Origin of the sequence: Bradyrhizobium canariense (assembly GCF_900105125.1) — a bacterium.
In the GTDB taxonomy this organism is placed as follows: domain Bacteria; phylum Pseudomonadota; class Alphaproteobacteria; order Rhizobiales; family Xanthobacteraceae; genus Bradyrhizobium; species Bradyrhizobium canariense_A.
Genome location: NZ_LT629750.1, coordinates 1,689,992 through 1,746,328, shown reverse-complemented (window position 1 = coordinate 1,746,328; position 56,337 = coordinate 1,689,992). Strand labels below are relative to the sequence as shown.

The window sequence follows — 56,337 nt, the reverse complement described above, 5'->3', positions numbered from 1 at the left end:
TAGTTTTGGGCGTAGACTATCGGCTGTTGCGGCAAATTCGCGAAGCCACGATTGAACCGACAGGATTCAGGTTGCATCGATGAGTGAGAGGCCGCCCATTTCGCCACGGAGCCCGCGCGCTGCGTTGGAGCCCGAACAGGTCCCGCCGCCGCCCAAGCGATCCGAGCGTGCCCGCAACCCGCTGGTGGTGATCGGCAACGCCATCATCACCATTCTGCTGGTTTTGATGATTGGCGCCGGCGCCGCATATTACTATGGCGCGCAGAAAATCGGAGCGCCGGGTCCTCTGCAGGAGGACAAGGTCGTCAACGTTCCAGCCCGCGCCGGAATGGCGGATATTGCCGATACGCTACAGCGCGAAGGTGTGATTGATAATAATCGCTGGGCGTTCATAGGTGCCGTGCTGGCGCTAAAGGCGCGCTCCGAATTGAAGCCCGGCGAATATTTGTTCCAGAAGAACGCCAGCCTGCGCGACGTCATCGGCACCATGGTCGATGGCAAGGTGGTTCAGCATTCCGTCACAATTCCCGAAGGCTTGACCTCGGAACAGATCGTGGCTCGCCTTTCGGACAATGATATCTTTTCTGGTTCCGTCAGCGAGATACCGCGCGAGGGTACGCTGCTGCCGGAGACCTACAAATTCCCCCGCGGCACCACGCGAGATCAGGTTGTTGCGCGCATGCAGCAGGCGCAGAGGCGCGTGGTTGCGGAAATCTGGGAACATCGCAACGCCGACATTCCGGTCAAGACGCCGGAGCAGCTCGTGACGCTGGCCTCGATCGTCGAAAAGGAAACCGGCAGGGCAGACGAGCGCAGCCGCGTCGCCGCGGTGTATGTCAATCGGCTGCGGCAAAAGATGAAGCTGCAATCCGATCCGACCATCATCTATGGTCTGGTCGGCGGCAAGGGAACGCTGGGGCGGCCGATCAAGCGCAGCGAAATTACCCAGCCGTCGCCCTACAATACCTATGTGATCGACGGTCTTCCGCCTGGGCCGATTGCCAATCCGGGGCGCGCCTCGCTGGAAGCCGCCGCCAATCCGGCGCGCACCCGTGACCTGTTCTTTGTCGCTGATGGCACCGGCGGCCACGCCTTTACCGAGACCTACGACCAGCATCAGAAGAACGTCGCCAAACTGCGCACGATGGAAAAGCAGATTCAGAACGACACGGTCGAACCCGCGGATGACCCCGCGCCCGCTGCGGCTGCGACGCCGGGCGAAGCGACCTCCGCGACCCCGCCGGCGAAGCCGGTCGCGCCGAAAAAGCCCGCTCGCGGCGCTCCGGCCCGTCAGGGCACCGTGCAACCGACGTCGCAGCCCCCGGCGGATCAGCAATAATGCGCCGCCGGCAATGCGCCGGAACCGATTCCACTTTGCGCGAAAACGTTTTACACTCCCGCCTACACCTGCGAATCTCACGCGGTATCATCCGGAGAAGTTCACGCGATGGCGCTTTCGAGCATGACCGGCTTTGCCCGAAGCCACGGCGCCAGCGGACCCTATGCGTTCGAGTGGGAGTTGAAGTCGGTCAACGCCAAGGGCTTTGACCTGCGGATGCGTTTGCCGCCCGGATGGGATGACCTCGAGGCATCGGCTAAAAAGCGCGCTGGCGAATTGCTGTCGCGAGGCACGGTGTATGCCAATTTGACCGTCAAGCGCGCCAACGCGGCCTCAACGATCCGTATCAATGAAGAGGTGTTGGCGTCGATTGTGCGGGTCGCGGGCGAACTCGCAGGCAGGATCGACGCGGTCGCTCCGAGCATCGACGGGCTGCTGGGCATCAAGGGCGTCATCGAGGTTGTCGAGCCCGAAAGCAGCGAGGTGGAGGACATTGCGGCGAAGGCTGCCGCCGGCATTGCATTCGAGCAGGCGCTCACTGACCTCGTGCAGATGCGCCAGCGCGAAGGCGTGGCGCTGGGGAAAATTCTGTCGCAGCGCATGGACGAGATCGAATGCCTGGCAAAGAAGGCCGAGGCCGCGCCGGGCCGCAAGCCGGACGCGATCAGGGCGCGGCTTGCCGAGCAGGTTGCGGTATTGCTGGAGTCGTCCGATCGCTTCGACGCCGACAGGCTCAATCAGGAGGCGCTTCTGATCGCGACCAAGGCCGACATCCGCGAAGAACTCGATCGTATTGCCTCGCACGTCTCGCAGGCCCGTGAGATGCTCGGCAAGGGCGGACCGGTCGGGCGGCGGCTTGATTTCCTGGCGCAGGAATTCAACCGCGAGGTCAACACCTGCTGCTCGAAGTCGAACGATCTCGAACTGACCAACACCGGCCTTGAGATGAAGAACGTGGTGGAGCAATTCCGCGAACAGGTTCAGAATCTGGAGTGAACCATGACCGTTGGTGGCCACGGCCTGGACGGAGTTGAGCGACGCGGGCTGATGTTCGTGTTGTCATCACCGTCGGGTGCGGGCAAGACCACGCTGTCGCGCCTGCTGATCGAGCGGATGCCCGGTTTGAACATGTCGGTGTCCGCGACTACGCGGCCGATGCGGCCGGGCGAAGTCGATGGCCGGGATTATCATTTCATCGACAAGGCGAAATTCGACCTGATGTCGAAACGAAACGAGTTGCTCGAATCGGCTGTCGTCTTCGACAACCGTTACGGCACGCCGCGGGCGCCGGTCGAGGCGGCGTTGTCGGCCGGACAGGATGTGCTGTTCGACATCGACTGGCAGGGCACGCAGCAATTGCGTGAAAAATCGCGCGACGACGTCGTATCCGTGTTCATCCTGCCGCCGTCTGCCGCGGATCTCGAAAAACGCCTGCATTCCCGTGCCCAGGATTCCGACGAAGTGATCCGGGGGCGAATGAGCCGCGCCAGCCATGAAATGAGCCACTGGGCAGAATACGACTATATCGTCATCAATCACGACATCGATGAAGCATTCGCCGAGGTGCAATCGATTCTGAAGGCCGAGCGGCTCAAGCGCGAACGCCGCACGGGATTGACGACTTTCGTACGCAAGTTGCAGCAGCAACTGGAGCAATAGTTCCGGCGCCCTGGAGTCGCGTTCAGCCCGGCTGAAGTGAGACTCCTCGCGTTATCTTTTGGCTTGGGCGTGGTCTTTTCCGAGCGCGGTCCGCTGGGCCGGAATCACGCTCTAGCTTTGCGCGCTAGCTTTGGGCGCTCTTGGCCAACCGCGCGAGCATTTCTGTGATCTTGTCGTCCGGATCATCCGCGGCGCGCAGCTCGCGCGGCATGCCGATGTTCGGTCTGTGTGCGGCCGAGGCCGGGAGGGGCAGCGGCCTGGCGCGTTCGGTACGCTCCAAACCCCAGACCGGACGGCGATCGCCCTGAATTTCTTCGTAGTCGTCTTCCTGGTCATTCCGGCGCTTACCGCCAAATTTGACGATAACGGCTCCCACAAGGCCGGCGACCGCCAACGCGCCGGTCATGACCATCAACAGCATTGGGACCGAGCCGGACTGTTTTTCGGCTGAGGTGTCCGCAGCAGCGAGTGTGACGGGAGCGGGGGCAGGGGCGGCGGCGGTAATCACGGGTGGTGGCGCAGCCGTCTCACTCGATTGCGCGGCCGTATCCGAATTGGTGTCGTCCGCGGCTGAATCGTCTGACGAATTTGCGCTCAACTGGTCCGGCCAACGCGAAGCAACGGCCGTTTGCGGCATGTTGGTATTCTGGGCGGTCGTCGCATGCTGGCTGTTGTCCGTGTTCGCCGCATTGGCTGCTGCGGCCGATGGGAGCTGTGCCGGGGCGGCGTTTGTGTCGGTCTCGCTGCGTGCTCGCGATGTGGTCAGTTCCGCGCGAGCGTTGGCAACGGAGCCCTGCAGGGCCGCTTCCGCTTTTGGCGGGACAGGTTTTGCGGATGCTTGCGAATTTGGCGCAGCCGTTTGCGCATGTGCATCGCCCTCGTCGCGGAGGTACCAGCAATGGCGCTTGGTCGCACGATCGATACGATAATACCAATGGCTGCCCTGGGGCGTCTGGTCCTTTGGTGCGGCCAGGCAGTCATCTGCTGCCGGTGTGGCTGCTGTTGACGTCGTGTTTGCTGGTGGCGTTGCGCTCTGAGAGAACGCGGTTAGTGGAGCACTTGCGAGGAAGCCCGCGACAGCGGCTGACGCGAATTTCGCGGTTCGATTTAGCATGTGCATCTCCGTGTACGCTACGCTTCACAGCCCAAATCTCGTTAAAAATTTGGGTCGCAATGGGCCGCAATTCCGGAAGGTATAGGGCTTAATTGAGGCTCGACCCTCGGATCGCAAATGTGGCGGGAATTTGGGAAGAGAACTTATTGTTCCCGTCACACGGGCGAGGCCAATTGATGGCCGCGACACGCCCCCCAAAGCGGCTCGGAACGATCATGACGATCCCTGACCGGCCGCGACGCCGATTCCGGGATGACGTTATTTGCTCGCGAGCACATCACTGAAAAGCACGTAGCGTTCGCCATCGAAACGAACCAGCCGCATCTGCTTGATCGGGCGCAGGTCCGTCGGGGTCGTCTGCAGGCGGATACCCGGCAGCAGCAACGGCAATTCCATGTTCAGATGCGAGGCTTGTTTCATGATATTTTCGCGCGTGAGATCGTCGCCGCACTGCTTGAGGATCTGCACCACCGCGGAGCCGATATTGTAACCGTAGGGCGCGTAATAATCGCTCTTGTCGACGTGCGGGTTGTACTTGTCCATCCATACGTTCCAGGCCTGCATCGCCGGATCGTTCTTCCACTGCGGGTCGGCCGGGTCTTTTTGATAGGCCGCGGAGATGATCCCTTTTGCGGCTTCAAATCCTGCGGGCCTGATCGCGCCTGCAATCGACGAACCGATGCTGACGACGAATTCCTGCGGATGCCAGTCAATGTCGTAAGCCTTGCGAATGGCCTGCGCTGCGAATTTAGGGACCGAGGCAATCAGGAATACGTTGGCGCCCGACGTCTTCAGCGAAACCACCTGAGAATCGACGGTCGGATCGCTTGTGTTGTAGGTCTGCGCTGACACGATCATCGTCGACGCCTTGTCCCCGAGACCGCGCTTGAAGCCCAGAAGATAATCGCGGCCGAGATCGTCATTCTGCGACAGGATGCCGATCCTGGCGTCAGGCTTCGCCGAAAGGATATACTTGGCGTAAATCTCGCCTTCCGACGCGTAATGCGGGGTCCAGCTCATCGTCCACGGATAATGCTCGGGATCATTGAAGACCGTTGCTCCCGAACCGATGAAGAGATGAGGGACTTTCTTCTGATTGATATATTTGAGCACGGCCATGTTGGTGGCCGTGCCGACAGGGTTCACCAGAAAAAGCACCTCGTCGCTTTCGATGAGCCGTCTAATCTGTTCCACGGTCTTGGGTGGGCTATAGGCGTCATCGAGGCTGATGAAATTGATCTTGCGGCCGTTCACGCCGCCCTGATCGTTGATCATCGCGAAATAAGCGGTCGTCGAGATCGCGCCCGCCGCGTAGGCCGATGCCGGGCCGCTAAAGGGCGTCGTGGTCCCGATCTTGATTTCCGTGTCGGTGACGCCGGGTCCGTATTGCTTCTGCGCCAAAGCCGGCGCTGCGGCAAAGGCCAGCGCGAGCGCGGCCAATGCTCCCAGTGCCGAACGTTTCCTCCGCGTCATTCCTGTCCTCCCCTTTTTTGAACGGGTGAGGCCGGCGAGACATTCTTTTGTTAGTTTTTCAGCACAATACGTCCCACGACTTTTCCGGCCCGCAAGGCGTCGATCCATTTCTGGACGTCGGCCATCGGTTCTTCTTTCATCGGCGTCGGCTTGATCTTGCCGGTGCGCGCGAGTGCCATCAACTCATGCGCTTCGGCGAGCGTTCCCACCATGAAGCCCTCGATGGTCATGCGCTTGTAGATCCATTGCACCATCGGCAGGCTGAAATTGCCGCCCATCAGTCCGGAGACGACGATCTTGCCGCCTCGCGCGACCACCGAGACGGCAAACGCCATCGATTTTTCGTTGCCGGCAAAATCGACGATCTCGTCGAAGCCGCCCTCGGTCTCCTTGATGATGCGCCTGACCACTTCGGGCTCGGAGGGATCAAAGGCAACCGCCGCGCCGTTTTGCAGCGCGCTCTCGCGTGCCGCGGCGCTCAAATCCGCGACGGCAATTTTCTGCTTGAACATCGCTTGCGCAAAAGAAAGCCCCATCATGCCGACGCCGCCAAGGCCGATCAGCAAAAGATTGCGTTGCCGGGGCCGGTCGACGAGGCGCTTCAGAGCGCCATAGGCCGTCACGCCGGAGCACATCAGGGTAGCTGCCTGATTGACCGGCAGCGGATCGTAATCGAGCAGGTATTTTGCATCGGGCACCAGCACATGGCTGGCGAAACCACCGTCGATGGCAACGCCCAGGAACCGCTGCTTGACGCAAAGGTTCTCATCGCCGTTGAGGCAGTCGCGGCACTGGCCGCAGCCGATCCAGGGGAATACCGCCTTTTTGGCGCCGATCAGATCCTTCGGGACGTCGGAACCGACTTCCTCGACGATCCCCGCGATCTCGTGCCCCAGTGTAAAGGGCAGAGTCATGCCACGCGTTGTATCAAGCTTCTTGCCGCCGCCGAGATCGGCATAGCCATCCTGGATATGCAGGTCGGAATGGCACAGCCCACAGCGCTCGATCCGCACCAGGACTTCGCGGCCCTGCGGCTTTGGCGTTTCGACGATGGTTTCGCACAGGGGCGCATCGAACTTGACGAGTGATTGGCGAAGCATTTGCGCCATGAACTTTCTCCTTAGACGGTATTGAATTTTTCTTTTCGTATATTGGTCAATTCACGGGCCATGGCAACAAAGCCGCTGACCGGAACGGTTTCGGCGCGCCGCGTCAGGTCGATATCCGCCGCGGCTCCGAGCCGGGCCGGCTCCACAGGTAACGATTTGAGGCTTTGCCGCAGCATCTTGCGGCGCTGTCCGAATGCCGCCGCCGACACCATCTCCAGGGCTTTGAGGTCGCATGGGTCGGGCTCGCGGCGGGGTACCAGACGCACCACCGACGAGGTTACCTGGGGCTGCGGAACGAATGCCGCGGGAGAAATATCGAACAGGATCTTGGTCTCGGCGCGCCAGTTCGCCAGCACGCCCAGCCGTCCATAGGCTTCGGCATTTTCGTGGGCCACGATGCGTTCGGCCACCTCGCGCTGGAACATCAGCACCAACATGTCGTACCAGGGCGGCCACGGCTCGATCGACAGCCAGTCGATCAGAAGCGCGGTCGCGATATTGTAAGGCAGGTTGGCGACGATTTTGGCCTTGGTCGTACCGAGCAGCGGCCTGGGATCGAATTGCTGGGCATCGGCGCAAATGATCTCGAGCCGTCCGGGATACCGGTTCGAAATCTCTTCGAGGGGGGCGAGGGCGCGCTGGTCGCGTTCCACGGCTATGACGCGCCGGGCGCCCAACGCCAACAGTGCGCGCGTCAGTCCGCCGGGGCCTGGGCCGATCTCGATAATGGTGGCGTCTTCGAGAGGGCCCGCCGCGCGTGCGATCCGCGCCGTGAGGTTGAGGTCCAGCAGAAAATTCTGCCCAAGCGATTTGCGCGCCGACAAAGCGTGCCGGCGGATGACCTCGCGAAGCGGCGGAAGGTCATCGATCGCGTTCATGCCGGCGTCGCTGCCGCCATGCGCGCGGCGAGCTGCAATGCTGCGATCAGGCTCGACGGATTGGCCCGACCGGTGCCGGCAATATCGAAGGCGGTGCCGTGATCCGGCGACGTGCGAACGAACGGCAAGCCCAGCGTGACGTTGACAGCGTCATCGAACGCCAGCGTCTTGATCGGGATCAGCGCCTGATCGTGGTACATACAGATGGCGCAGTCATAGGTTTTCCGTGCGGCGTCGTGAAACATGGTGTCTGCCGGCAGCGGGCCCCTGATTTCAATGCCCTCGGCGCGCAGGGTTTCGACGGCGGGCGTCACGATCCGCTGCTCCTCGGTACCGAGCGAGCCGTCCTCACCCGCATGGGGATTGAGCCCCGACAATGCGATGCGCGGATTGGCGAGCCCGAAGCGGGCCTTCATGGCGGCCGCTACGATCCGGACCGTCGTGACGATCAAATCGCTTGAGAGCTGCGTGATCGCATCACGCAGCGGAAGATGGATCGTCACCGGCACCACAGCGAGAGCAGGGGACCACAACATCATGACGGGCTGCGGCGCACGCCCGCCGGTCGCGGCGAGTTCTGCGAGGAATTCGGTATGGCCGGGATGCTGAAATCCGGCACGATAGAGAACGCTTTTGGCGATCGGATTGGTGACAACCGCGCTGGCTCGTCCGGCAATGACATCGCCGACGGCCTGACGAATGGAGACGATGGCTGCTTCCGCGCTGGTGCCGTCCGGTTGCCCGGGCTGCGCGGTCGCCGCAGAACCGGTTGCCACGACCGGCAATGCGTCCGCGAATGCACCAAATGCATCCTCGGCGCGAACCTCGGCAAGCCTGACATCCAACCCGAGCGTTTTCGCGCGGTCACGGAGCAAGCCGCAGTCGCCGAGCAGGTAGAAGGGCGGTAGCCTCAGCTCACTCCGGCGTAGCCACGCCTTGATGGTGATATCGGGTCCGATACCGGCGGGTTCGCCCAGTGTCAGCGCGAGGGGTTTTGCCATGCATCAACGATATTCGATCATCGCGGCTTTGCGGATTTGCTGCAAATAGGCTTTCGACTTCGCTTCAAATTTCTCGGCGAACATCTTGTCGCGGATTTGCTTTTTCAGCGGAGTGTCGACCGTGGTCGGCTTTCTGCCGCAGAGCGCGACCATTTCCACACCCTGTTTTGTTACCTCTGGCGCGGTCAGATGACCGATCGGGGTTTTGTCGAGCCCTTCACGAATGACAGGCGGCATGTCGGCTGAGGTTTTGGTCACGGCGTCGCGGATTGCGGCATTTGGCATGGATTTGAACAGCGTATTCGCTTCATCACAGCTCTGAATCCGCTCGCGCAAGGCGTCGGCTTCCTTGCGCCTCGCTTCGATGACGGCCGGCGGAGATCCGCGCGGGACGATCAAAACGATCGGCTGCATCTTGTATTCGAAGCTTTCGCTCTCCGCCTTCTCGTCCGGTGCGTCGCCCTGCGTCCGGGCCGCGGCGGCGACCTCTTTCTCACCGACCTGGAGGCTTTCCTTGTAGCGCCCGCGGACCAGGCTGGTCCAAACCATGTCGGCCTTGATGCGCTCCTTCAGCGTCTCGGGGCGAATGCCCTGGCCTTCGAGCGTTTTGGCGAGCTGGTCAGGTGTCAAGCGCATCCGCGAACTCATCTCGCCGAACGCAGCGTCGATATCGGAAGAGCTTGGGTCGACGCTAAATTGCTTGGCTTCCCTGATCTTCACTTTCTGATCAATCAGCTCGTCGATCACTTCCTGCCGGGTCGGCTGTTTGTGCGTCGAGATATAGTCCAGTTTCGAGCGCTGCTCGATGTCGTAATTGGTGATGGGTTCGCCGTTGACCATGACGGCGACGCTTTGGGCGTATGACGGCGTTCCGCAAGCCATCAAGACCAGGGCCATCGCACAACCCGGGATGAAACGTGGAAAGCGCTGGAGCAATGTGGTCGTCGTGATCATCGTCGCTATGTCAATCGATTCGAATGGGGTTCGGGGAACGCCGGCAATTTGCCGGCCGCCCATGTACCGAAGCCGGTTCTACTGAATCTGCCCGCCGCCCGCCGACGTGGAGGTTTGAGCGATGGTCCGTAAACCGAGTTGCAGCATGAAGGTGTGGTTGAGCGTTGGCGGGGTATTGCCGGCAGCGTAGGAGTAGGACGTGACGTAATTCACTCCCAGCACAAAGCAGTCGTCCACATAGCCCGCGCCGATCACGTATTGATTGATCTGGTTCGCGACAAGATCCCATCGGGCCGCTCCGGTCACCACCCAGTTGGCCGCCACCTTGACCGTACCACTGGCGAGAACGCCTTCGCGGCGGGTCAGATATCCGATCTCCGGCTCAGCGGCATAGTCGCCATAGAGCAGACTGACCGACCAGCGGTCGAAGTTGGCTTTGCCCTCAGCCTCGAAACGGTTGACCTCTCCGGTGGCCTCGTCGAACCGCGCACGCGTCGTAAACGTGTAAGTCCTGTTGGGTGAATAGGCGAGGCTCGCGACATAATCCGATGCCGGCTTGTCCAGACCGGAGTCTATGCCGGTATTGGTAGCATCGGCCACAGCGAACGAATTCAAGCCGAACAACTGGTAGGATTGTCCGAACACCGCAACGACGGAGCCGCCACGGTCGAATTGCGTGGTTATTTGCGCGCCGACGTTGGCGCGGCCGCCGCCTTCAACGCGGTCATAGCCGGAGAACTTGTCGACACTGAACAGGTTGCTGGTGTCAAAGGTCATGCTCTGCGCGTCTTCGTTGGGAAGCTGACCCGCGTAGGGCTCATTGGGACGAATAATGACCTGCGCAATCGGTTCGATCGTCGTGGAACCCCATGGCTGGACGTTGATGAAGGGGTAGCGATATTCGAGGCCGATCGTCGGCATCACGCGCAACGCTTGGTTCTCACCGGTCGGGAGGAAGTTCGAAACGCCCGGCTGGTTGGTCACCGAATCATCGATGGCATCGGCTCGGAGGCTCGCAAACGGCGTCCAGATCTCGCCCCAGGAATCGGTAAACGAGCGGCGCCAATCCACTTCACCCGTCAATCGCGCATAGGTACCAGGCATGCCTCGAAGCAGGCAATTTGCCCTGTTGATGGTGGCGGCCGGATCGGCTGATGTCGGTAGGCAAGACCCGTTGGCCAAAGCGGATGCATTCGTCGGATCGAATGCCGCGGTTTCACGCGTCAGGTTGGTGAAGTTCGTCTTGTAGCTGACCTCTCCGCCGAGCACCGAGTGGTTGATCACGTTCGAATAATCGATAACCGGCGCCACGACCGGCACCTGGCTCTGATTACCCGAAAAGCTGAGATAATAGATCGTGCGCGCATCGAAATAGCTGCGATTGCCGACGCCGGTCAGGTAAAGCTGCGAGACGGCATCGGTCGGCAGGTTCAGGAATGAGCCCAGCGGATCCTTGTACTGGGCCAGCCGGTAGTCGGACATGAAGTAATAGTCGGAGAGCAGGACGCCGTCCCAGCCCCAGACCCACTTGTCGTTGAGCGCAAACTGGCCCTTGGTTTCGACGCCGCCGCGGAACTGGCGGTCGCCGGGCTGGCCTACGAAGGCGTTCGGATCGGTCTGGTCGATGCCATAGGCGCGGATCTGATACGAGCCGTTCATCAGGCGCTGACGGAATTCGGCCTGCAACAACACGCCCTGGTTGGTCGTAAAGCGCGGACTGAAGGTCGCGTCATAGTCCGGAGCAATCGCCCAGTAGAACGGAACTTCGACGCCATATCCAAAGGCCGTGTACGAAGTGAAGGCCGGCATCAGGAAGCCGGTCTTGCGTTTCACGGTCGGATCGGGCGTTGAAAAATACGGCATATACGCCATCGGAACGCCGAAGAACTCCAGCTGGGCGTTCTCGAAGTAGAGCATCTTCTCATTCTGATCGTGAATGATGCGCGCGCCCTTGACCTGCCACAGAGGCGGCTTCTTCGGATCATCTTTGCAAGGTTCGCAGGCCGTATAGACGCCGTTCTGGAAGACCGTGTAGTTGCCGCTGCTGCGGTCGGCGCGCGTCGCGGCCATTCGCGTGTGGTCGGCCGTATCGGCCCGCAACGAATCGACGAAACCATCGCGGTAGTCGTCGCTCAGATCCATAATATTGGCGTAGGTGATTTTGCCGTCCGCATCGGTCATGCGGACATTGCCTTCGGCGTGAAGCCGCTTGGTCTTCTGGTCGTAGATGACCTTGTCGGCCTCGACGCTTGTCCCGTTGTAGAACATCTGCACATTGCCGACCGCCGACACGCGCGAGTTGTTGTAGTCGTAGTCCACCTCGACCGCCTGGACCAGCATCTGCCCGTCGCTCGGAGGGCGCGGCGGTTTCGGCCGTGGCGGAACTGGATTGTAGCTGTATTGCGCGGAAGCAGGCGTAATCAAGGCAACGCCGAACGCGTTGGCAATGATCAACCCGACAACGAGAGCAAGAATGTGCCTGCTGATGACGGCCAAGCGGCTGCGATGGCGGCGCACCGGGGTGCGCCGCCCGAACACAGGCGACCTTCTCTGGCGGGCGGCGACGCTGGCCACTACCCGTCCTCCTGATACAGCAAGGCCAAAAAGCCGGTGAGGCCGCCCACGCAGACGGGCAACCACGCCGCAGCGATCGGATGCATCAACTCAGCCTTGCTCAAATCCTCGGTTACTTTCGAGAGAACGTAGAGCAGAAAGCCCGCGCCCACGCCACTCAAAACCATCTTTTGCACGCCGCCGAAACGGAAGAAGCGCAAGCTCACGGAGGCGGCCAACATCACCATTGCAGCCAGCAAAAAAGGCTGTGCGATGAGCTTGTGGTACTGCAACCGGTAGCCGGCCGTCGCAAATCCGGAGCTCTCGGAAGACCGGATATAGCCCGGGAGTTGCCAAAAAGACACAGTCTCCGGCGTGGAGAAGCTGTTGCGGACCTGGGCCGGGGTCAGGCTGGTCGGCAGGACGTAGCTGTCCTGGTCGATCGGAGGGGCGTTGAGTGAATATCGCCGCACGGATTTGAACAGCCAGTGCCCTTCCTCGAGCGTCGCTTCGCGCGCTTCGATTCGCTCCTTGAACTGGTTGTTGGTGTCGAATGTGAACACGGTCAGCCCGGTCAGCCGCACACCCTGCTGCTCGCTGCGGGCGGCGTTGATAATGGCCTGGCCATCATTGTTCACCTGATTGATCCAGAAGCCGGCGGCGTCCTGGATGCCGGCTCCGGGCGTCGAGCCGAACAGCTCGGCCTCCATCTGCTTGGAGATTTCGCGCAACTCGGCAGACATCGGGTTGTAGGCCGTGGTTGCCAGGACTCCGAGTAGGATCGCGCTTGCCAGCGCCGGCGCGATGAATTGCCAGGCGGAAACGCCGGCGGCGCGCGCCACCACAAGCTCCAGGCGTCGCGAAAGCGCCAGATAGCATGTCATCGCCCCGATCAGGACGCAGAATGGCATCAGCTTTTCGAGCAATTGCGGCACGCGAAACAACGATGTTTCCGCGACTGTGACCGCGGATGCCGAAACCAGGCCTGATGTCTTCCTGACCATTTCGATGTAATCGACCAGCACCAGAAGCACGAAGATGCTGGCAAACACGCCGAGCGCCGAGATCACGAAACGGCCGGCAAAATAGCGGCCGAGGGTGTTGGTCATCATGCTCATGCGGTGGCCGGTCGTCCAAAAAGCCGAAGCAGGCGCGCGTTGGATTTGTTGATCGCCTCCAGCAGCGCGGCGGGAGGTTCGATGACAAGGCCCGCGATAATGATCCACACGCCGACACCGATTCCCGCCACCAGCATAAGGTATTGAACGAGCACGGCCAGCGGCGTTTTCACGGCCATGACGGAGCAGGCGAATCCCACCATGCGCAGACCGAACACGGCAAGGATAGAACCGCCGATGGAGAAGTTGCGGCTCTGGCGTGTGGTGCGCGGCGTACCGAGAAAAGCGAAAGTCAGGGCTGCAAACGCAAAGGGATAAATCGGTGCCATGAAGCGATCATGCAGCTCGGCGCGAAACTGTCCGGGGATCTGCGTATAGATCGGATCGTCTTCCTTCGGATCGAGCAACTCCCAGAGATAGCGTTCGCGAATGCCGAGCGTGACGTCGTGGCCTTGAGAGAATTTCGACATGTCAAAGGCGTAGCGGGCGAACGCCACCAGTGCCGGATCACGCTTGTCGACCTCGAAGCGTTCGAGATTTCCATCCTCTAGAATCAGAAACGAGCCGCCCTCGTTCTTCATGACCGTTCCATGATCGGCGACGATGGTGACTCGCTCCTTCGGATCGCGACGGTCGTCGACGAAGATGCCGGCGAGCAGACCACCTGGCTTTCGCTCCCGGATACGGATGGTCAGGTTCTGGTCGAGCTGGGCGAATCGGCCCGGCTGCAGGATGTTGGTGAGGACATCAGCGGTGATGTCGGCGTCCCATTGCTTGATTCGGCGCATGCCATCGGGGGCGAGATAGGCGGCGATAAAAGCAACCATGACCGCCACCACGCAGGTCGCGTAGACGAACGGACGGAACAGCCGGAACGGCGAAAAGCCCGCCGCATTCATCACGATGATTTCGGAGTCGGTCGCCAGCTTGTTAAGGGTGTGGGAAATCGAGATCATCAGCGCGATCGGGGCGATGATCAGGACCAGCGCCGGAATCACAAGACTCGTGATGCCGAGAAAGGTCAGAATGGTCTGGCCCTGGCTGGTCATCAGGTCGATACCGCGCAGGGCCTGGGTGATCCAGATTACCCCGGTCAGGCTGATCAGAACCACCGCAAACGACGCAAGCGTCGTGCGGAAAATATACTTGTCGATCGACCCCATCGTTACCGCACGATCCCGCCTTGCGTGCTGGAATTATAGCTGGCGACCAATCCTGAAGTCAGGATCCCCTTGGTCGCCGGCATCTTCCAGCCGGCCCACATCTCTCATTAGCATCCCTTTGATCTGTCAACAAAATGGCTGAGCCATGGCACCCCTAGGATATGGTTAATAATTCATGTTATGTGGCCCTGCGGCCACGGCGGCGCTTGGCAGTGCAGCAGCTCGCAGGCCATAGTGCCCTGGAACGTGCTCTTGACGGATGTACCGCACAGCCAAAGAGAACATCGATCGGGTCCCTGACCCGGTTACAGCCCTGATTTTTGGAGGATTCGCCCATGTCCGACGCCGTCAAGGTCGGCTTCGTTCCGTTTTCCGCTGCTTCGCGTGGCATTCTCGTCGTGTTCTGCGACGACACGTTGAAATTCGGCGCCGCAGCCCGCAAGGCGCTGGGCTCGGCCGCAGATCTGGTCGGGCGCGCCGCCGCCACCAACCAGTTCAAGGGAAAGAGTGGATCCGCGCTCGATATTCTGGCGCCCGAGGGCCTGAAAGCCGCGCGCCTGATCGTGATCGGCATCGGCAAGCTATCGGCGATCAAGGACAATGATTTTCTCAAGCTGGGCGGGGCGATCGCGGGGAAATTGCGCGCCGGCGGCGATGCCGTGACGATTGTCGCGGATCTGCCCGATGGCGCCATGAAGCCCGGGCAGGCGGCCGCGATCGCCGCAGGCCTGCGGCTGCGCGCCTACAAGTTCGACCGCTACAAGACCAAAAAGAAGGACGGCGAGGACGCTGCATTGCGCGCTGACATCTCGGTGGCCGTTGATGATGTCGCAGCCGCGCGCAAGGCCTTCGCTCCCGATGCGCACATTGTCGACGGCGTGATCATCGCGCGCGAACTCGTCAACGAACCGCCGAATGTGCTCTATCCCGTGGAGTTCGCGCGTCGCGCGGCTCAGCTGCGCAAACTCGGCGTCGATGTCGAGGTGCTTGATGTCAAGGCCATGACGAAACTCGGAATGGGCGCGTTGCTCGGCGTCGCCCAGGGCTCGACGCAACCCGGCCGGACCGTGATCATGCGCTGGAACGGCGGCAAGCGTGGCGAACAGCCGGTGGCTTTTGTCGGCAAGGGCGTCTGTTTCGATACCGGCGGCATATCGATCAAACCCGCGGGCAGCATGGAAGACATGAAGGGCGACATGGGCGGCGCCGCCTGCGTCGTGGGGCTGATGCATGCGCTCGCCGCGCGCAAGGCGAAGGTCAATGCGGTCGGCGCCATCGGCCTTGTCGAGAACATGCCTGACGGCAACGCGCAGCGTCCGGGCGACATCGTGACCTCGATGTCCGGCCAGACCATCGAGATCATCAACACCGATGCCGAGGGCCGGCTCGTATTGGCAGACCTGCTCTGGTATGTGGCAAAGAAGTTCAAGCCGAAATTCATGGTCGATCTGGCAACCCTGACCGGCGCGATCCTTGTGGCGCTCGGCACCGAATACGCCGGATTGTTCTCCAACAACGACGAATTGGCCGAACGGCTGATGCAGGTCGGAATGGCGACGGGGGAAAGGGTCTGGCGCATGCCGCTCGGTCCGGAATACGACAAGCAGATCGATTCACAATTCGCCGATGTGAAGAACACCGGCGGCAGCCGGAACGGCGGCTCGATCACCGCCGCGCAGTTTCTGCAGCGTTTCGTCGATGACACCCCCTGGGCGCATCTCGACATCGCGGGAACCGCAATGGGCGCGCCGAAAACGGAAATCAATCACAGCTGGGGTTCGGGTTACGGCGTTCGCCTGCTCGAGCGGCTGGTCGCGGAGTATTACGAAGCCAAAAAATAGCTAAAATCCGATGACGGAAGTTCTATTCTACCATCTGCAGGACATGACGCTCGAGAACGTCTTGCCGCCTCTGCTCGAAAAATCGCTGGAGCGCGGCTGGCGGGTGGTGGTGCAGTCGACATCGGAGGAGCGCGCCGACGCGCTCGACGCTCATTTGTGGACCTATCGTGACGATTCGTTTTTGCCGCACGCCACTTGGCGTGTGGGCGATGCGTCGGATCAGCCGATCGTGCTGATCGCGGAGGGAGGCAATCCGAACCGCGCCAATGTCAGGTTCCTGGTCGACAACGCGGCTTTGCCTGCCGATTCGGACGCCTACGAGCGGCTGGTGCTGGTCTTTAACGGCGACGACAGCGATGCGCTGGCGGCGGCGCGCAGCGCCTGGACCGATTGCAAAACGCGAGGCTTTGAAGTCACATACTGGCAGGCCGACGAGCGGGGCCGCTGGCAGCGGCGGCAATAGCGATCCGCGCCAGTTAATGATAATCTGTGGTTTCCGGGGGCGGCGGGTGGCCGCAGCCACGGTGGTGCCGCAAAGTGATGGTGGGACAGCCGTTTAGTGCGGGGTAGGAAGCTAGTTCATCGTGCGAGACAATTCTCATCGAAAGCAGCTGTTGGCTTTGCTTCTGTTTGCGCCCCTCATCACGGGCTGCGCAAGCGGTAGCGTGGGCGATATGTTCTCGTCCGATCTTCTGTCGAAGGATGCGGAATGGTTTTCGCGGACCGGAAGGCTCTCGATCCAGAATGTTTCGATCGAAACGCCACCGCTCACCCCTAATAAGCCGGTCACGGCAGAAGATTTGGTCAGTGCCGACGGACTTTGCCCGGGAATGACGCCGCCGGCCGGGCCTTCGGACGCCAACGCGCTGACGGAAGGCGCAGCCGGCTCACCGCCGCCTCCGGCGGTAACGGGCACCGTCGCGCTTGGGCACACTGAATGCGATGTCGTGCGCGGCATAGGTGCGCCGGGCAGCGTCAATATCTCCAACAATCCACGTGGCGATCGTCTGGCTGTTGTCACCTACACGCAGGGACCGCGCCCCGGAATCTATACGTTCACCGGCGGGCGCCTGACCTCGGTCGAACGTGGCGAAGAGCCCGCGGCTGCGCCAAAGCCGAAGACCGCAAAATCCAAGGTGAAGAAGAAACCGGCGGCGACCTGATCGCTTCGCCGCCAGGGAGTTGGAATAGGTCCGGTTGTGATTGAAAGCCGAGGCTCTGCGTCTTTCGCCTCGAACTGGATTCCCCGATCGAACCAAAATCAGCTAGCCAGCCGCTTCGCCATACTGCGAACTGGCCTCCAGCCATTCTTCCTCGGCGCGCGCCAGGGCGCTAGCGGCGCCGGCGCGCGCCTTGCTGAGCTGGGCCGCCTGTTTCGGATCGCGCGTGAACAAATCCGGTAGCGCCAGTGCGGTATCGATCTTGGCGATGATGTTGCTGATGCGCGCGATCTCGGCCTCGGCCTGTGAAATCCGCTGTTTTAGCGGCGTCCGCTTCTCGGCCTTGCCGCGCTGAGGTTTATCGCCGCCATTGTCGCGTTCGTTGCCGCCGCGATCGCGCGAACTCGTCCGCATGCCGCGTGCCGACAATATCATGCGCCGGTAATCGTCGAGGTCGCCGTCATAGGTTGTGACGGCCTGGTCGGCGACAACCCACAATCGGTCGGCGCAGGCTTCGATCAGATAGCGGTCATGGGAGACCATGATGACTGCGCCGGGAAATTCGTTGATCGCCTCGGCAAGCGCAGCACGGCTGTCGATGTCCAGATGGTTGGTCGGCTCGTCGAGAATGATCATGTTGGGGCCGAAGAATGTCGAGAGCCCCAGCAGTAGCCGCGCCTTTTCGCCGCCCGACAAGCTCCTGACGACGGTGTCGGCAGCCTTGCCGGAGAAACCGATCGCGCCGGCTCGCGCGCGCACCTTGCTTTCGGGGGCATCGGGCATCAGCCTGCGGAGGTGATCGTAGACCGATCCCTCGAGATCGAGTTCGTCGACTTGGTGCTGCGCGAAATATCCAACCGATAGTTTTTCCGCGCGCGTGACGTGTCCGGAGAACGGCGCCAGTTTGCTGGCGAGCAGCTTCACCAGCGTGGACTTGCCGTTGCCGTTGGCGCCAAGCAAGGCGATGCGATCGTCGGTGTCGATGCGCAATGTGACGCGATTGAGCACCGGCTTTTTCGGATCATAGCCGACCGAGACGTTGTCGACCGCGATGATCGGCGGCGACAGCATCTTCTCGGGAACGGGAAATGAAATCTCGCGCACGTCCTGTGTCACCAGCGCGGTAACGGGCTTCATCCGCTCCAGCATCTTGACGCGGGACTGGGCCTGGCGGGCTTTCGAGGCCTTGGCCTTGAAGCGGTCGACGAATGCTTGCAGCCGCTTGCGCTCGTCGGCCTGCCGCTTGGCGTGCTTGGCATCCAGCATTTCGCGCGTCGCGCGCTGTTCCTCGAACGATGAATAGGTGCCCTTGTAGAGCGTCAGCTTGCCGCGATCGAGGTGCAGGATCTGATTGACCGAAGTGTCCAGCAAGTCGCGGTCATGGCTGATGACGATCACCGTGCGCGGGTAATTTGCAAGATGGTCTTCCAGCCATAGCGTGCCTTCGAGGTCGAGATAGTTGGTCGGCTCGTCGAGCAGCAGGAGGTCGGGAGCGGCAAACAGCGTCGCGGCGAGCGCGACGCGCATTCGCCAGCCCCCGGAAAATTCAGAACAGGATCGCGCCTGATCGGCGGTGGAAAATCCGAGACCCGAGAGGATCGCGGCGGCACGGGCAGGGGCGGAATGGGCGTCGATATCCACGAGCCGGGTTTGGATGTCGGCGATCCGCGCCGGATCGTGCGCGGTGTCGGCTTCTTGCAGCAGGGCTTCGCGCTCAAGATCGGCCTTCAGCACGACCTCGATCAGGCTTTCCGGCCCGTCGGGGGCCTCCTGCGCGAGACTGCCGATGCGCCAGCGTGGCGGGACGGTGATGCTGCCGGTTTCGGTCGGCAGCTCGCCGCGTATCGCGCGAAACAGCGTTGATTTGCCGACGCCGTTGCGGCCGACGAACCCGACGCGTGCGCCGGGTGTGATCTGCGCGGAGCCATGATCGATCAGCAGCCGCCCGGCGATCCGGATCGATATCTCTGAAATGGAAAGCATGCGGCCTTGTCACCGGAGCCGCTGCCAAAGGCAACCCGTTTGTGAGCGAAACGTGGGCTTCCGGATCACCTATGCCGGGGACGCAATGGGCTGGTTCAGTGGCGGCTTTCGTTGTCGTGGCGCCGCAACTCGTCCATCAAACGCTCCAGATGGGATGAAAGACCCGAGGTATCGGGACGCAGGCTCTGCTGGAGCCGTTCGCCAATGGCATCTCGAATCGATCGGCAGGTCACCTGATCGATTTGTTCGAAATCGTCGACAGTTCGGCTGTTCATTTGCGAGTTCCGAGCCACTTGGTTGAGTAAGATCGTGCAATACCAAGTCACGGCGCCGAAGATTGTTTCGGCCTGTCCTGCCGGTTGTGCGGTTTCTAGTAAAAATTGAATTAATAACGGGGTGGTCGAGGGTTCCCTGATACGGAAAAGCCCCGGCGCTGCGCCGGGGCTTTTCCGGTCAAAATCAGGCAATCCGAGGTCAGTAGCAGCGGCTGATCAGGCGCCAACGGGGCCCCCAGGGCGTCGGGACCAGCCGCCGCACATAGCAGCCGCCGCCACCATAGCCATAGCCATAGCCGTAATAGGCCGGCCCGCCGACGTAGAAACGCGGGGCACCCCATCCCCAGCCGCCACCATGCCAGCCGCCGTGCCAACCGTGTCCGCCCCAGGCCGATGCCGAGGTTGGCGCCAGCGCAGCTACGCCCAGCGAAGCCGCAGCAAGTGCAACAAGCGAGAATTTGCGTAACATGGGTCGTCTCCTTAAGGTTTTGGCGCGATCGGCGCCGGTGAATTCGCGGACCCGATGTGCTCGCGAGCTGTGAGAGGCATCCGGTCGATCGCAGCCTAGGCTCCGGAAAATGAACCAGACCGGCACGCGTGTTTCAGGATGGGTTCATCTCGGTGAAATTGTTGTAATTTTGGGCACGGATGCGTGGCCCGATCGCCTCTCTTGACGCGATCCGCGGCATTTCGCCGGATCGCTTGCCGTCCTCCGGTGGCGTCGATATAAGCGCGCGCAACCTCCCACCACCGTTTCCAAGGACGAAATCATGGCGATTGAACGCACCTTCTCGATCATTAAGCCCGACGCGACCGCGCGCAATCTGACCGGGGCGATCAACGCGCTGATCGAAAAGGCCGGACTGAGGATCGTGGCCCAAAAGCGCATTCGCATGACCCGCGACCAGGCCGAAACCTTCTACGCCGTTCACAAGGCGCGGCCGTTCTTCGGCGAACTGGTGGATTTCATGATCTCCGGACCGGTGGTCGTTCAGGTTCTCGAAGGCGAGGGCGCGGTGCTCAAACACCGTGATGTGATGGGCGCAACCGATCCTTCCAAGGCCGCCGACGGCACGATCCGCAAGCTGCATGCGAAGTCGATCGGCGAGAATTCGGTGCATGGTTCGGATGCGCCCGAAACGGCCGCGGTCGAAATCGCCCAATTCTTCTCAGGCAACGAGATCGTCGGTTAATTGACGCGGACGTTGGCGGGCAATTGGGCGACGATAGCCGCGAGCGCCGCAAGGCCAACAGGGGCGGGCTGTGAGCTGGCTATCGCAGGTCTTTGATCCCGCCAGTGTCAGCGCGTTTCTGACGCAACTTCAGGCCGACCTGCAAACGCCGGTGTTCTGGCTTGCGGTCGGCAAGATCATCTGGATCAACGTGCTGCTGTCCGGCGACAATGCGCTGGTCATCGCGATGGCATGCCGCGGTCTTGCGCCGCCGCAGCGCCTGTGGGGCATGGTGATCGGCGCCGGCATCGCCGTGATCCTGCTGATCGCATTCACCGGCATCGTCGCGACGCTGATGGTGCTGCCTTATCTGAAGCTGGTCGGCGGCCTTGCGCTGCTGCTGATCGCGGCAAAGCTTCTGGTGCCCGAAGACGAGAGCGATGACGTCACCGCCGGCACCAGTCTGTGGCACGCCATCCGGATTGTCGTGATCGCCGACATCATCATGAGTCTGGACAACGTCATCGCGGTCGCCGCTGCCGCGAACGGACAGCTATCGCTATTGGTCCTTGGACTGGCGATCAGCATTCCCATGATCATTGCCGGCGCGGCGCTGATCATGATGGTGCTTGACCGGTTTCCAATTCTGATCTGGCTCGGCGCGACACTGCTCGGCTGGATCGCAGGCGATGTGATCGCGAGCGATCCGGCAGATCATCCCTTCTTGCAGCGTCTGCTCGACGGCCGGATTGAACTCAGTTTCGATGCGACCTCGACCTTGTTGCACTGGTCGCCGCATTTCAGTCTGGACGGAGATCTGCTCGAATATCTCTGTTCGGCGCTGGGCGCGATCGCCGTATTGGTCGTAGGCTCGATCTGGCGGCGACGAAAGTTGCGCCAGATCGAACGCGTTGTGTTGCCGGCAGCGGGCGAGGCAGCTCAGCCGATCGAGCGTTCTTAATCGATGATTCCAGTATTCTCGGGCGAGCGATCTAGCGTCGCACGATCGATCCGGAACGGCCGATCAGCCGCGCCAGCTGTTTGAAGCGGCTGCCGACGCGATCCGCAACGAGATCGACCATCCGGTGTTCAAACACCAGCATCAGCTTGCGGCCGTCGCTGCGAAAGTGGGTTGCCGGCAATACTCCCGGCCGCGCCGCTGATACCAGATGGGCAACCCGAAAGGCCGCACCGAGAACGCGCGCACGTTCGACCATGGCTGGCGGGACCAGTCCCCGAATGAGGGTCGGCGGTTCGTTTTCTTCGCTCAGACCGGCATAACGGTAGAATACCGATAACGCGACGAATGCCCTGCCTTGATGGCTGATCGCGCCGAAGTTTCCGTTGATGATGAGATTGAGCGTTTCCTCGCCACGGTGGTCGGGGTGCACGCGCCATCCAATGTCCGACAGCAGGCAGGCCGCATGACGCAGGCGGCGATCCTCGTCGGTTTCCCGCAGCTTAGTGACCCGGACCAGGCGGTCTGTCCAGGCGATCAATTCCTGCGCATGGCGTGCGGATCGCGAAAGCAGTTCGTTGAGGTCTTGCGCGGCGGAGATCAATCCATCCTTGGCGCGCTCGGCCTGCGGCAGCATCTCGTAGAGCAGCCCTTCGCGTACCCCGAACGTGGAAAACACGATGGTCTTCGGCTTGGCGACGCGAATGACGTATTCGAGAACGAGCGCCGCATAGGTCAGCAGAGGTCGCCGCGCGTCGGCGACGGCTTCGATATTGGCCAGCATGTTGGTCGATGCCAGGCGGCGCAGGCGTTGGGCAAAATCGAGTGCGTCCGCCGCCGGTATGGAATATCCGTGCATGACCCGGAGCGGATAGCCGCTTTGGATGATGTGGATGCGCGCCAGCGCACGCCAGGTCCCGCCGACCGCGTAAAAAGTGCGGCCTCGACCGGCCTTGAGGTGAGCGACCCCGGAAAGATCGGTCTTCACGATGCGTTCGGCGCGCTTCAGCGATTTATGCGACGAATCCTGCAGCGCCAGGCTGCCAAGCGGCAGCGTGACACCGCTGTGGACGCGATTGCCGCGCACATCGATCAGTTCGAGTGATCCGCCGCCGAGATCGCCGACAATGCCGTCAGGATTGTGAATGCCCGAAACAACGCCGAGCGCCGATAGTTTTGCCTCGCGCGGTCCCGACAGGATTTTGATCGGGACACCGCAGATGCGTTCGGCCTTGGCGATGAAGTCAGGCCCGTTGGTCGCGTCGCGGCAGGCAGCGGTGGCAATCGCGTGAACGCGACCGACCTTCTGCACTTTGCACAACGCGCGAAAACGCCGTAGCGACGTCAGGGCTTTCGCAACCGCATCCGGTGCGAGCAGGCCGGTGCTCTGAACTTCCCGGCCAAGCCCGCACAGCGCCTTCTCGTTGAAGACCGTCACGAGGCTTCGGGCCATCGCGGCGTATACGACGAGACGCACCGAGTTCGAGCCGATGTCGATGACCGCGACGCTGGTTGGGCGCTTTCGCGGCCGCTTCACCCTCGATGCTCCTCAGGAAGATTGCTGACGCTCGTTGCGGCGCGTGAGGCGGCGCGGCGAAGATTCCTTAAGCGACTTTCCACGGCCGGACAAACTCGGATTCGTCATGAAGTAATTGTGCAAATTGAAAGGCTCTTCGCCTTTCGCGGCCTTCATACGCGTTGACGATCCATCCGGCAACAATTGCCAGCTCTGTTCGGTATCCTTCAGGTTAGCGACCATGATCTGTTCAAGAACCTGCTGATGCACCGTAGGATTTTGCAGCGGGCAGAGAACTTCGACACGCCGGTCGAGGTTCCGCGGCATCATGTCGGCGGACGAGATATACACAGCCGCTTTCGTGCTGGGCAGGCCCTGTCCCATGCCGAAGCAGTAGATTCGGCCATGCTCGAGAAAACGTCCGATCACCGATTTGACGCGAATGTTCTCCGAAAGTCCGGGAAGTCCGGGGCGCAGACAGCAAATGCCGCGAACCACCAGTTCGATCTGCACGCCGGCTTGCGAGGCTTCATACAGCGCGTCGATAATATCAGGATCGACCAGCGAGTTCATCTTCATCCAGATCGTCGCCGGCTTGCCGTGACGGGCGTAACTGGACTCGCCGTGAATATGCTCGAGGATGCGCTTGCGTAAGGTGAGTGGCGATACCGCCATCTTTTCGATGTCGCTAGGCTCCGCATAGCCGGTGATGTAGTTGAATACCCGCGCCGCGTCGCGTCCGATGGTCGGATCGGACGTGAAGTATGACAGATCGGTATAGATGCGCGCCGTCACCGGATGATAATTGCCGGTACCGGTGTGGACATAGGTCGTGAGGCTGCCGCCCTCGCGGCGTACGACCATCGAGAGCTTGGCGTGAGTCTTCAACTCGATGAAGCCGTAAACGACCTGCACGCCGGCGCGTTCGAGGTCGCGCGCCCAGCGGATATTGGCTTCTTCGTCGAAACGCGCCTTGAGCTCGATCAATGCCGTGACCGATTTTCCCGCCTCCGCCGCCTCCGCCAGCGCGCGCACGATCGGTGAATTGTTCGAGGTGCGATAGAGCGTCTGTTTGATGGCGACGACATCGGGATCGCGCGCTGCCTGCTGCAGGAACTGCACGACGACGTCGAACGATTCATAGGGATGATGAACGATCAGGTCCTTTTGCCGGATCGCCGCGAAGATATCGCCGCCATGATCGCGCACGCGCTCGGGATGGCGTGGCACATAGGGCGTAAATTCGAGATCGGGGCGATCGAGCCGCGTCAGTTGCGACAGCTCGTTCATGGCCAGCACGCCATCGACCAGGAACACTTCGTCGTCCGAGGTGGAAAGCGCGTGCTGCACGAACGTGCGCAGTTCTTCCGGCATCTTGGCTTCGATTTCGAGCCGGATCACCGATCCCCGCCGCCGCCGCTTCAAGGCGGTTTCGAACAGGCGAACCAGATCTTCCGCCTCTTCCTCGATTTCAAGTTCGGAGTCGCGGATGATGCGGAACGCGCCCTGACCCTTGACGGTGTAGCCAGGGAACAGCCGGCCGATGAACAGGCCGGTGGCCTGCTCCAGCGTGATCAGGCGCACCGCGCCGTCCTTGCTTGCCGGCATCCTGATAAACCGGTCGATCTTGCCGGGCATGCGGATCAGCGCATTCATCGGCTTGCCGTCGGAGACCCGCGCCAGATGCAGCGCGACGGTAAAGCCGAGGCTTGGAATAAACGGGAAGGGATGCGCCGGGTCGATCGCAAGCGGCGTCAGCAGCGGGAAGATGTTGTGGAGGAAATGATCCTCGATCCAGGCCCGTTCCGTCTTGGTGACGTCGCGACCGTCGATCAGAACGATGCCGACCCCGGTCAGCACATTGCGCAGATCGCTCCAGATCGCCTGCTGGTCGGAGGCGAGTTGCGAGACCGTCTGGTTGATGAGGACCAGTTGCTCCGAAGGCGTCATTCCATCCGGACTGCGTTCGGTGATGCCTTCCCGCACCTGCGCCTTGATGCCGGCGACGCGGACCATGAAGAACTCATCAAGGTTATTGGCGGAAATCGACAAAAACCGGACGCGCTCGAGCGCGGGATGACCCGGATTAACCGACTCCTCGAGAACCCGACGGTTGAAATGCAGCCAGGAGAGTTCGCGATTGATAAAGCGCTCCGGGCTATCGGCCATCAATGGAACAGCTTCGATAGTCTCGTCTTTTTCTTTAATTACAATGGCTTGCGTGGATTCCATCAGAGTTTAATCCATCTCGAATCGGCTGCAGCATGGTCCCGGAAAATGCGGACAAACCATGTGTTACGCCGATGACGTTTCAATGACATTGATGTTCCTGCCGCGAACGCCGTCAAGGCGCGAACGGGGCGGAATCAGGCATTGCGGAACAATTCGGCCGCCAGCGCCCGGGTCACTGGCCGACCCAGCCGCAGCGCTTCGCTGTCGAGGAGTTCGACCGCCTGCCGCGCGGCGGCGTAAGACCGCTCGATCCGGTTCGTGAGAAAGCTCACCACGGTCTCATCGACGCTCAGTTGGCGATCGGCGCAGAACTTGACGATCAGGGCACGAAACAGCTGGTCGTCGGGCGGTAACAACGACACCGTCGGGATCGCACGAAGACGCGACCGCAGATCGCGCAGCTCGACCTGAAGCACGGACGGTTGCTCGCGCGCGGTGATCAGAATGAACGCCTGGTCCTCGCGCGCCAGATTGAGCAAATGGAATAGCGCGCGCTCATCAAAAGCCGACGACTTCAAGTCTTCGACCACCAATGCCCCGGTCGCCAGGGCTCCCGGGACGTCCGCTGCAGTCAGCGTGTGGGCTGATGTTGAGCGGGCGCCTGCTTCCTCGGCCCAGATGGCGGCGAGATGGCTCTTGCCGGATCCCTCGGGCCCTACCAGCAGCATGACGCGGTTCGGCCAGTCCGGCCATCTGTCGACCAGCGCAAGCCCTGCGGCGTTCGCCGGCCCTTCCAGGAAATCGTCACGGCCGAGGCTTTCAGCGTGCGGTAGCGCAAATGCAAGCTGACGGGGTTGAACGCGGCCTACCACACAGTACTCCATGCCGGATCGGCCGGCGCAGTTGGCGGTTAGAAGTCCAGGACATGATCCCGAAAAGTCGGAACTGATTTTCGGGACAGGTCATGCCCAAACAAAAAGATTACGCGACGAGTCTGTTGCAGCGAAGCTGAATCGGACCCTAGCTGGCCTAGATGGTGCTCATGTGCCGTGCCCACTCCACGAGATAGAAGGATACGGAAACCAGTGTAAAAACCGTTACAAAAGCCATCAGGATCAGATCGTACGGCGTCGCGTTGAAGCCGAAGCCGACGGACGCCAGAACCAAGGCGGCAAATGCCACCTGCGCGACCGTGTTGAGTTTCGATACCATCAACGGCTTCATCGGAATCGGCTTGCCGAACAACCATGACACAATCACGGCGCCGACGATCATGATGTCGCGCGAGACCACCAGGATGACGATCCAGCGCGGTATCGCACCCCAAATTCCAAGCGCCACATAGATCGAAACCAGCAGCGCCTTGTCCGCCAGTGGATCGAGCAGGGCGCCCAATTCACTGGCCATGTTGAAGCGTTTGGCGAGGAAGCCATCGACCGCATCGCTAATGCCCGCGACGAGGAAGATCGCAAAGGCGATCTCGAGCTGGTTTGACGCAATCGCCCAGACGATGAACGGCACCAGCAGGATGCGGCCCAGGGTTATAATGTTTGGAATGCTCACTGCCGCTTCCCGGCTACCGGCCTGATTTCGCGAAAGATCCGGCCCTTTGCAGGATGAGCCGGTTCCCGTCTACATAGTACACGCAGGTGCGGCTTGCGAGCCATTGCACACCGGCGGATTCCGACGTAACCAGCCGCTATTATCTGGAATCGGGCATGATCGACCGCAAAAACGGGCTTACTTACGCGGATTCGGGCGTCGACATCGACGCCGGCAATCGTCTGGTCGATCTGATCAAGCCGATGGTGCGTGCCACGGCGCGCGCCGGCGCGGACGCCGAAATCGGCGGCTTCGGCGGATTGTTCGATCTCAAGGCGGCGGGCTTCCAGGATCCGGTTCTGGTCGCGGCCACCGATGGCGTCGGCACCAAGGTCAAGATCGCGATCGAGACCGGGCTGCACGGCGGCATCGGGATCGATCTGGTGGCGATGTCGGTTAACGACCTCGTCGTGCAGGGGGCCGAGCCGCTGTTCTTTCTGGATTATTTCGCCTGTGGCAAGCTCGATCCGGAGGCTACCGCCGCCATCGTCGCGGGGATTGCCGAGGGCTGCCGTGAGTCCGGCTGCGCCCTGATCGGGGGCGAAACCGCCGAAATGCCCGGCCTCTACAAGGATGGTGACTACGACCTCGCAGGTTTTGCGGTGGGCGCGGCTGAACGGGGCACGCTGCTGCCGCGTCCGGATATTGCCGTCGGCGATGCGGTCATTGGCTTTGCCTCGTCGGGCGTTCACTCCAATGGATTTTCGCTGGTGCGCAAGATCGTCGAACGATCCGGCCTCGGCTTTGAGGCGCAGGCGCCGTTCTCGCCTGTCATGACGCTGGGCGGCGCGCTGCTGACGCCGACGCGGCTGTACGTCAAGTCATGCCTGCGCGCAATCCGGGAGACCGGTGCGGTCAAGGGTCTCGCCCATATCACCGGCGGCGGCTTCACCGACAATATCCCGCGTGTGTTGCCGAAACATCTCGGCGTCGGGATCGACCTTGCACGTCTGCCAGTGCTGCCGGTCTTCAAATGGCTGGCAGAGCAGGGCGGCATCGCCGAGCTCGAGCTGCTGCGCACCTTCAACTGCGGCATCGGCATGATTGCGATCGTGAAACCCGACGCCATCGAGCAGGTCACCGACGTTTTCACGGAAGGCGGCGAGACCGTTGCGCTCCTGGGCGAGGTGATCAAAGCCGAAGGCGAACAGCGCGTGGTCTATAACGGCCATCTCGATCTAGCGCAGTGAAGCGATGAAACGCCGTGTCGCAATTCTGATTTCGGGACGCGGATCGAACATGGCTGCGCTGATCCAGGCGGCCAAGGCCAAGGATTTCCCGGCCGAGATCGTCGTCGTGATTTCGAACCGCGCTGACGCCGGCGGACTCGCCCTCGCAGCCCAAAACGGCGTTCCCACTGCCACCATAGAAAGCAAGCCGTTCGGCAAGGATCGCGCGGCATTCGAGACAGTGTTGCAGACGGCGCTCGACCAGCACCGGGTCGAGCTGATTTGTCTGGGCGGTTTCATGCGGCTGTTCACTGCCGGATTCGTGCAGCGCTGGTACGGTCGCATGCTCAACATTCATCCATCGCTGCTGCCGTCATTCCCCGGCCTTGAGCCCCAGGCCCAGGCATTACGCTCCGGCGTCAAGATCTCCGGCGCCACCGTGCATTTCGTCATTCCGGAAACCGACGCCGGACCGATCGTGATGCAGGGCGCGGTCACGGTGCAGGACGACGACACGCCGGAGACGCTGGCGGCGCGGATCCTCGAGATCGAACACCGCATCTATCCGGATGCGCTGCGGCTGCTCGCCAGCGGTCACGTCATGCTCGACGGCGAGGTCTGCAAGATCGCGGGGAACGCCGGTTCGCGCGATACCCTGATTTCACCTGTCGCGAATTAGGTTTGCATCGGCCGCGTTGCCGTGGGCGGCATCATCAAGGCGCGTGATCGCAAGATGCTCGCATAACGAGCTGCCGAGTGAGCCGCTAAAATAAAAATCCCCCGGCGAAGGCCGGGGGCATCATGATTGCTTGCGCGGATCGTGACGGAGTTATGAGACCTTCAGGTTCTCTGCGGAGCTCTTGCCGTGATTTTCCACAAGGTCATATTCCACGACTTGGTTTTCGTTGAGGGTGGAAAGCCCAGCGCGCTCGACCGCCGAGATATGGACGAAGACGTCCTTATCGCCGACTGACGGCTTGATGAACCCATAACCCTTCGTCGGGTTGAACCACTTGACGGTGCCCTTCTGCATCGCCTGCCTCCTGGTCTAGACGTAAAAAAGACGCGGCCACGTTTTTCACGTGCCACGCCACAAACGGGCATTCCGATGTCTGCTGAAGTTCGTAGTCACGAAACGCACAGTCGAACAGCCTGAATCCGATTGTACCCAGAATTCCAACACGAAATTTGCGGGTTAGCAAGCCTTTGCTCCGGCTCGGCAATTCAAGCCGGCGCTGGGATGCCTGCGGCGAGCTGTGGCGGCCGGACAACAATGCCGGTTAAACGCCCTGCGCCGGGGGGCATCAGCGATTGACGCTCCGGGACAACTGAGGGCAAATCGGTATTGTTGATCGAGATTTGACATTTTTTATCGAGCTGGCGCTCTTTTTTTGGAAATAGCATTCATGCGCTGCTCCCGTTGGCGCTTACAGGCATTGCGGATCGGAGCCTGTCGAAGGCTCGTAAGCATCATTGCCGTCGCTTTCGCGCTCGCCTTGGCTGTGGCATCGACGCCCGCTCAAGCCCAGCGCGCAGGCCCGCCACTGCCGCCGCCGCCCACTCCCACGGCGAGTCCGATCCCTTCGCAAACCAGCATCAACGCCGACCAGTCGGCTGGTGCGGCGATCGCGAACCTCGGCAGCAATTTCCTTGAACGCCTTGGAAATCAGGCGACAAACGGCTTCGGCAGAACGCTGCGAAACAATCCAGGCGGCGGCGGCGCCTCCGGGGCGACAGACGCGCCGCTGTTCCGGACCTGGGCCGAAGCCTATGGAATCTCAACCACGACCGGCGCGCAGGGCGATTTCGTTGGCGACCACCGTCAAACCTATGGCGGCGTGGCCGGGGTGGGCGCGACTGTCATGCCCGGCGTCAATGTCGGTTTTTCGGTCGACCAAAGCCGCACCGCGATCGACGTTCCGCTGGCGCTGCAGTCGGCTTCGCTTGATCTCACCCAGCTCGGCTTCAACGCTTCGGTCGACAAGGGACCGTGGACCTGGGCGGTTGCGCTGGTCCACGGTTTTGGAAAGATCGATTCTAGTCGCGACACCGGCGATGGCTTCGCCAGCGCCGGCTATACCGGCCAGATAGACGGAGCTCTCACCGAGCTTAGCTATTACTGGACCCTGGATCAGAGCCGAATCGTGCCGAAAGCTGCCTTTGAATATGTGCGCGCCGCGACCGGATCGTTTCAGGAAACCGGCGGCCTCGATCCGGTGATGGCGAGCGCCGCAACGGTGGAGCGTTCACGGATATTGGTGGGGGCGGAGATCGGGCGGTACTGGATTATCAATCAAAAGATCCTGGATCTCTCCGCCTATGGCAAATTCGTCGACAATGTTTCGCAGAATTTCAGCTCGATCGTCGTCAGCCTCGGCCCGGAAAGCATCACCTTGCAGGGCATCGGCGAGAGCCAATATGGCGCCGACGCCGGCGCAGCCGCGTCACTGAGCCTGACCGATAATTGGCGCGTCTACGCCAACTATGACGGCAAGTCCCGCGCCGCGATGCAGTCGCATCAGGGCACGCTCGGCGTGGAGTATAAGTGGTAGTGATTACTTTCGATCGACCCTGACAACCCGGCCTTTTTCGATCGCAAGCGCCAGCTGGCCGTGCTTCAGCGATAGCGCGGCTTCGCCGAACAGCTCGCGACGCCAGCCGCGCAGGGCGCCGACGTCGGCGTCGTCGTCAGCGGCAATCTGTTCCAGGTCGTCCACGGTCGCGATGACCTTGCTGGCAACGGCGTGGCGCTCGGACGTCATCCGCAACAGCACCTTCAACAGCTCGACGGTCGCCGCGCCATTGGAATTGCCGCGCGGCTTTTCGATCTTCGGCAGTGTCGCGGGATCGCGCGCGAGGCCACGCTGCACGGCGGCCACGATATCCGTGCCCCATTTCGATCGGTCAAAGCCTTTCGGCAGCGAACGCAAATTCGCCAGCCGCTCGAGGCTGGTCGGCGCGTGGGTGGCGATGTCGCCGACCGCATCGTCCTTCAGGACGCGGCTGCGCGGAACATCGCGGCTCTGTGCCTCCTGTTCGCGCCAGGCCGCGACTTCCATCAGCACCGCAAGCTCCTTTGGCTTGCGTACCCGTGTCTTCAGCCGCTCCCACGCGCGTTCGGGGTGAAAATCGTAGGTCTTTGGCGAGGTCAGGACCTCCATTTCCTCGCTCACCCAATCGCTGCGGCCGCGCTTCTTGAGATCGGCGTCGAGTGCAGCGAACACGTCACGCAAATGGGTGACGTCGGAGACCGCATAATGCATCTGTTCTTCGGTCAGCGGCCGCCGCGACCAGTCGGTGAAACGATGGGTCTTGTCGGGCCGGTGGCCGGTGATGCGCTCGACCAGCTGGTCGTAGGCAATGGAGTCTCCGTAGCCGAGCACCATGGCCGCGACCTGGGTATCGAAGATCGGGTGCGGGACGATTCCGGCCTGATGCCAGACGATCTCGATATCCTGACGGGCGGCGTGGAAAACTTTCAGCACATTCTCGTCGGCCATCAGATCGAAGAACGGCTTGAGGTCGATGCCCTCGGCCAGCGTGTCGACCACGACCGCTTCTTCCACGCTCGCCATCTGCACGACGCAGAGCAGCGGGTAATAGGTCGTCTCCCGCAGGAATTCCGTATCGACGGTGATGACCCAGTGCTTGGCGAGACGTCCGCAAGCAGCGGCGAGTTCCGAAGTCGTCGTAATCAGATCCATGAACAGTCCATGCCGCTCCCAGCGCCGCCGACTGGAACTTCCTGCGCCGCCCCGCGGCTGGCTCGGTCAGGAATTTCGAATCGAAAGCGGCATTGGAAAACAAATATATTTGCCAGTGTCCTCGTTTCCGAAGTGCGCGCCAGCGGGCGCCGGGACGTTTCCACGAACTTCGGAAACGAGGACACTGATGACGGCGTTCTGCCGAAAGCGCTGATATGTCAAGGGTCCAACGTTGAATTCGAGCCTTGCATTTCCGCCTGACAGCGAACTTTCGCGGCAGGCGTCGGCAAGGCGCCGGGGTGGACACCTCAATCTGGACAAAGGCTCCGCTGAAAATCGAGCCCGGTCAGGAGTCGCTCAAGCGCCTCGCGGATGGCCGCCGGGATGGAACGGCAAGCACGATGATGCAAAGCCCGATCATCGCCAACCCCATGAATTCAAACACCAAGATGTCCACGGCAATTCCCCCTAAATAAACCGATAGATTTGTAGGGAAGGAATTGACCGGTTGTTAATTTCCGGCCGGGGCGGCGAACCGCCCCCCGGAATGCTGGACAGAAGGTTAACGATTACGTCCCGCAGAACGTCTGGAGCACGCGCTGGTCCGGTTGCGGCGGTTCGGCATAATCCGCGAACGGCGGCTGGTCTTCGTATGGCTTCGACAGCACCTTTAGAAGCGCCTCGAACGGCGCGAAGTCGTCACGGTTCATCGCCGCCTCAATCACGGCTTCCACCCGATGATTCCGTGGAATGAACGCCGGGTTGACCGCGCGCATCGCGATCCGCCGTTCGCTGGCGGTTTGCGGTTCGCCGCTGGTCCGTTGCCGCCAGCGCGCGGCCCAGTCGTCATAGGCCGTGGGATCGGCGAAGAGCTGCCGAACGGCGGTATCGTTTGCCGGATCGAACGCAGCCTCGCCCAGGCGCCGGAAGGTCAGGGTGAAGTCAGCCTGGTTCTTGGCCATCGCGTCCAGCAGGTCTTGGACCAGAGCTTCGTCGCCATCGAGCATCGTGAACAAGCCGATCTTCTTCCGCAGCCCGGCCTGATAGGCCGTGGTGAATTTCTCCGGGAATTCGCCAAGCAGGCTCTGCGCTTCAGCGATCGCCTTTTCCTGCTTGTTGGAAAACAGCGGCAACAGGCATTCGGCAAGGCGCGTCAGGTTCCAGAGCGCAATCCGCGGCTGGTTGGCGTAGGCGTAGCGGCCTTGCTCGTCGATCGAGCTGAACACTGTCGCTGGGTCGTAGTGATCCATGAAGGCACACGGACCGTAATCGATGGTCTCGCCTGATATCGAAGTGTTGTCGGTGTTCATGACGCCGTGGATGAACCCGACCAGCAGCCAGCGCGCGACCAGCTCGGCCTGTCGCGCGATCACGCCTTCCAGCAACGCGTGATAGGGGCGGTCGGTTTGAGCGGCCTGCGGGTAGTGGCGGGCGATGACGTGATCCGCCAGCTGCTTTACGCCGTCGGTATCGCCCCGGGCCGCGAAAAACTGGAATGTGCCGACGCGGATGTGGCTCGACGCAACGCGGGTGAGGACGGCGCCGGGCAGCACGGTCTCGCGCATCACGCTCTCGCCGGTGATGACAGCGGCCAGTGACCGCGTGGTCGGAATGCCGAGCGCGGCCATCGCTTCACTCACGACATATTCGCGCAGCACCGGACCGAGCGCCGCGCGGCCATCGCCCCGGCGCGAAAACGGTGTCGGACCCGACCCTTTGAGCTGAATGTCGCGGCGGACGCCATCGGCGTCGATAACCTCGCCGAGCAGGATGGCGCGGCCGTCGCCGAGCTGCGGCACGAAATGACCGAACTGATGGCCGGCATAGGCCATCGCGATCGGATCGGCCCCCTCGGGCAGGCGCTTCCCGGCGAGGATTTCCGCTCCCTCTGGACTGTCCAGCACATCAGGATCGAGGCCGAGATGAACCGCCAGCGGCCGGTTCAATTTGATCAGCCGCGGAGAGATGACAGGCGTGGGCGCAACGCGCGCGAAGAAGTTCGCCGGCAGCGTCGCATAGGTGTTCTGGAAGGGGAAATGGACCGTCATGCACATAAAGATAGGCACGCCCGCGAATTAGACAATCGGTTTTGACTCCAAGGCCGCAATCCGCAGCGTTGTTTTTCCGTCACTTTTCGGGTTTCACGGCCCCCGCCAAAACCCAAATCGCGTACCCATTCGGTTGCCGCGACCGGCAGGCTCGGGTAAACCCTGACGCTCTCGGCCGGGCATTTGCCCTCCGATTCCAGTCTCCGACATCTGTTTTAGGTATTCCATGCATCGTTACCGGTCCCATACCTGCGGCGCGCTTCGCGACAGCCATATCGACCAGACGGTTCGCTTGTCGGGCTGGTGCCATCGCATCCGCGACCATGGCGGCGTGCTGTTTATCGATCTGCGCGACCATTACGGCCTGACGCAGTGCGTGGCCGATCCGGATTCGCCGGCGTTCAAGGACGCCGAAAAACTGCGCTCGGAATGGGTGGTGCGGATCGACGGCAAGGTGCGCCGCCGCCCCGAGGGCACCGACAATCCGGAATTGCCGACCGGCGCGGTCGAGCTTTATGTCAGCGAAATCGAGGTGCTGGGGCCCGCCGGCGAGCTGCCACTGCCGGTGTTTGGTGAGCAGGAATACCCTGAAGACATAAGGCTTAAGTACCGTTTCCTCGACCTCCGGCGCGAGAAGCTGCACCAGAACATCATGACCCGTGGCGCAATCGTCGATTCCATGCGCAAGCGGATGAAGGAGCAGGGCTTTTTCGAATTCCAGACGCCAATTCTGACCGCGTCGTCGCCGGAAGGCGCGCGCGACTTCCTGGTACCGTCACGAATCCATCCGGGTAAATTCTATGCGCTGCCGCAGGCGCCCCAGCAGTACAAGCAATTGCTGATGATGTCCGGCTTCGACCGCTATTTTCAGATCGCGCCATGTTTCCGCGACGAAGACCCGCGCGCCGACCGGTTGCCGGGCGAGTTCTATCAGCTCGATGTCGAGATGAGCTTTGTCACGCAAGACGATGTGTTCGCGGCGATGGAGCCGGTGATCACCGGCGTGTTCGAGGATTTCGCCAAGGGCAAGCCCGTCACCAAGGGCTGGCCGCGGATTCCGTTCGCGGAGGCCTTGCGCAAATACGGCAGCGACAAGCCGGACCTGCGCAATCCCATCGTGATGCAGGAGGTCTCCGAGCATTTCCGTGGCTCCGGCTTCAAGGTGTTCGCGCGGATGCTGGAAGACCCGAAGAACCAGGTTTGGGCGATCCCCGGCACCGGCGGCGGCTCGCGTGCGTTCTGCGACCGGATGAACTCATGGGCGCAAGGCGAAGGGCAGCCGGGGCTCGGCTACATCATGTGGCGCGAGGGCGGCGAGGGGGCAGGTCCGCTTGCCAACAATATCGGTGCCGAACGGACAGCCGCGATTCGTAATGCCCTCGGCTTGAAGGAGGGCGACGCCGCCTTCTTCGTCGCCGGCGACCCTGACAAATTCTGGAAGTTTTCCGGCCTGGCGAGAACAAAACTCGGCGAGGAGCTGAACCTGATCGACAAGGATCGGTTCGAGCTCGCCTGGATCGTCGACTTTCCGATGTACGAGTACAACGAGGAAGACAAGAAGGTCGACTTCTCGCACAACCCGTTCTCGATGCCGCAAGGCGGTCTGGATGCGCTCAACGGACAGGACCCGCTGACCATCAAGGCCTTCCAATACGACATCACCTGCAACGGCTATGAGATTGCCTCCGGCGGTATCCGCAACCATCGGCCCGAGGCGATGGTGAAGGCATTCGAGATCGCAGGCTATGGCGAGCAGGATGTCATCGAGCGCTTCGGCGGCATGTATCGCGCATTCCAGTATGGCGCACCGCCGCATGGCGGCATGGCAGCAGGTGTTGACCGCATCGTCATGCTCCTCTGCGGCACGACGAATTTGCGCGAGATATCGCTGTTTCCGATGAACCAGCGCGCTGAAGATTTGTTGATGGGCGCACCTTCCGATGTCACGCCGAAGCAGTTGCGTGAGCTTCACATCCGGCTCAATCTGCCGCAAACCTAACGACCAGCCACCGAAACCTGAATTCGGGGCGCAGGAAGCCCGCGGGGAAAATTTTATGTCATCAAGTTCTGAAGATCTCCGTTCCGCGGCGCTCGCTTACCATCGGCTGCCGCGGCCGGGTAAGCTTGAGATTCAGGCGATCAAGCCGCTCGCCAATCAGCGCGATCTGGCGCTGGCCTATACGCCCGGCGTCGCGGCCGCCTGCACCGAAATCGCCAATAATCCGGCGGAAGCCGCATCGCTGACCGCCCGCGCCAATCTGGTGGCGGTGGTCTCCAACGGCACCGCGGTGCTCGGTCTGGGCAATATAGGTCCGCTGGCCTCGAAGCCGGTGATGGAGGGCAAGGCGGTCCTGTTCAAGAAGTTCGCCGGGATCGACGTGTTCGACATCGAAATCGCCGCCGACACCATCGATCGCGTGGTCGAGACCGTGGCGGCGCTGGAGCCGACCTTCGGCGGCATCAATCTCGAGGACATCAAGGGTCCGGAGTGCTTCGAGATCGAGGCGCAGCTCAAAGAGCGCATGAAGATCCCGGTATTCCATGACGACCAGCATGGCACCGCGATCATCGTTGCGGCCGCGATCACCAACGCGTTGATGCTGAACGGCAAGAAGCTTGCCGACGTCAAGATCGTGACGTCAGGAGCGGGGGCTGCGGCGATCGCCTGCCTCAACCTCTTGGTTTCGATGGGGGCGCAGCGCAAGAACATCTGGGTCTGCGATATCGACGGCGTCGTGCACGAAGGCCGCAACACGCTGATGGACCGCTGGAAGGCGGTCTACGCGCAGAAGACCGACAAGCGCGTACTGGCCGAGGTGATCGGCGGCGCCGACATTTTTCTTGGCCTGTCGGCGCCCAACGTGCTGACGCCTGACATGGTCAAACAGATGGCTGACAAGCCGCTGGTGATGGCGCTGGCCAATCCGAATCCGGAAATCATGCCGGATGAAGCGCGCAAAGCGCGGCCCGATGCGATGATCTGCACCGGACGTTCGGACTTTCCCAATCAGGTCAACAACGTCCTGTGCTTTCCGTTTATCTTTCGCGGCGCGCTCGATGTCGGCGCTACCGCGATCAACGAGGAAATGAAGCGTGCCGCGGTCGAGGCGATTGCGCTGCTGGCGCGCGATCCGCCGTCGGATGCGATTGCTCCCGGCTTCGACAGCGGAGAGACGCAGGGATTTGGTCCGGGTTCGCTGATTCCGAGCCCGTTCGATCCGCGGCTGATCCTGCGCATCGCGCCCGCCGTTGCGAAGGCGGCGATGGACTCGGGTGTCGCATCGCGCCCGATTGCAAATTTCGAGGACTACATGGCCCAGCTGGAGCGTTTCGCGTTCCGCTCCGGGCTTGTCATGAAGCCAGTGTTCGCCAAGGCGAAGACCCAGCCGGTTCGCGTGATTTATGCCGAAGGCGAGGACGAGCGCGTGCTGCACGCGACGCAAGTCGTGCTGGAGGAGAAGCTGGCGCGGCCTATCCTGGTCGGGCGCCCGTCGGTGGTCGAAGCGCGAATCAAGCGATATGGCCTCGCCATCGAGGCCGGCAAGGATTTCGACCTCATCAATCCCGAGGACGATCCGCGTTATCGATCCTACGTTCAATCCTACATCGACGCCGCCGGACGGCATGGCGTGACGCCTGACGCCGCGCGTACGGTGGTGCGCACCAACGCCACCGTGATTGCGGCGCTGGCGGTGGTCCGCGGCGAGGCTGACGCCATGATCTGCGGCGTTGAAGGCCGCTACATGAGCCATCTGCGCCACGTGCGCGAGATCATCGGTTTCCTGCCGGGTGTAAGCGACTTTGCGGCACTCGCGCTGATGATCACCAGCAAGGGGGCCTATTTCATCGCTGACACGCAGGTGCGGCCCAACCCGAACGCCGAAGAGCTGGCGGAAATGGCGGCGCTGGCGGCGATCCATGTCCAGCGCTTCAATATCAAGCCAAAGATCGCCTTCGTGTCACACTCCGACTTTGGCAGCTATGATACGGAATCCTCGCGGAAGATGCGGCGCGCCACCGCGCTGTTGAAGCAGAACCATCCGGAGATCGAGGCCGATGGTGAAATGCAGGGCGATACCGCGCTTTCGGAAGCGGCGCGGGCGCTGATCTTGCCGCATTCGAAACTGGAAGGCGTTGCCAATATCCTGATCATGCCGAATCTCGACACCGCCAATGTCGCCTATCAGATGATCAAGTCGCTTGCCGATGCCCTTCCGGTGGGGCCGATCCTAATCGGTCCGGCGCGCCCGGCCCACATCCTTACCCCGTCGGTGACCGCGCGTGGCGTTCTCAACATGACCGCGGTTGCCGCAGTCGAAGCGCAGGAGCGCGCCGGCCGCCAGCAACCCGGGCTGTTCGGCTAGACGGCGAATATTTGAAAGGCGCTGCGGCTGCCGATTTGACCGTTTGAAAAGGGGAGACGGAGCGCTCATAATCGCTCCGCCGTATAGCGACATAGCATTTGCAGCACCCAATGAGGTCGACCATGCCAGCGTTCGTTACTTTCGGGAGAGTATTGTTCGCCGTGCTGTTCCTCTATTCGGGAGCGACCAAGCTGTTCGGCATTCAGGCCACGGCCGACTTCATCGCTGCCAAGGTTACGATTCCCGACTTGCTTGTCCCCTATACCACGCAGCTCGAAACGATCGTGGGGATGAAGATGCCGCAAATATTGGCGATTGCCGTCGGCGCCTTCGAGATCATCAGCGGGTTGATGATCGCACTCAATGTCGGGGCACGGTTCTTTGCCATCCTTTTGATTTTCTTTGTGGCTGCGGCCACCTTCTATTTCCACGATTTCTGGAATCAGGCGCCGCCCGAAAATGCCAAGGCGCTGATGGACGCGCTGAAAAATCTGTCGATCATCGGCGCGCTGTTTATCATCGCAGGATATGGCCGGTCGCCGCGAACGGCAGGCGAGCCTGTCTACAGCGACGTTTAACGCGCATTTCCTGGACCCGGCATGCCCCCGCCTGGCCAAGGCGTAAAATCATAAGCGCGTAGCCAGATTTCGGATCGTTATAGCGAACGCACCGGCTTGCAGGTCGCAAAAAAGCCCCGGACCATCATCCGGGGCTTCTCTTTTGCTGGAGCTCAGATCAGTACTTTGCGATGACGGGACCACCGAAGCGGTAGTTCAGCCGGACCGTTCCCATGTCCACGTCCTGACGAATATTGTCGCTGCGCGTGACAGCAATGGCCGATGTCGGGAACGTAACATTGGGATTGCCCATGAACAGATGGTCGTATTCAACGGCAACGGACCAGTTCGGCGCAAAGCTGAACTCAATTCCCGTTCCCACCGTGCCACCCCAGCGGGTGTCGCTCGCCGTATTGAACGGGACACCGGCTGCGGCAAAGACGTTGCCTACGGGGAAGGAGCTGCTGTAGCTGTTGTCGGTGACCGCAGCGCCGCCCTTCACATACCAGAGAATATTGTTCCAGGCGTAGCCGACCTGACCGGTGAAGAGACCGATGGCGTCGATCTTGGTCTGGTTGTTGTAGGGAATCCGCGCGGTCAAGCTCGCATTCGATCCCGTCAGGTCAGCCCAATCACCCTGGGCTTCGACGCCGAACACCCAATTGGCGGCCTGCCAACGATAACCGACCTGGCCGCCGACCAGGCCGCCCGTCGCGTTGTGACAGCCCTCCGAGGTCGGGAAAACCGCACTGCCGGCCTCGCTGGTGAGGGTCAAGCATTCGTGGCTCGATGCGCCGCCGCCGTTGAGACCAATATAAAAGCCGCTCCAGTCATAGACGGCCGCGACTATGGTGGGCGCTTTGGTATAGGTCCGCGCCGGAAGGTCGGCGGCAGATGCCGCACCCGCAAATCCAGTAATCGAAAGTAATCCAGCCCCGATGATCGCAAAACGTTGCATCCCGAATCCCCAGCATGATGAAGAAGCCCAAACAGCTTCTGTCACGAAATTCCGGTGTGCGACAGATTGACTCAGCTGCAGGTTGATCTTTCCTGGCGAGCTGTTGCACTGAAGCTGCAATCTCGAAGGGGATCGATCCACATCGCGTCATTTTGCGGCGCTGCGGAATTTAGTCGCTATCAGGCGTAGCGGACATCGATCAGGCAATAAGCAGGTTTGATCTATCGCACTGCCTAACGGGTCAGCGCGACCTCTTTGAATGCGGCTACGAGCGGCATTTCAAGCTTTCCCTGCATGCTCCGTATGATCTCGTACGCCTGTTCGCGGGGCATGGTTGGCTTGTAGTGCCGATGCTCGATTAACGCTGCGAAGATGTCGGAAATGGTCAAGACCCGCACGATGTCGGATATGCTTTCAGCGCAAAGCGCATCGGGATATCCGCTGCCGTCGAGATACTCATGATGATGCCGGACCGCATCGAGAATTTCCGGCGAGATGTGGGCATTTCCCTTCAGCGCGTCGTATCCCGCAGCCGGATGCGTTTCGATCAACGCGCGTTCCTCGGCATCAAGGCGTCCGGGCTTGTCCAGAACGGCGAGCGGAATTTTGGCCTTGCCGATGTCATGAAACATCGCGGCTGAATGCAGACGTTCGATATCAGCTTTTCCCAGACCGAGGCTCAATCCGAAATCAACAGCTATTCCTGTGACCAGAAGGCAATGCTGATAGGTGCCCTCATGGTGGTGACGAACCGTCGCAAGCCATTCTGAAAGCCCATCCTCCGCGATGCTGTCTGCAATCTTGCTCGCGGCGTCTTTCGCGCCCTTAACATCGATGGGGCTGCCGATGGATACAGCCGAGAACATCGACGCGATGCTGGCCGCGCCGGCCTGCGCTGCTGCCTGTCCGCCGGACAGGATTTCGCCTGGCGCGATCTCTGCGGGAGCACGGTCGAACAGCTTCGCCAGCAGTTGATCCTTGCTGACGGGATTCGTCAGCACGTGCGTTGCCCCCAGCGCATACGCCTGAACGATAGACAGCCGGTTTTTTTGATCGATAAGGAATACGCGCTTGCGTATCCGGTTCAGATTTCCAGATAATCTTTTCAGGGCGGAAATGTTTTCCACGAGGCGCGGATCCGCCGTAACAACAACAGCGTCGATCTCCTTGCTCAGGGTACCGGTGTTGCCAAGCAATTCCGATGTTACGGTGGATTGCTGCTCCAACATCGCGCGCACGGCAGACAATTCGGCACGGTTGTCACTGACGACGTGAATGCGCATCAAAAAGCAGGTCCAAATTGATCGTGGCGTCCTGTTGGCGTTGGAAGATAACCCGCTGTCATTTTGACGGCTTCTTCTTGTTCGACTTGCTCGGCGCCAGAAATTCGATGCCGATTTGCTCGCCCATTACCCGGATCAATCTGCACCGGCGATACGCAAGACCGGTCGACGACAGCAGAAGGAAAAATTCCTTCAGGTCCAGTCCTTCGATAGAGTCTTCGACGTGCAACCGCGCGCCGGTCTGTGAGACGTCGAACATCAGGCAATTGCGGCGCCATGTTCCGTCAATTCCCATGATGAAAACTTCTACGCCGCGCTCGAAATTGACGCGGCCACTCTTTCTCAGTCCGAAGGTCACTTGTTTATCCTTCGCTTTTTAAATCAATGAAGCTGTCGGGCCTTAGGCGCTCCTCCGCAGGCGCCTCTTTGAGCTAGCAAAACCAAAACGATCGATGCGCGTTACGAAATCGGTCTCGGACGTCGTTTGCCTTCAAACCGATACGAAAGCTTCGACAGGCGTTGTTCGACGGGGCGCTTTCGAGGGCGCAGCAAAATCGCGGCGTCTCCTCGGTGCGGTAACTCCGTCAATTCAGTACAAACAAAATTGGTGTCCCTCGCGGGCACGTATTGGTCCACCGAAACACCGGTGTCATAGGTATTAAACTAGATATAAATCGAAACTATTCGGTAAACGACGCCGTAAGGCGAAGTATTAAAAAATCATTAAAGCGGGTGCCGGATTACCTGCGCTCAAGAAAATTTGCCGTGAAGACGCTCCGCGGCCAGCCTGGAAAAGAATTCTTAACTGTCCTTGCGCTGCAATCGGTTTGGGAATTTCTGCTGACAGGTGCGATTCGCATGGATCTGCTTGTTTCGCGAATTTATCCGTTTATCGACTCTGAATCGCTCGTCGAATATCGAGCGTGCGATACGTTATTTCGGACGGCAGATGGAGGGTTTCTACTGCACCTTTCATCGCTCAATACAGCGAGTGATGTCGATCGGCTGGTTTGGATCGATTGTCGCGCCGCTCTTGTCTGGATCAATGAAGGGCCCGACGAGTTCGGGAAGGAATGGGAATAGTGCGGGGGCCGACTTGCGACAGGGCGCCTCGATCTTGAACTGGCAGGAAGTCCGATCATGTATCCGCGACGATTTGCACGCGTTCGACCTTCGGGCAGGGTTTCCAATGCCGCCAAAATTATTGTTGACGCGAAATCGCCTGCTATCGACTGCACGGTTGTCGACTATTCCGCAGGGGGCGCCTGCTTGCAGGTGACTGGCGTGACGTCGTTGCCGCCGCGGTTCGAACTACTTCACGGTCTCACGAGAAAGCGTTGCCGGGTCGTCTGGAGAGACCGACTAAGAGTTGGGGTAGCGTTCTGACCTGACCCTCACAACTCTTCAGCCCCCATCAGGAGTCGAATTGATAATGGCTGCGGCAGTATCGGCGGCTTTAATCGTGGAGTTGGATAACGCCGTCAACGGTCGGTCGCCGGAGCGACGGATTGAAATTCTGCGGCGGGTCACGAGCCTGTTTCTGGCTGACGCCGATCGGCTCAATGACGTGCAGGTGGACGTGTTTGACGACGTTCTCGTTCGGCTGATCGAACGGGTTGAGGCGCAAACGCTAGCCCAGCTCAGCAGCAATCTGTCCGGAGTGGGCTCGGCTCCGAAAGCCGCGGTACGCCAGCTTGCGTTCCATGAGGATGCGTCGGTCGCCGCACCGGTCTTAAAAAAATCCAATCGTCTGTCGGAACAGGATCTGGCTGAAATCGCCAACACACGTGGCCAGCGCCATTTGCTGGCGATCTCCGGCAGAGAGACCCTCAATGAGTCCCTGAGCGATTTGCTGGTAAAGCGCGGGGATTCAGCCGTTCGCAGCACGCTCGCCCAGAATTCGGGTGCTCGCTTGTCCGGTGCGGGTTACGCTGCTCTCGTTCAGGATGCAGAGCGTGACGACAGCCTGGCCGAGAAGCTTGGGCTCCGGGCGGATATTCCGGCTGAGTTGCTCCGGGAGCTCGTTGCCAAGGCCACCGACAGGGTGCGCACGCGCCTTCTCAAGTCAGCGTCCCCTGAAATGCAGGAGAGGATCCGGGCGGCGGTCGCGAAAGTGGCTGAACAGGTCCATGTCCCTCCACCACCAAAGCCGATCGACTACACCGAATCCCGAAGCAAGATGATCCAACTCAACCGTACGGGCAAGCTGAACGATACAACCGTGAATCGATTTGCCGTCCAGCGCGATTACACCGATGTGGTGGCGGCGATCTCGTTTCTTTCCGCAGCTGCGATCGGTTCCATCGAGCCCTTGATGCGAAACGCGCGGCTGGACGGATTGATCGTGGCGTGCAAGGCCGCCAGACTGAATTGGGCGACGACGACGATGATCATACGCAATCGGCCTGGTTGCGCGCCGGTCTCCAAGCAGGAACTCCAACAAGGCCAGGAAGTGTTTGAAACGCTGTCATTGTCCGCGGCACAACACACGATCCAATTCTGGTCGGCGCAAAACATGGCAAAGAAGAACGATCGTTCGAATACCGCGGTCGCGGCAATTAAAGTTTGAGCGCGGCGCATGCGGCGGATCGCAGCCCATTTCCACTGTCGCTACATCGCCCAGACGCCAGGACCTTTTGGCGGCTTGATTGAGACGATGGCTAGACTTTTCGCTGCCAGGGCGTGACGCTGACGCCATCGGCAGCGTCGAGGATTTGAGCGGGGCCGGCTTTCAGGCCATGCGCCGCCAGAACCTGCTGCGGAGATTGCGCGGGCACGCCCGGGAAACAAGGTTCGCCGTCCGGCAGATGCACAAGCGGCGCCTGCGAAAGCCAGAACGTATCGTAGCGATCCATGAACATTCCAAACACGTTCGGTCCGCCAATGATCGCGACGGTGCCGCTGCCGACGCCGGCGTGCTCACACGCCGCCTCGAACGGCGCTCCCGCGGGATTCCACAAGGTCGCCTTGGGATTGGAAGGATCAGGCGCGACCGTGCCAATCGTCCTCGTCACGACGATCCGTTTTCGTCGCAGGGAGTTGGTCTGGTCTTCGAAAGAATGGCGGCCATGGACAATGAGGTCGGCGCGGTCGAGGGCGGCCGTAAAGAACTGCTTGTCGCCCTCGAATTTCAGGGCATCCGGCATCACGCGATCCGCATTCGCCAGCATGCCGTCCGCCGACACGATGACATAGCCCTCGATGATCAGCGCTGGCATCGGCGTTATCGCGCGGGACGAATGCTATTGCGAAATCGTCTGCACGACGCTGGACACCGGGCGGTCGCTGACCGTCGGCAGTTTGGCGTCTTTCAGAAGTTCTTCGTCGTACTGCGGAAGGGTCTGCACCGGCGCCTTGGGGATCATTCTGACGACCTTGTAGCCGCCGGCCTTTAACTTGCGCAGCAAAGTGGGCAGCGCCTCCGCGGTGTGCTTGTGGAAGTCGTGCATCAGGATGATGCCCTTGCCGAGCTTGTCGAGCTTCTTCATCGTGACATCGATCACCTGCTGCGCGTCGCGCGCCTTGAAATCGAAGGAATCCAGATCACAGGAGAACATCGCGATATTTCGGGTGCCGAGATACGTCACCATTTCCGGCGGATGCTGCAGCGCCGGGAAGCGGAAGAACGGCGCGGGCGAAACGCCACCCAAGGCCCACTTCACCGCACTGAAGCCTTTTTCAATCTCTTCCTTGCGCTGATCTTCGGTCAGCTTCTTGTTGGTCAACGTCGCATGCGACCAGGTGTGGGATCCGATCGTATGGCCGGCCGCGAGAACCTGCTTCAGAATTTCCGGATAGTAGGTTGCATGCTTGCCGATCGAGAAGAAGATGCCGGTGGTGCATTCGTCCGCCAGGGCTTTCAGCACTGTCGGCGTGGTTACCCACGGGCCGTCGTCAAACGTCAGCACCACTTCGTGGTCGCGCAGGAAATCGAGCTGCTTGAAATGCTCAAAGCCGAAACCCGGGCCGCCGGTGGTGTCGATTTCAACGACGCGGCTGATGCCGAGCGCATCGGGATTGGTGCAAGCAGCTTTGGAAAGCGGGGCAGGAGGCGATGCGGGCGTCGGAGCAGGGGCGGCCGCTGGAGCCGCGCCTTTGGTGGCTGCGGTCTGCGACCATGCTGCACCCGACACACACAGCGAAACCGCGCTTGCAATGATCAAACCTGCCGCAAACCGCATCTTGTTCCCCTTACGCTAATCCCATGTTCGGCCGCGGCTTTTTAAGCCTCGTCCGAACCGTTCCCGCCCCTTGCCACAATAGCCTAGTTGGACCCCCGCCGCCACGGCAACGGCTTTTATCCCCCGCTGCTGCTTTGTTGGCAGAACCGGTTAATTCGGGCGCCTGTCGCGTTCTCAGGAAGGGGAAGTCAGCGCCCGCGCGATAGCAGTCTTGACCCGCGTATCCGACGGCTCGACCGCCTCCGGGAATACCTCGGCGATGAAGCCGTCGCGGCCGATCAAATATTTGTGGAAGTTCCAACGCGGGACGTCCTTTGGCCGCGCTTCAGCCGCCCATTTATAAAATGGATGCGCATTCGCGCCCTTCACCACGGCTTTTGCCGCGATCGGAAAGGTAACGCCGTATTGATGTTGCGCCGTCTCCGCGATTTCGGTCGCGCCACCCGGTTCCTGGCCGCCAAAATCGTTGGAGGGCACGCCGATGATCATCAGGCCGCGATCGTGAAACTCAGTCCACAATTCCTGCAATCCGGCATATTGCGGGGTGTAGCCGCACAATGACGCCGTATTGACGATCAGCAGCGGGCGTCCGGCGTAATCGCCGAGCCTGATGTCGCCTCCGGTAAGCGCAGGAAACGAAAAGGCGTAGGCTGTAACACGACTCATGGCGGCCTGCGCGCCGGCCGTCCGCGTCATTGCCGGACCAGCGATCGCAGCCAGCGCCGCCGTGATAATGGCCCTGCGGTCGATCATGGCGGCTCCTCCGTGACGTGCGGACGAGAACATAGCCGGCGACAGTGCGCGGGCCAGGAGAGTAAGCGTGGTACCCGGTAGCCTAGCGCAACGAAACGATGAAATCCGTCCCCTCACCGGTTTCGCCCGCCGCGATGCCCTGATCGGAAACGATGATCGAGCTGCCGGTCGAGAGGGACTCGGTAATACGCGCCATCGCATCCGGCGGGATGGTGAGGCGATCCAGCGCCTCGGCGGGGCTGTCCGGCTCCGGAATCGGCTTTATTTCGACCGCGCCCGCGATCTTTCGCCGCCGCGTTTCACGCTCGTCGTCGTCACGCCGCGCCACGTTGCGGGTGGGGAGCGAAACCACCGACCAATGCAGGATGTTGGCGTCGTTCTTGTCGGCTTCCGCCGTGAAAATATGGGTTCCCAATGGCCGGTCGCTCGGTGCGATCGTCACCGGCACATCGAACAGCGGCGCGAAATCCTGCCGCACATAGAGCTTTGAATCCTTGCGGCTGACGAACACCGAAATCGGGCCGGAGCGCTTGTGCTCCGCGGCCATGACCGGCGCGGGCTTTGGCGCAGCCGCTTTCTCCGCATCAAACATACCGGGCTGATCTTTTTTCGCATCGGCAGTGTTGGCAGGGATGTCGGCTGTCGCCGCAACGTTCTCGCCAGGCTTTTTGCCCGGCGTGGCCGTGTCCGTAGTCGACACGTCAATCTTCACGGCGTCGGCAGCCGCAGGGGGCACGGCGATGGCCACGTTATCACCTCGTGACGCATCGGCGCTGGCGGGCGTCGCGTCGGACATCGTGACCGCTGATTTGATGGCCGGCGAAGCACCGGCGTCGGCGGTATGCGTCTGTTCGTTTAAGGGCCCGAGTGCCGGCGGCTCATCCATCGCGGTCTGCAGGTGGCCGTCGTGGCCGACCGTCGATCTCAGTTCAAGGCTCGCCTCCGGAATCGCAGGCGTATTGGTCAAGCCAGTGCTGGCAACCTTGTCGCTCTTTGCTTCGGCCTCCGGCTTGGGTACGTCAGCGGCGACCGGCTGCGGCACAATTTTTTGCGTCGCCAGCAACGGGTGCGAGAAGCTCGCGGGCGTCATCTCGCCGGGCGTAACGACGACACGTGCGCCCATCCTGGTCCAGCCGTACATCTTCACGGCGAAAGCCATCGGCATCCGGATACAGCCATGCGACGCCGGATAGCCCGGAAGGACGCCGGCGTGCATCGCGATGCCGGACCAGGTGATCCGCTGCATGAACGGCATCGGTGCGCCGCTATAAATGTTGGACTGATGGAATTTCTGCTTCTGGATAACGCTGAAGACGCCCATTGGCGTCGAATGGCCGTGCATGCCCGTCGAAATAGGCGTTTCCGCGAAGAAACCGTTGGTGTCGTATATTTTCAAATGCTGCTTGTTGATCGAGATCGCGATGATCAGCGGTCCCTGCGGTCTGGCGGCTTCCCTTGCCGGCTTGTCGATCTTTTTCCCCGAATGCCGTTGCGCCCTTTGCGCACGGGGCGGGGCCATCGGTGCCGGTCCCGAAAATCCACCATCGTAATCCGACCAGTAAACCGTCGCCTCCGCCGGCGCGGCGACGGCGATTGTTCCGGCAAGCGCTAAAGCGGCAAGGCGCAAGATCAGGATTGAGGAAGCTGCCCGGCTTAGAAGGTAATTTTTGTACGCGGACAATTTCAGTTGTCCGTCTTCAACCGACGCCCGGTGTACGCGTATCATTCCCTGAATCCCAATTCCAACTTGCGATACTTAGTGTTGCAGACGAGGTACGGGTTCACCAGCGAAAGGCTTCCAATTCCTGCGACTTTCGCCGAAAGCGTAACAAAAAAGGCTCACATTCGGTTGAACGGCTAGGACGGCAGAACCTTATCTCCGGAACTTGGCTGCACTACATAGGCGCAAGCTCATCGACGGAGATTATCATGACATCGAAAGCCTTAACTCAACGTGACACGAGACGGCTGCGCCGCCGGATCCTGGCGGCGCTCGCGCTGGTGCTCTGGCCGGTCTCGGTCACATTTGCAGCCGATGAGCCAGATCTGATCTTCCGCCGCTCAACCGTGTTCAAATTGCTCAGCCCGAACGACAAGCTGGCGACCTATGGCGTCGACGATCCCGAGGTTGACGGCGTTGCCTGCCATTTCACGGTGCCGGAGAAGGGCGGCTTCAAAGGCTGGCTTGGGCTTGCCGAGCAAGTCTCGGATATCTCGCTGGCGTGCCGTCAGATCGGCCCGATCCATTTCAAGGACAAGATGGAGCAGGGCGGCGACATGTTCCGGCAGCGCCGCTCGCTGTTCTTCAAGAAAATGCAGATTGTCCGTGGTTGCGATGCTAAGCGGAACGTATTGGTTTATATGGTCTATTCCGACAAGCTGATCGATGGCTCGCCCAAGAATTCGACGTCCTCGGTTCCGGTGATGCCCTGGGGAGCCGGCGATACCGCCATCGAGAAGTGCGGGGACTTCGTCCAGTAACCGGAACATCCGGCCTCAGACCTGTCTCTTCGCGCGCTCTGGGCTTATCGGGAACTCAGGGCGGGCCTCAGATTCACTGCGAGTCTTGGATTCACCGTTTGACTCGCGGCAGCCCACCAAATGGACCAGTTTCTGCGGCGCCGATTGGTGCCCGCGGCCGCTGTCGCCGCGTTGCTCCGCCATCGCACCGCAAACCTTGCGATCCGCCCGTAAGGGTTGCGAGGGATTCTGCAAAGGGTTCTGCAAGGGATTTTGATTGTCGATCCGCAGTTCAGGTAAGTCGCTCCCAAGCAAACGCTTGACGAGCGGCTGACCAGATTTGCGGGTCGAGGGGGTCTTGCCAACGCCGATGTTGCCAGTGCCCACGACAGAGCCTCCTCCGCTGAAGGATGATCACAACGCACAACCGTTCAGAAAGGTTGCACGTCGTCGAGATTTTAAGTCGAGCGCGACCGTCTTTGGTTCAAAGTCGTCGATCACGGCGTCTCAAGCAGAGAAAGGTTAAAAAACGCACGGGGCTCGAACCATCGGCGCTTCCAGGGCGTCTTATTGCTGGACAGACGATGGAGACGGCGATGCGCGCCCTCAGCTACATCATTGCGCTGGTTTTACTGCTAACCGGACCTTCGCTGGCGGGCTCGGCCGATGGCGACCTGCCTGGTGCAGGTACCTTCACCTATAACGGGTCTCCGATTCTGACCCCGGCACCTACAGTTGTGGCTGCGCTAGGCCATTGAGCGATTGCGATTCGTCCAATGGAGCATCGTCAGTCACGCTATCGTGCTTCGATTTTGAGCTGATTTTGCGGCGCAAACGATTTCGAACGATCTTGATCGCATTGGTCTGAATCCATTGAGTTTTTCTGGCGATTATTTCGTCGGATGTTGGCGACGAAACAATTCTCCCGGGCCACGAAACCATTTTCCGGCCGCGCGCAGACATCCCGAAACGGCGACTGTCTATGAAACCAACAACGAAACGGCGGAAAGCCGTCGGCGAAAACCCGGAGACCGTCAATGCGAACCCTGAGCTTCATCGTTGTCTTCGCTTTCGCCCTGACCGGTCCTTCGATCGCAGGCATATCGGACGGTGGCCTGCCTGGCGTTGGCACCTTCGTCTACAATGGTTCGTCGATCGCAACTTCGGCCCCACAAGTCATCGTCGTCGCGACCCGCTGAGACACGTCTCGGCTAACAAAAGAAACTAGCGGCAAGGCTATTATGTTTTTTCATATTTTTATTGCTGCGGCGGTTGCTCCCGTCATTGTGATCAGTTCGGCGCAGGCCCAAGCACAAGTCCCAGTTCAGATCCGTTCCGTGCATTTGCAGGATCCGCGCGAGGATTTCGTGCGGCTATGCGCGCCGCAAATGGCCGGACGTTGGGCGCATCCCGAATCCGTTTGTGGCTGCCTGCACGATTATGCGGTTGCCTCCGTCGAAGACAGCGACCTTCGTCAGGCGTTGCTGCGCGGTATCAGCGAGACGGGCGTGCCGAACATCGAGACCGATTGGGTGCCGCCAGCGAAACGTTCCCAGATCGGCGCGACCTTCACGAAGATTGCGAAGCCAACCTTGCAGTGCATGTTCGAGCCGCTGGATTAGGCATCTGCCACTGAATGCGGCATGTCGGTGCGGACCGCTGCGGCAATCCGTCTATTTGGTTTTGGCACCCAATCGCGGAACGCATTTTCGCGTCCGGACAACGCCGGCTGAACTCATCTTGGCGCCGGAGACTTCCTTGACCTGGCCTGCGGGACAGGTTCCGTCATCGACGCGGATGCGCTGACCCAACCGCAAATTGACGATGTCCTGTTCTCGCCCGACCTGATCAGCCAAGGCAATACCTGCAAACGCCGGCACCGCGAGACCGCTGAGCAGCAGAATCGAAAGGAGTTTATTGCGTGAGGTCATCATGATCGGCACGTTCTCTCACTTGTTTTGTATCTTCAGTCCGTTCGGGCCGACATTGATTTGCAACCCCTCGGGCTGCTTCTTGGTCTGGTAAAGGTTGTAGCCGAGCACACCGACCCCAACGATCAACGCCCCGATAATGAGGAACAGAATATTTCGGCTGATTGGCATCCGATGTTCCGATCAATCGCTCCGGGTTGCCACACACTGTATTGGCGTCCTCCCGATTCTGAAAGCGATCCAAAACCCTGCAAAGCCTCACAAAGTATGATTTGATTGTGGCAGTGCGATCTTCGCGACACCGTCGATGACAGGGAAAATGATGCCATGAATGCCACCGATACCAGCCGTAAAATCCTCGACGCCGTCGAGGCCAATTTCGACGCGCAGCTTGCGACGACGCGGGATTTTGTCGCGATTCCCTCCATCCGCGGCGCGGAAGGCCCATGCCAGGACATGATCGGCGATCTCTTGCGCCAGCGTGATTATGAGGTCGACGACTGGCACATTGACGTCGATGATCTGAAAGACCTGCGCGGTTTTGGCCCGATCGAGCATGATTTTTCAAAAGCGCGCACGGTGGTGGGGACCTACCGGCCGTCATCGAATGGCGGAAAGTCGCTAATCCTGCAGGGCCATTGCGACGTGGTTCCAACCGGCCCGCTCGATATGTGGGAGACGCCGCCGTTTTCGCCCGTGGTGAAGGAGGGTCGGATGTACGGCCGCGGCGCCTGCGACATGAAGTCCGGCACCATCGGCGCGCTCTATGCGCTCGACGCGATCAAGGCCGCAGGCCTCAAGCCGACGGCGCGGATCCACTTTCAATCCGTGATCGAGGAAGAAAGCACGGGTGTCGGTGCGCTCTCGACCTTGCAGCGCGGCTACCGTGCCGATGCCTGCTTCATCCCTGAGCCCACCGGCGGCAAGATGGTGCGCTCCCAGGTCGGTGTGATCTGGTTTCGCCTGAGGGTGCGCGGCTTTCCGGTGCATGTGTTCGAAGCCGGCTCCGGCTCCAATGCGATCACCGCGGCCTATCATCTGATTCACGCGCTGGAAAAACTGGAAGCCGAATGGAACGAGCGCGCGAAAAGCGACGTTCATTTCAAGGCGCTGACGCACCCGATCAATTTCAATCCCGGCATCATCAAGGGCGGCGACTGGGCTTCCAGTGTACCTGCTTGGTGCGACGTCGATTGCCGCATCGCTATTTTGCCGGGCTGGTCGGTCGCCGATTGCCAAAACGAAATCCTCGCCTGCGTCTCGGCCGCGGCGCGCGACCATCGCTTTCTCTCCAACAACCCGCCCAGCGTGGAATGGTCCGGATTCCTGTCGGAAGGTTATGAGTTGAAGGATTCAGCGGCGCCGGAAGCCGCGTTCGGCAAGGCCTTTACTGCGGTTTATGGCGGCGCGGTGCAGGATCTGGTGTTCACGGCGCTCACCGACACCCGGTTTTACGGCTTGAACTACAACATTCCCAGCCTGTGCTTCGGCGCCAGCGGTGCGGCGATGCACGGCTTCAACGAATATGTCGATCTCGACTCGCTGCGAAAATCAACCAAGGCCACCGCGCTGTTCATCGCAGAATGGTGCGGGGTGGAGAAGGCTTGAGGTACGCTTTACGAGGCTGTGGCGTCTGGATTGCTTCGTCGCCGCGCTCCTCGCAATTGCACAGCAATGACGGCTGAAATTCAGTCGTAGGGTGGGCAAAGCGGAGCGTGCCCACCATTTCTCAAGCCCGCCGTTTTCAATAGGTGGGCACGGCGCGAACGGCGCCTTTGCCCACCCTACGTCTTCACGGATCCGGGCCACAGCGCCGCGACGATCGCATCCAATCCATCGGTCAGCGCGGCGGGACCGGGCTGCAGGATCAGCGCCGACTTGATCTCGACGATGCGATCGTCGCGAACGGCTGGAATCTCGTTCCATCCTGGTCGGTTCTTGATCCTGTCTGGCACAACCTTCTTGCCGCACCATGATGCCAGGATGACGTCCGGCGCGGCGTCGCGCACGACATCCGGTGAAATGATCCGGTCTTTCGCAGCCTGCTGAAATCGCAATTTCGACAGGATGTCTTTACCCCCGGCGATCTCGATCAGTTCGGATACCCAGCCGATCCCGCTGATCAAGGGCTCATCCCATTCCTCGAAATAGACGTTTGGCTTCGGCGACGGCCGGGCGACCGCCGCGACGTTTGCGAGACGATTCTCATAGGTGGTTGCGAGCTGATCGGCACGTTCGGCCGCGCCAACGAGCGCGCCGAGGGTGCGGATCATCGCCAGGATGCCGGCGATGTCGCGCTGGTTGAAGACATGGATCGCGATGCCGGCGCGGACGAGATCGGCGACGATATCGGCCTGAAGGTCCGAGAAGGCGAGAACCAGGTCCGGTTGCAGCGCCAGGATTTTCGGGATGTCCGCCGAGATAAACGCCGATACCCGCGGCTTCTCGCGCCTGACCTGCGGCGGCCGTACCGCATAACCGGAGACACCGACGATACGGTCCTGCTCGCCAAGCAGATACAGCGTTTCCACGGTTTCTTCCGTGAGACAGACAATCCGGCGGGGAGGGAATTGGTGCATGGCCGACGATATGCCGAATAACAAATCGCGTGTCACTGTATCGATCGAAGCTCCAGGCCTTAGCCGGTGGGAAGTTGATTGCGTGCGCGGTGAATTTCGCATTGCACTTGCTGCATCGCATGGAGGATTTAATGTGACGCCTTCGGAACAAGGCGCAATCGGCGTGACTTGGTTGCGGGCAGTCCTACCGGGAGTGCCAACAATGAGACCTAGAATTTACAAGGGTGGACACGATCCCGAGCGCATGAACATGTTGTTGATGATCGTCATGCTCGCCTTGCTGGGATCGGCGATATTTTACCTGGGCGAGGCACTGAGCGTACCGCCTCATCGGTTGGCGGCGGTCGCGCCGATCTCACCGCTTTAGGCCCAACAAGCGGCAAACCCGGCAAGCGATTGGAAACCATAAATATCCCGATACCAAGGGCGGTTCACCGCGCGGAAATCAATTTATGTCCAGTTGGCTCGAAAGGATGAGCCAATGTTGGGTTTCCTGTTCGGTTTTAATGCTCGGATCGGCCGGCTGTACTTTTTCCTGATTACGATCGGCCTGGCCCTGGTCATGACCGCCATCGCGTTTGCGGTTGCCGGTTATATGTTCGAGCACACCCCGAAGGGCATTCATTTGTCCGCAGATGATTTGATGACGTGGCCGGTGATCGTTACGGGCGTCATTTTTTTCTTTGCCACTTTTTCCCTGCAGGCGATTCGCATCCGCGATATCGGATGGGATCCCGTGTGCGTTATTCCGGCATGGATCGCGATCGCCATCGTTGACCGCCTTGTTGCGATCAAGATTCCTTCATGGTCGATCGGACACTCTCATCAGGGAACGATTGTTGGTTTGCTGATCAACGTTGTGCTCGGTTTTGTTCTGTTGTTTTGGCCGAGCGGCGATCTGGAGGGCTGGACGCCGTCGCCGCTTGGCGAGAGCCACCGCAAGCCGAATGAGCCCGCGCCGAGGCAGAGTGGAGCGTCTGCCCCCGCAGGACGTATTGCCCAAGCAACCAGAGCCGGGTTCGGTCAACGTGGTTGGTAGCCGGCTTCCCTGGCGCGGAAAATTCGCAAAATCGTCAAATTTTTAGCCGATAATTCTCAACGGGCGAAGAACGGGATCCCGTGGAAAAAGAAGGAAAGACCGACGTCGAGCTCGAAGAAATGATCCTTCAGAGACTCGTGATCGGCGGTGTATTCGTATCAGTGCGCAGAGATCCAATTCTCGGCTGGCGCCCGACTGTGGTTACTGCGCCAAAGCATTCGAGAAACGTGCAGGAACTCGCTGACAAGATCGCGGCCGAGTTGCGCAAGAAATTTACGTTGAAGGATTGAGTTCACGTCTTATCCCTCGCGGCACCGATACATTCCCCAAAAGTCGTTGAAGCCTGGCAGATGGGTATCCTCCCAAACCCCTCTCGCACCACCGCATCGCAAGCGGCTATGGTGATTTTCATATCCGGCGTATCACCTACGAGGCTGGAAAAAGAAAAACGCGAGGAAATCAGGGATCATGACGCTGCTTGAAAAAATCCAGTCGATGAAAATGCCGTTTGCCGAATTGAAGGGGGTAACCTTCGTCGAGGCGGAAAAAGACCGCGTGGTGGCACGGATGCTGGTGCGGCCCGACCTGTGCACCCTCAACCATACGATCCATGGCGGAGCGGTCATGGCATTCGCGGATTCGGTTGGCGCCGCGGCGACCGTGATCAATTTGCCCGAGGATGCCAAGGGAACGGCGACGATCGAGAGCAAGACCAACTTTATCGGCGGCGCCAAGGAAGGCATGACGATCATCGCGACCGCAACGCCGGTGCATCGGGGACGGCGTACCCAGGTCTGGCAAACCCGGCTAGAGACCGGGGAGGGCAAGCTTGTCGCGATAGTGACGCAGACGCAAATGGTGCTCTGACAGCCGGTGCGCACGGCCTTAACCAACATCCCGTGATAGCTGCCGTAACCTCAGATCGCGATCTTGAAATTCGTGCTGCGATGCACAATATCAGAGGTCTAGGGATTCGACGCCTCCTCGAGGGCTATCCACGGGGAGTTATGACTTGCACCACGAAGACACGACTGGTTCGACGCGCGCTAAAGGCAGCGTCCGGACGCTGCGCCGGCAAGAACTACCGCTGCTGCGCGATCATCTTTTGCGGCTCGACCGGGCAAGCCGTCATGACCGCTTTCACGGCTTCATGGACGACCGTTTCATCGAACGTTACGCCCGGAAATGCGCCGATGATGGCACTGTTATCATCGCCTATCTGGAGGACGGTGTGGTGCGTGGCGCTGCAGAATTGCATCCGCCCGAGCAATCGCCGGATTCGCAGCCGGAAATCGCGTTCAGCGTGGAAGCCTCGGTACGGCGGTGTGGCGTCGGCAGCATCCTGTTCCGAAAACTGATCGCCGACGCGCGCGCGAAGGGCTACCGGAGCCTGCGGATCACCACGGGCGCGCAGAATGACGCGATGCGGGCATTGGCGCACAAGTTCGGTGCGCATCTGGCCTTCCGCCACGGCGAATCCACCGGGACGATCGATCTCACCAGGCAAGGTCAGCCAGCATCTGCATTACCCGCGATCGCAAGCGCGATCGATGCGGCAAACGCCATCGCCGGTTTCAACCGGGCGTATTGGGGGATGCTGTTGCGAATGTATGGCTGGGGCCGGGCGGCCTGACCGAAGCCAGTCGCCCGGGGGGCCTATTGACCGATCTCGGATCAACCAGCAGCTCAAACGGATCGACCCGCGTCAGGTCCCGGTGCGCTTGTCGTTGCCGAATTTCCTGACGACGCGACGCTCGACCACGATCGAGCGCTGAGCGCCTTGTTCGCCCGCGATCACCCGTGTCGCCGAGCGCGCGGCCGTGCGTGCGACCTTCTTCACTTCGGGCAGCACGGTTTCGAGCGGCAGCCCCATCAGGGATGCCGCGATCTCGGCCTGTGCTTCCTGATCGTCGGTGATGCCGATGGCCGCGAAAATAGCCTCATCCAGCGTCGGCGGGTCGCGCCGCACGCGCCGGGTTCCGTACTTCGTATTCCAGTCTTCGCTCATCGGGGCCTCACTGTGATGCGGCACTACCTAAAAGCACACATGTTGCATTGCAATATGAAATTGGCATGGCAATACAGCTATGCATTACAATTTTTCCAACCTGGTCGCATCGTAGAGTTCGAGGGTCGTAGCCGCCGCGGCGAGCGGTTGCAGCGCGCGCACGAATTCGCGGGAAGCCGGCACCGCGAAATGGGCCTGCAGCGCGGCACGGTCGGCCCATTGTTCAATGAACACCAGCCGCAGCGGGTTTTCGCAGTCGATCT

The 56,337-nt window shown here is 60.7% G+C and carries 59 protein-coding genes (1 of these 59 running past the window's edge); 27 read left to right on the top strand and 32 right to left on the bottom strand.

Translation table 11 applies throughout. From position 1 onward, the window contains the following. Nucleotides 1-79 precede the first annotated feature (79 nt). The 3 genes from mltG (at nt 80) to gmk (ending at nt 2,998) form a co-directional block, all read left to right on the top strand. Nucleotides 80-1,339 (top strand): endolytic transglycosylase MltG, encoded by a 1,260-nt coding sequence (gene mltG / locus BLV09_RS08565; protein WP_146686972.1) that lies wholly within the window; start codon nt 80-82, stop codon nt 1,337-1,339. Nucleotides 1,340-1,447: 108 nt separating this feature from the next. After that, nucleotides 1,448-2,335 (top strand): YicC/YloC family endoribonuclease, encoded by an 888-nt coding sequence (locus tag BLV09_RS08560; RefSeq protein ID WP_146686971.1) that lies wholly within the window; start codon nt 1,448-1,450, stop codon nt 2,333-2,335. Between the two features lie 3 nt (nt 2,336-2,338). Beyond that, a complete protein-coding gene (gmk, locus tag BLV09_RS08555; RefSeq protein WP_146686970.1) occupies nt 2,339-2,998 on the top strand; it encodes a guanylate kinase in 660 nt (219 codons plus the stop codon). 124 nt (nt 2,999-3,122) lie between these two features. Here the strand turns inward: gmk and BLV09_RS08550 are convergent, their stop codons facing one another. From BLV09_RS08550 to lptF, 9 genes are all read right to left on the bottom strand, one after another. Continuing rightward, complete coding sequence (locus BLV09_RS08550; RefSeq protein WP_146686969.1) at nt 3,123-3,419, bottom strand: hypothetical protein; 297 nt, start codon at nt 3,417-3,419, stop codon at nt 3,123-3,125. A gap of 951 nt (nt 3,420-4,370) precedes the next feature. Next, nucleotides 4,371-5,585 carry an ABC transporter substrate-binding protein gene (locus BLV09_RS08545; RefSeq protein WP_146686968.1) on the bottom strand — a complete coding sequence of 405 codons (1,215 nt, stop codon included), beginning with the start codon at nt 5,583-5,585 and terminating at the stop codon, nt 4,371-4,373. 50 nt (nt 5,586-5,635) lie between these two features. Further along, a complete protein-coding gene (locus BLV09_RS08540; RefSeq protein WP_146686967.1) occupies nt 5,636-6,694 on the bottom strand; it encodes an alcohol dehydrogenase in 1,059 nt (352 codons plus the stop codon). A gap of 11 nt (nt 6,695-6,705) precedes the next feature. Then, complete coding sequence (rsmA, locus tag BLV09_RS08535; protein ID WP_146686966.1) at nt 6,706-7,572, bottom strand: 16S rRNA (adenine(1518)-N(6)/adenine(1519)-N(6))-dimethyltransferase RsmA; 867 nt, start codon at nt 7,570-7,572, stop codon at nt 6,706-6,708. Beyond that, nucleotides 7,569-8,573 carry a 4-hydroxythreonine-4-phosphate dehydrogenase PdxA gene (gene pdxA / locus BLV09_RS08530; RefSeq protein WP_146686965.1) on the bottom strand — a complete coding sequence of 335 codons (1,005 nt, stop codon included), beginning with the start codon at nt 8,571-8,573 and terminating at the stop codon, nt 7,569-7,571. The genes rsmA and pdxA overlap by 4 nt, the downstream gene beginning before the upstream one ends. 3 nt (nt 8,574-8,576) lie before the next feature. Continuing rightward, complete coding sequence (locus tag BLV09_RS08525; protein ID WP_146686964.1) at nt 8,577-9,527, bottom strand: peptidylprolyl isomerase; 951 nt, start codon at nt 9,525-9,527, stop codon at nt 8,577-8,579. A gap of 78 nt (nt 9,528-9,605) precedes the next feature. Next, complete coding sequence (locus BLV09_RS08520; protein WP_167558662.1) at nt 9,606-12,101, bottom strand: LPS-assembly protein LptD; 2,496 nt, start codon at nt 12,099-12,101, stop codon at nt 9,606-9,608. After that, the gene (lptG, locus tag BLV09_RS08515) at nt 12,101-13,198 is read right to left on the bottom strand and encodes an LPS export ABC transporter permease LptG (RefSeq protein ID WP_100381475.1); all 1,098 of its coding nucleotides are present in this window, start codon (nt 13,196-13,198) and stop codon (nt 12,101-12,103) included. Before lptG ends, BLV09_RS08520 begins: the two co-directional genes overlap by 1 nt. Beyond that, nucleotides 13,195-14,361: an LPS export ABC transporter permease LptF gene (gene lptF / locus BLV09_RS08510; protein WP_100381476.1), complete on the bottom strand. Its 1,167-nt coding sequence runs from the start codon at nt 14,359-14,361 to the stop codon at nt 13,195-13,197. Before lptF ends, lptG begins: the two co-directional genes overlap by 4 nt. Before the next feature lie 335 nt (nt 14,362-14,696). On the opposite strand from lptF, the gene BLV09_RS08505 reads away from it, so the two are divergent. The 3 genes from BLV09_RS08505 (at nt 14,697) to BLV09_RS08495 (ending at nt 17,365) form a co-directional block, all read left to right on the top strand. Then, a complete protein-coding gene (locus BLV09_RS08505; RefSeq protein ID WP_146686963.1) occupies nt 14,697-16,202 on the top strand; it encodes a leucyl aminopeptidase in 1,506 nt (501 codons plus the stop codon). Between the two features lie 10 nt (nt 16,203-16,212). Beyond that, entirely contained in the window at nt 16,213-16,665 is a 453-nt protein-coding gene (locus BLV09_RS08500) for a DNA polymerase III subunit chi (protein WP_146686962.1), read from the top strand. Nucleotides 16,666-16,816: 151 nt separating this feature from the next. After that, on the top strand, nt 16,817-17,365 hold the full coding sequence (locus BLV09_RS08495) for a hypothetical protein (protein WP_146686961.1): 549 nt from the start codon (nt 16,817-16,819) through the stop codon (nt 17,363-17,365). Between the two features lie 102 nt (nt 17,366-17,467). Here the strand turns inward: BLV09_RS08495 and BLV09_RS08490 are convergent, their stop codons facing one another. The 3 genes from BLV09_RS08490 to BLV09_RS08480 form a co-directional block, all read right to left on the bottom strand. Next, entirely contained in the window at nt 17,468-19,345 is a 1,878-nt protein-coding gene (locus BLV09_RS08490) for an ABC-F family ATP-binding cassette domain-containing protein (RefSeq protein ID WP_100381480.1), read from the bottom strand. A 95-nt stretch (nt 19,346-19,440) separates the two neighbouring features. Continuing rightward, a complete protein-coding gene (locus BLV09_RS38740) occupies nt 19,441-19,812 on the bottom strand; it encodes a hypothetical protein (protein ID WP_433994386.1) in 372 nt (123 codons plus the stop codon). Between the two features lie 7 nt (nt 19,813-19,819). Continuing rightward, nucleotides 19,820-20,089: a sulfur globule protein precursor gene (locus BLV09_RS08480; RefSeq protein WP_146686960.1), complete on the bottom strand. Its 270-nt coding sequence runs from the start codon at nt 20,087-20,089 to the stop codon at nt 19,820-19,822. Nucleotides 20,090-20,390: 301 nt separating this feature from the next. Between BLV09_RS08480 and ndk the strand changes: the two genes are divergently transcribed. Together ndk and BLV09_RS08470 are read left to right on the top strand one after the other, a co-directional pair. Beyond that, the gene (ndk, locus tag BLV09_RS08475) at nt 20,391-20,813 is read left to right on the top strand and encodes a nucleoside-diphosphate kinase (protein WP_100381483.1); all 423 of its coding nucleotides are present in this window, start codon (nt 20,391-20,393) and stop codon (nt 20,811-20,813) included. Nucleotides 20,814-20,883: 70 nt separating this feature from the next. Continuing rightward, entirely contained in the window at nt 20,884-21,753 is an 870-nt protein-coding gene (locus BLV09_RS08470) for a YjbE family putative metal transport protein (protein WP_146686959.1), read from the top strand. 31 nt (nt 21,754-21,784) lie between these two features. Here the strand turns inward: BLV09_RS08470 and ppx are convergent, their stop codons facing one another. From ppx to BLV09_RS08450, 4 genes are all read right to left on the bottom strand, one after another. After that, a complete protein-coding gene (ppx, locus tag BLV09_RS08465) occupies nt 21,785-23,287 on the bottom strand; it encodes an exopolyphosphatase (protein ID WP_100381485.1) in 1,503 nt (500 codons plus the stop codon). A gap of 12 nt (nt 23,288-23,299) precedes the next feature. After that, complete coding sequence (locus BLV09_RS08460; protein WP_146686958.1) at nt 23,300-25,498, bottom strand: RNA degradosome polyphosphate kinase; 2,199 nt, start codon at nt 25,496-25,498, stop codon at nt 23,300-23,302. Between the two features lie 134 nt (nt 25,499-25,632). Then, nucleotides 25,633-26,310 carry a DnaA ATPase domain-containing protein gene (locus BLV09_RS08455; protein ID WP_146686957.1) on the bottom strand — a complete coding sequence of 226 codons (678 nt, stop codon included), beginning with the start codon at nt 26,308-26,310 and terminating at the stop codon, nt 25,633-25,635. Nucleotides 26,311-26,467: 157 nt separating this feature from the next. Further along, nucleotides 26,468-27,001, bottom strand: coding sequence for a CDP-alcohol phosphatidyltransferase family protein (locus BLV09_RS08450; RefSeq protein WP_100381488.1), 534 nt, complete (start codon nt 26,999-27,001; stop codon nt 26,468-26,470). A gap of 155 nt (nt 27,002-27,156) precedes the next feature. On the opposite strand from BLV09_RS08450, the gene purM reads away from it, so the two are divergent. Beyond that, nucleotides 27,157-28,230 (top strand): phosphoribosylformylglycinamidine cyclo-ligase, encoded by a 1,074-nt coding sequence (purM, locus tag BLV09_RS08445; RefSeq protein WP_146686956.1) that lies wholly within the window; start codon nt 27,157-27,159, stop codon nt 28,228-28,230. Between the two features lie 4 nt (nt 28,231-28,234). Next, the gene (purN, locus tag BLV09_RS08440; RefSeq protein ID WP_146686955.1) at nt 28,235-28,888 is read left to right on the top strand and encodes a phosphoribosylglycinamide formyltransferase; all 654 of its coding nucleotides are present in this window, start codon (nt 28,235-28,237) and stop codon (nt 28,886-28,888) included. Between the two features lie 150 nt (nt 28,889-29,038). Here the strand turns inward: purN and BLV09_RS08435 are convergent, their stop codons facing one another. Then, nucleotides 29,039-29,242 carry a cold-shock protein gene (locus tag BLV09_RS08435; protein ID WP_146686954.1) on the bottom strand — a complete coding sequence of 68 codons (204 nt, stop codon included), beginning with the start codon at nt 29,240-29,242 and terminating at the stop codon, nt 29,039-29,041. Between the two features lie 469 nt (nt 29,243-29,711). On the opposite strand from BLV09_RS08435, the gene BLV09_RS08430 reads away from it, so the two are divergent. After that, nucleotides 29,712-30,761 (top strand): autotransporter outer membrane beta-barrel domain-containing protein, encoded by a 1,050-nt coding sequence (locus BLV09_RS08430; RefSeq protein WP_349536999.1) that lies wholly within the window; start codon nt 29,712-29,714, stop codon nt 30,759-30,761. Between the two features lie 3 nt (nt 30,762-30,764). Here BLV09_RS08430 and rnd read toward each other — a convergent pair whose 3' ends face one another. Further along, nucleotides 30,765-31,913: a ribonuclease D gene (rnd, locus tag BLV09_RS08425; protein ID WP_146686952.1), complete on the bottom strand. Its 1,149-nt coding sequence runs from the start codon at nt 31,911-31,913 to the stop codon at nt 30,765-30,767. Nucleotides 31,914-32,158: 245 nt separating this feature from the next. Here rnd and BLV09_RS37130 point away from each other — a divergent pair, with 245 nt between their 5' ends. Continuing rightward, complete coding sequence (locus BLV09_RS37130) at nt 32,159-32,389, top strand: hypothetical protein (RefSeq protein ID WP_167558553.1); 231 nt, start codon at nt 32,159-32,161, stop codon at nt 32,387-32,389. Nucleotides 32,390-32,482: 93 nt separating this feature from the next. On the opposite strand, the gene BLV09_RS08420 is transcribed toward BLV09_RS37130, so the two are convergent. After that, nucleotides 32,483-33,961, bottom strand: coding sequence for a protein adenylyltransferase SelO (locus BLV09_RS08420; protein WP_146686951.1), 1,479 nt, complete (start codon nt 33,959-33,961; stop codon nt 32,483-32,485). 226 nt (nt 33,962-34,187) lie between these two features. Between BLV09_RS08420 and aspS the strand changes: the two genes are divergently transcribed. The 3 genes from aspS to BLV09_RS08405 all read left to right on the top strand — a co-directional run bounded on the left by aspS (nt 34,188) and on the right by BLV09_RS08405 (nt 38,903). Next, complete coding sequence (gene aspS, locus BLV09_RS08415; RefSeq protein ID WP_146686950.1) at nt 34,188-35,960, top strand: aspartate--tRNA ligase; 1,773 nt, start codon at nt 34,188-34,190, stop codon at nt 35,958-35,960. Between the two features lie 55 nt (nt 35,961-36,015). Continuing rightward, nucleotides 36,016-38,325 carry an NADP-dependent malic enzyme gene (locus BLV09_RS08410; protein WP_146686949.1) on the top strand — a complete coding sequence of 770 codons (2,310 nt, stop codon included), beginning with the start codon at nt 36,016-36,018 and terminating at the stop codon, nt 38,323-38,325. A gap of 122 nt (nt 38,326-38,447) precedes the next feature. Next, nucleotides 38,448-38,903, top strand: a complete 456-nt coding sequence (locus BLV09_RS08405; RefSeq protein ID WP_100386833.1) for a DoxX family protein — start codon at nt 38,448-38,450, stop codon at nt 38,901-38,903. Nucleotides 38,904-39,060: 157 nt separating this feature from the next. Here the strand turns inward: BLV09_RS08405 and BLV09_RS08400 are convergent, their stop codons facing one another. The 3 genes from BLV09_RS08400 to BLV09_RS08390 form a co-directional block, all read right to left on the bottom strand. Continuing rightward, a complete protein-coding gene (locus tag BLV09_RS08400) occupies nt 39,061-39,840 on the bottom strand; it encodes an outer membrane protein (protein WP_146686948.1) in 780 nt (259 codons plus the stop codon). Between the two features lie 233 nt (nt 39,841-40,073). After that, nucleotides 40,074-41,123: an HD-GYP domain-containing protein gene (locus tag BLV09_RS08395; protein WP_146686947.1), complete on the bottom strand. Its 1,050-nt coding sequence runs from the start codon at nt 41,121-41,123 to the stop codon at nt 40,074-40,076. A gap of 58 nt (nt 41,124-41,181) precedes the next feature. After that, nucleotides 41,182-41,481, bottom strand: coding sequence for a PilZ domain-containing protein (locus tag BLV09_RS08390; protein ID WP_100381500.1), 300 nt, complete (start codon nt 41,479-41,481; stop codon nt 41,182-41,184). Nucleotides 41,482-41,855: 374 nt separating this feature from the next. Here BLV09_RS08390 and BLV09_RS08385 point away from each other — a divergent pair, with 374 nt between their 5' ends. The 3 genes from BLV09_RS08385 (at nt 41,856) to BLV09_RS08375 (ending at nt 43,692) form a co-directional block, all read left to right on the top strand. Beyond that, entirely contained in the window at nt 41,856-42,206 is a 351-nt protein-coding gene (locus BLV09_RS08385; protein ID WP_100381501.1) for a hypothetical protein, read from the top strand. 57 nt (nt 42,207-42,263) lie between these two features. Next, nucleotides 42,264-42,509 carry a PilZ domain-containing protein gene (locus BLV09_RS37950; protein WP_244549007.1) on the top strand — a complete coding sequence of 82 codons (246 nt, stop codon included), beginning with the start codon at nt 42,264-42,266 and terminating at the stop codon, nt 42,507-42,509. 181 nt (nt 42,510-42,690) lie between these two features. Beyond that, on the top strand, nt 42,691-43,692 hold the full coding sequence (locus BLV09_RS08375) for a DUF2336 domain-containing protein (protein ID WP_244549006.1): 1,002 nt from the start codon (nt 42,691-42,693) through the stop codon (nt 43,690-43,692). A 91-nt stretch (nt 43,693-43,783) separates the two neighbouring features. Here the strand turns inward: BLV09_RS08375 and BLV09_RS08370 are convergent, their stop codons facing one another. The 4 genes from BLV09_RS08370 to BLV09_RS08355 all read right to left on the bottom strand — a co-directional run bounded on the left by BLV09_RS08370 (nt 43,784) and on the right by BLV09_RS08355 (nt 47,738). Next, nucleotides 43,784-44,341, bottom strand: coding sequence for a dihydrofolate reductase (locus BLV09_RS08370; RefSeq protein ID WP_174556530.1), 558 nt, complete (start codon nt 44,339-44,341; stop codon nt 43,784-43,786). Between the two features lie 24 nt (nt 44,342-44,365). Further along, complete coding sequence (locus tag BLV09_RS08365) at nt 44,366-45,304, bottom strand: polysaccharide deacetylase family protein (RefSeq protein ID WP_146686943.1); 939 nt, start codon at nt 45,302-45,304, stop codon at nt 44,366-44,368. Between the two features lie 174 nt (nt 45,305-45,478). Then, nucleotides 45,479-46,057, bottom strand: coding sequence for a glutathione peroxidase (locus tag BLV09_RS08360; RefSeq protein WP_146686942.1), 579 nt, complete (start codon nt 46,055-46,057; stop codon nt 45,479-45,481). Between the two features lie 82 nt (nt 46,058-46,139). Further along, nucleotides 46,140-47,738: a L,D-transpeptidase gene (locus tag BLV09_RS08355; RefSeq protein ID WP_244549005.1), complete on the bottom strand. Its 1,599-nt coding sequence runs from the start codon at nt 47,736-47,738 to the stop codon at nt 46,140-46,142. Between the two features lie 248 nt (nt 47,739-47,986). Between BLV09_RS08355 and BLV09_RS08350 the strand changes: the two genes are divergently transcribed. After that, nucleotides 47,987-48,538 carry a CreA family protein gene (locus tag BLV09_RS08350; RefSeq protein ID WP_244549004.1) on the top strand — a complete coding sequence of 184 codons (552 nt, stop codon included), beginning with the start codon at nt 47,987-47,989 and terminating at the stop codon, nt 48,536-48,538. Nucleotides 48,539-48,553: 15 nt separating this feature from the next. On the opposite strand, the gene BLV09_RS08345 is transcribed toward BLV09_RS08350, so the two are convergent. Then, nucleotides 48,554-48,904: a hypothetical protein gene (locus BLV09_RS08345; protein WP_146686940.1), complete on the bottom strand. Its 351-nt coding sequence runs from the start codon at nt 48,902-48,904 to the stop codon at nt 48,554-48,556. 650 nt (nt 48,905-49,554) lie between these two features. Between BLV09_RS08345 and BLV09_RS37125 the strand changes: the two genes are divergently transcribed. Both BLV09_RS37125 and BLV09_RS08340 read left to right on the top strand, forming a co-directional pair. After that, nucleotides 49,555-49,716 (top strand): hypothetical protein, encoded by a 162-nt coding sequence (locus BLV09_RS37125; protein WP_167558661.1) that lies wholly within the window; start codon nt 49,555-49,557, stop codon nt 49,714-49,716. 42 nt (nt 49,717-49,758) lie between these two features. Then, the gene (locus tag BLV09_RS08340) at nt 49,759-50,139 is read left to right on the top strand and encodes a hypothetical protein (protein WP_100381509.1); all 381 of its coding nucleotides are present in this window, start codon (nt 49,759-49,761) and stop codon (nt 50,137-50,139) included. Nucleotides 50,140-50,190: 51 nt separating this feature from the next. On the opposite strand, the gene BLV09_RS08335 is transcribed toward BLV09_RS08340, so the two are convergent. Next, complete coding sequence (locus BLV09_RS08335) at nt 50,191-50,451, bottom strand: DUF6719 family protein (protein WP_100386834.1); 261 nt, start codon at nt 50,449-50,451, stop codon at nt 50,191-50,193. Between the two features lie 15 nt (nt 50,452-50,466). Further along, on the bottom strand, nt 50,467-50,619 hold the full coding sequence (locus BLV09_RS37120) for a hypothetical protein (RefSeq protein WP_167558660.1): 153 nt from the start codon (nt 50,617-50,619) through the stop codon (nt 50,467-50,469). Between the two features lie 156 nt (nt 50,620-50,775). On the opposite strand from BLV09_RS37120, the gene BLV09_RS08330 reads away from it, so the two are divergent. Continuing rightward, a complete protein-coding gene (locus tag BLV09_RS08330) occupies nt 50,776-52,056 on the top strand; it encodes an ArgE/DapE family deacylase (protein ID WP_146686939.1) in 1,281 nt (426 codons plus the stop codon). A 176-nt stretch (nt 52,057-52,232) separates the two neighbouring features. Here BLV09_RS08330 and BLV09_RS08325 read toward each other — a convergent pair whose 3' ends face one another. Next, nucleotides 52,233-53,027 carry a cobalamin-binding protein gene (locus tag BLV09_RS08325; RefSeq protein WP_146686938.1) on the bottom strand — a complete coding sequence of 265 codons (795 nt, stop codon included), beginning with the start codon at nt 53,025-53,027 and terminating at the stop codon, nt 52,233-52,235. Here BLV09_RS08325 and BLV09_RS08320 point away from each other — a divergent pair. The 5 genes from BLV09_RS08320 to BLV09_RS08300 all read left to right on the top strand — a co-directional run bounded on the left by BLV09_RS08320 (nt 53,026) and on the right by BLV09_RS08300 (nt 55,699). Then, nucleotides 53,026-53,394 carry a hypothetical protein gene (locus BLV09_RS08320; RefSeq protein WP_146686937.1) on the top strand — a complete coding sequence of 123 codons (369 nt, stop codon included), beginning with the start codon at nt 53,026-53,028 and terminating at the stop codon, nt 53,392-53,394. The genes BLV09_RS08325 and BLV09_RS08320 overlap by 2 nt on opposite strands. Before the next feature lie 114 nt (nt 53,395-53,508). After that, entirely contained in the window at nt 53,509-54,066 is a 558-nt protein-coding gene (locus tag BLV09_RS08315; RefSeq protein ID WP_146686936.1) for a DUF805 domain-containing protein, read from the top strand. 80 nt (nt 54,067-54,146) lie between these two features. Continuing rightward, a complete protein-coding gene (locus tag BLV09_RS08310; RefSeq protein ID WP_100381511.1) occupies nt 54,147-54,356 on the top strand; it encodes a hypothetical protein in 210 nt (69 codons plus the stop codon). Between the two features lie 178 nt (nt 54,357-54,534). Then, nucleotides 54,535-54,933: a PaaI family thioesterase gene (locus BLV09_RS08305; RefSeq protein ID WP_146686935.1), complete on the top strand. Its 399-nt coding sequence runs from the start codon at nt 54,535-54,537 to the stop codon at nt 54,931-54,933. Nucleotides 54,934-55,078: 145 nt separating this feature from the next. After that, nucleotides 55,079-55,699 (top strand): GNAT family N-acetyltransferase, encoded by a 621-nt coding sequence (locus BLV09_RS08300; RefSeq protein ID WP_146686934.1) that lies wholly within the window; start codon nt 55,079-55,081, stop codon nt 55,697-55,699. A gap of 72 nt (nt 55,700-55,771) precedes the next feature. Here BLV09_RS08300 and BLV09_RS08295 read toward each other — a convergent pair whose 3' ends face one another. Further along, complete coding sequence (locus BLV09_RS08295; protein WP_100381514.1) at nt 55,772-56,074, bottom strand: hypothetical protein; 303 nt, start codon at nt 56,072-56,074, stop codon at nt 55,772-55,774. 84 nt (nt 56,075-56,158) lie between these two features. Then, nucleotides 56,159-56,337, bottom strand: the 3' portion of a protein-coding gene (locus BLV09_RS08290; RefSeq protein WP_146686933.1) for a putative quinol monooxygenase. 121 nt of this gene lie beyond the right edge of the window; 179 of the gene's 300 nt are visible here — the last part of the coding sequence; its start codon lies off the right edge, out of view; it ends in the stop codon at nt 56,159-56,161.

Coding starts and splice junctions, on each gene's coding strand:
- gmk (WP_146686970.1), top strand. CDS start 2,339: ATGACCGTTGGTGGCCACGGCCTGGACGGAGTTGAGCGACGCGGGCTG.
- BLV09_RS08330 (WP_146686939.1), top strand. CDS start 50,776: ATGAATGCCACCGATACCAGCCGTAAAATCCTCGACGCCGTCGAGGCC.
- pdxA (WP_146686965.1), bottom strand. CDS start 8,573: ATGGCAAAACCCCTCGCGCTGACACTGGGCGAACCCGCCGGTATCGGA.
- BLV09_RS08335 (WP_100386834.1), bottom strand. CDS start 50,451: ATGATGACCTCACGCAATAAACTCCTTTCGATTCTGCTGCTCAGCGGT.
- BLV09_RS08480 (WP_146686960.1), bottom strand. CDS start 20,089: ATGTTACGCAAATTCTCGCTTGTTGCACTTGCTGCGGCTTCGCTGGGC.
- BLV09_RS08505 (WP_146686963.1), top strand. CDS start 14,697: ATGTCCGACGCCGTCAAGGTCGGCTTCGTTCCGTTTTCCGCTGCTTCG.
- BLV09_RS37950 (WP_244549007.1), top strand. CDS start 42,264: ATGTATCCGCGACGATTTGCACGCGTTCGACCTTCGGGCAGGGTTTCC.
- BLV09_RS08395 (WP_146686947.1), bottom strand. CDS start 41,123: ATGCGCATTCACGTCGTCAGTGACAACCGTGCCGAATTGTCTGCCGTG.
- BLV09_RS08360 (WP_146686942.1), bottom strand. CDS start 46,057: ATGATCGACCGCAGGGCCATTATCACGGCGGCGCTGGCTGCGATCGCT.
- purM (WP_146686956.1), top strand. CDS start 27,157: ATGATCGACCGCAAAAACGGGCTTACTTACGCGGATTCGGGCGTCGAC.
- BLV09_RS08460 (WP_146686958.1), bottom strand. CDS start 25,498: ATGGAATCCACGCAAGCCATTGTAATTAAAGAAAAAGACGAGACTATC.
- BLV09_RS08405 (WP_100386833.1), top strand. CDS start 38,448: ATGCCAGCGTTCGTTACTTTCGGGAGAGTATTGTTCGCCGTGCTGTTC.
- BLV09_RS08315 (WP_146686936.1), top strand. CDS start 53,509: ATGTTGGGTTTCCTGTTCGGTTTTAATGCTCGGATCGGCCGGCTGTAC.
- BLV09_RS08435 (WP_146686954.1), bottom strand. CDS start 29,242: ATGCAGAAGGGCACCGTCAAGTGGTTCAACCCGACGAAGGGTTATGGG.
- rnd (WP_146686952.1), bottom strand. CDS start 31,913: ATGGATCTGATTACGACGACTTCGGAACTCGCCGCTGCTTGCGGACGT.
- BLV09_RS08550 (WP_146686969.1), bottom strand. CDS start 3,419: ATGCTGTTGATGGTCATGACCGGCGCGTTGGCGGTCGCCGGCCTTGTG.
- BLV09_RS08320 (WP_146686937.1), top strand. CDS start 53,026: ATGGCCGACGATATGCCGAATAACAAATCGCGTGTCACTGTATCGATC.
- rsmA (WP_146686966.1), bottom strand. CDS start 7,572: ATGAACGCGATCGATGACCTTCCGCCGCTTCGCGAGGTCATCCGCCGG.
- BLV09_RS08295 (WP_100381514.1), bottom strand. CDS start 56,074: ATGAGCGAAGACTGGAATACGAAGTACGGAACCCGGCGCGTGCGGCGC.
- BLV09_RS08365 (WP_146686943.1), bottom strand. CDS start 45,304: ATGCGGTTTGCGGCAGGTTTGATCATTGCAAGCGCGGTTTCGCTGTGT.
- mltG (WP_146686972.1), top strand. CDS start 80: ATGAGTGAGAGGCCGCCCATTTCGCCACGGAGCCCGCGCGCTGCGTTG.
- BLV09_RS08560 (WP_146686971.1), top strand. CDS start 1,448: ATGGCGCTTTCGAGCATGACCGGCTTTGCCCGAAGCCACGGCGCCAGC.
- BLV09_RS08350 (WP_244549004.1), top strand. CDS start 47,987: ATGACATCGAAAGCCTTAACTCAACGTGACACGAGACGGCTGCGCCGC.
- BLV09_RS08325 (WP_146686938.1), bottom strand. CDS start 53,027: ATGCACCAATTCCCTCCCCGCCGGATTGTCTGTCTCACGGAAGAAACC.
- BLV09_RS08400 (WP_146686948.1), bottom strand. CDS start 39,840: ATGCAACGTTTTGCGATCATCGGGGCTGGATTACTTTCGATTACTGGA.
- BLV09_RS37120 (WP_167558660.1), bottom strand. CDS start 50,619: ATGCCAATCAGCCGAAATATTCTGTTCCTCATTATCGGGGCGTTGATC.
- BLV09_RS08420 (WP_146686951.1), bottom strand. CDS start 33,961: ATGACGGTCCATTTCCCCTTCCAGAACACCTATGCGACGCTGCCGGCG.
- BLV09_RS08545 (WP_146686968.1), bottom strand. CDS start 5,585: ATGACGCGGAGGAAACGTTCGGCACTGGGAGCATTGGCCGCGCTCGCG.
- lptF (WP_100381476.1), bottom strand. CDS start 14,361: ATGGGGTCGATCGACAAGTATATTTTCCGCACGACGCTTGCGTCGTTT.
- BLV09_RS08525 (WP_146686964.1), bottom strand. CDS start 9,527: ATGATCACGACGACCACATTGCTCCAGCGCTTTCCACGTTTCATCCCG.
- BLV09_RS08305 (WP_146686935.1), top strand. CDS start 54,535: ATGACGCTGCTTGAAAAAATCCAGTCGATGAAAATGCCGTTTGCCGAA.
- BLV09_RS08500 (WP_146686962.1), top strand. CDS start 16,213: ATGACGGAAGTTCTATTCTACCATCTGCAGGACATGACGCTCGAGAAC.
- BLV09_RS08410 (WP_146686949.1), top strand. CDS start 36,016: ATGTCATCAAGTTCTGAAGATCTCCGTTCCGCGGCGCTCGCTTACCAT.
- purN (WP_146686955.1), top strand. CDS start 28,235: ATGAAACGCCGTGTCGCAATTCTGATTTCGGGACGCGGATCGAACATG.
- BLV09_RS37125 (WP_167558661.1), top strand. CDS start 49,555: ATGCGAACCCTGAGCTTCATCGTTGTCTTCGCTTTCGCCCTGACCGGT.
- BLV09_RS08490 (WP_100381480.1), bottom strand. CDS start 19,345: ATGCTTTCCATTTCAGAGATATCGATCCGGATCGCCGGGCGGCTGCTG.
- BLV09_RS08340 (WP_100381509.1), top strand. CDS start 49,759: ATGTTTTTTCATATTTTTATTGCTGCGGCGGTTGCTCCCGTCATTGTG.
- lptG (WP_100381475.1), bottom strand. CDS start 13,198: ATGAGCATGATGACCAACACCCTCGGCCGCTATTTTGCCGGCCGTTTC.
- BLV09_RS08370 (WP_174556530.1), bottom strand. CDS start 44,341: ATGCCAGCGCTGATCATCGAGGGCTATGTCATCGTGTCGGCGGACGGC.
- aspS (WP_146686950.1), top strand. CDS start 34,188: ATGCATCGTTACCGGTCCCATACCTGCGGCGCGCTTCGCGACAGCCAT.
- BLV09_RS08540 (WP_146686967.1), bottom strand. CDS start 6,694: ATGGCGCAAATGCTTCGCCAATCACTCGTCAAGTTCGATGCGCCCCTG.
- ndk (WP_100381483.1), top strand. CDS start 20,391: ATGGCGATTGAACGCACCTTCTCGATCATTAAGCCCGACGCGACCGCG.